We start from the raw sequence: 52,926 nt of genomic DNA on the forward strand, positions 1-52,926 counted from the left end.
AATGAACATCTCGTGCAAGCCTTCCCCGGTCTGTTCAAGGTAAGCACCCCATTCAAGTACTTCCACTTCAACATTTACCCCAATGGCACTCAGCGCATCCTGCGTAGCGACTGCGATATCCATACGCTGCGGATTATCATTCGTCCAGATTGTTGTGTCAAAACCGTCTTCATAGCCCGCTTCAGCTAATAGTTCCTGAGCTTCTTCAACGTTGTATTCAAGTCCCGGAAGGTCAGCTGCATTAGGGATGACTGGAGCAAGAGGACCTGTTGCGACTTCACCGTATCCGTCGTAAATCCCATTAATGATTTCTTCTTTATTAATCGCCATTGATACGGCCTGTCTTACTTTTGGATCGTCAAAAGGCTCTTTTTCAGTATTGAAACCGATATAGTTCAGACCCACACTATCCTGTGTTGCAAGTGAGGCGCCTTCCATCTGCTCAACGCGTGCCGCTTCGTTTGGTGCAAGTGGATCAATGATGTGGGCATAGCCTGTTTCAAGGTTGGCTACACGTGTTCCGCCTTCAGGTACGATCTGAAATACAAATGAATCATACGCAACTTCGCCGTCCCAGTAATCTTCATTTTTCACAAGCGTCATTTCCTCACCAGGTGACCAGCTTTCAAATTCAAGGAACCCTGTACCGACTGGATTTTCACTGATGTATGCTCCTGGTTCGCCGCCATTTTCAATTTCCTCGTAGTCAGCTGCGATGGCTGCAGGGCTGATAATGGATCCACCCATATTGGTCAGGTTGGCAAGGAGCGGTGCGAATGGATATTTCAGATTAAAACGCACTGTGTATTCATCTACGACTTCAACGTTATCAACCATTTCAAATTGAACGGCACGCGGTGATGCAATGTCCTCATCAAGAATGCGGTCAAAGTTTGCTTTTACAGCTTCAGCGTTAAATGGTTCCCCGTCGTGAAATGTAATGCCTTCGCGCAGCTTGAACTCCCAGGTCACGTCATCTACTGATTTCCAGTCTTCAGCGAGCTGCGGCTGTATTTCGCTGTTTTCATCAAGTGTAAACAGTTTTTCATATACCTGAACCTGCATATTCGCAGACGGAATATCATTTGTCATATGAACATCCATTGAAACAGCGTCAGACATCGTTGCAAGGATGATCTCATCAGCGCTCACTCCTTCAGATGATCCCTCTGAAGAGCTGCTCTCATCACTTCCACCCGCACAGGCACTAAGCAGTAAAAAGGTTGATAAAGCCGAAACCCCAAGTATACTTTTCTTCAAAACAATGACCCCCTATATGTAATCTTTAGATTTACGAAAATTTAGATTATTGAAATTATAGAGGGATGAATGAATAAAAATCAATAGATTCTGAATATTATTATTTCGTTTTTCGAATAAAAGTGAATAAGTTTTATGGGAATGCTAGATTTTGTATGATCCATCATACTAATTACTATTTCGGTTTAGTGTGTTAAAGAGTCCGGGTTTCACTTTTCCAAGGCTCTTCTTCTGATAAAGAATATTTTTCAACCAACAGTAGTGACATATAAATTTTCAACCAGTCTTGAAAAGGATCAGGCTCTTTTTCACATTCAAAATAAAAATGCTTCAGTGTAAGAAGGATATCTTTTGTAGCGGCTGCATCGAATTCATACATCGCAGCAGGAAGGTGAAGATGATTGGAAAAAGGGAACAGAATAGCTGAAATAACAGATCCAGTCTGTGGAAGTGAATGGTTCTTATCGGGGAGCATCATTTTAAATGTTTTTTTATTTTTGGCGTTAACGAGATAGCAGGTAGAAGGACTACTATCTTCTGCCACATAATAAAATCCGGGGACAACTTTTTGTGCTAAATGAAGCCATGAAACAAACAGAGGATGGTCTTTGAAGAAGACGGAATGCTCATATTGAAATTCTGTGAAGATATTATAAGAGGGGTTTTTACTCGCATCATTGAGTAGCCGCCACCAGTAAAATAACTGTGCTGCGTCCTTCTCTTTTTCAGGGTGGGCTTCACACGTCCTGGCAAACTTCAGAAAATCGAGGTACATGCCGGCGACTGATTTCTTCATAACATGTTCGTTCAGCTTATTAAAAACGTGGGTGAAAAATTGATTGTGCAGCTCTTTTGAAAGAGGACAGGACGTTCTGAAAAGGCTGCTGTCAGCTCTCGCCTGTTCAAACAGAATAGCGTTGTGATCGGTGGATTGTTTCATTGAATAACCTCGCTTTATCGTAATCCTTTTAAAAAAGGTCAAGTGGATGATTCTACCTGGATGTTGGATAATCCTGCTAAATCGTGAAATAATATATTTATTGATTTTAAAACAACGAAAAGGGTGATAGCGATGGGAAGACTGTTTTCGTCAATATATGATATTGCAATGACACCTTTTGAAAAAGCGGGATTTCAGAAAGTGAGAAAAAATCTGCTCGGCCATGTAAAAGGAAATGTACTCGAAATTGGGTTTGGTACAGGCGCTAACTTTCCTTTTTACCGGGATGCGAGCTACGTGGAAGCGATTGAACCTAATTCTGAGATGATTGAGCAGGCTTCAGCGAAGATCAAGAAGGCGTCTGTTCCGATCCAGACCTATCAGGCAAAAGCAGAACATCTGCCATTTCCGGATCAGTCCTTCGATGCAATCACCGGCACACTCGTCTTTTGCACAAAACCTGATCCTGTTAAGGCTTTGGAGGAAATAAAAAGAGTAAGCAAGCCTGGTGCGACCTTTCACTTTTTTGAACACGTAAAAGTCGATCATCAAACTGCAGCCAAAGCGCAGGAGCTCCTTACGCCAGCATGGAAAGCAGTGTGCGACGGCTGTCACCTGGATCGTCCGACCATTCAGCTTTTCGAAGAGGCGGGTTTTAAGGTGGAGAAGGTGAAGCGGTATGGTGGCGGGGTGTTTGTGGTTTTTGAGGGGAAGGTTTGATACAGAGGGACGGAGGTATGTGTATCGAAATGGTTTAATATTCCATGCTGATACAGCAGCCTCCGATTTTTGATAAAAAGTCACAAACACTTCCTGTACAATATCCTCTGCAGACTGCCAGCTCTTCACGTACATATAAGCGAGGCGAATTAAATACTCACCGTGTGCATTCATATAAGCCCTTAGTTCTTCCTCGCTCATCTTTTCCATTGGTCAGCCCCCTCTTCTCTACTTAATAGACATAACTTTTCAATCATCGGTTTCAATTAGTAAGAAGTTATTTGAGCAGTAAATGATTCGTGTATACTAAAAATACCAGATATTCCATTGATTCAAGGAACTTTTATGATAAATAAACGTATAAGCATGAAGTAGAAATTTTAAAGGGGGTAATCAGCATGAATCCTTCATATGGAGGCTTCTGGAGAAGATTTGTTGCGTTTATGATTGATGGGATCATCATAGTTCCGCCTTTCATGCTTCTTTCATATCTTATCTATGGAACGACAGACTTCGAGAATATAAGAGCCATTTATTTACCTTTTGGTGTGATCAGCACTGCTTATTTTGTCTTGTTTCCGATTACCCGGCTCCAGGCTACTCCAGGTAAAGCCATATTAAAAATGAAAATCACCAACCGGCAATTTGAAAAGATCACTTTCTGGCAGTCATTCGGACGTTACTTTGCAAGTGTGTTATCCCATATGATTTTGTTTATCGGATATTTTATGATCGGCTTCACGCCTAAAAAAAGGGCCCTGCATGATTTTCTGGCTAATACGTTAGTGACTAAAAAGTAGTTTCTTTCAACATTTTGAGGAGGAAAACGGATGAAAGTAATCAGGGGTTTTAGCTTTTTAGCAATTGCTATTGTGATATTCTTCGCTGGTTATTTCACACACAAACTAACAAACGAAACTGTTCAGGAAGTTTCAAGCGAAGTTCAATTCGGCTACCAGAGTCCTGAGCAGCCAGATCAAATACAAGTCAAGCGGTCCTATACAAATGTCGAAGATCAAAACATTGTTGATAATATCATGATGATTCTGATGCATAAAAAACCTTCCGGCGAAGTGATGGATGTTGATCAGCCAGATATGTATATCAATGTTCTTAGTCCCAAACAACACACAGGCCTGGTTGATTCAAGAATCTGGTTTACTGAGTCCGGTGCTGTCATTGGAGACCGTGTAGGCGAAAGCTGGGATCAGGTGGAGTATTTTGAAGTGAACGAACAGGCTGCGGATTATTTGAAGGAGCAGGGTGGATTTGAGGAGATGTGATACGTAGGGGCGGAGGTGTTTGTATCAAAATGGGTTAATATTCCAAAATGATACAACAACCTCCGTCCTTGCTGTATAACTCATATAAAAGGAGGAACTTCCATGACAAAACCACAACTATCAATCCAAACATTATCTGGCTACTCACCGGATATTGGGCGGCAGATCTGGTGCCTGGAGGATGTGCGGGAAACGCTTTTTTCTAAGATCAGCGATTTAACGCAGGAAGAACTGGATGGTGAGATTGAAGGTCTTCATTCAATTGGCACGCTTTTATATCATATTGCGGCTGTTGAAGCGGGATGGCTGTATGGAGAAGTATTGTGCAGGGACTGGGATGAGGAGATTGAAGCGTTGTTCCCAAAAGAAAGCTGGGAGGATGGCAGGCTTGTACATTTTAAGGCTGAATCAATTGAACAGCATATTCACCGTCTGCAAAAGGTTAGGGATACACTTTGCTTTCACTTTAAAAAGATGACTGAAATTGACTGGCGAACTTCCCGCGAGGTAGAGGATTACCATGTGACGCCAGAGTGGGTGATTCATCACCTAATAGAACACGAAGCGCGGCACAGTGGACAGGTTTTTCAAGTTAAGCGTTTGTTGAGAGAAAAATGAGAGTAGGGAGTAAGCGTTAACGTTTTGCAACGGAACCACTTACTCCTCAATGGAAAGCCAAATCCCCGAAATCGTGTCATCATCCTGACTCCATAAAGTAAGCGAGATATCATGTTCCCGATCTACATATAATGCTCTTGCTTTAGCAAGTTTGTCCCCGGTCTGTAAGTCGGCCAGATTAAAGAGGCTTTTCATTTGTCAAAAGAAAAAAGTAATACCCCGCATCCTGATAAGCCTGCTGGTATTCAAAAATGTTTGAAGCAGTTATGTACATTGCAATCCCAATCATGGCACCAATGACAAATGTGAGCGGACTGCTGCGTTCTTTTTTGTGTCTAGTAAAGAAAACAAGACTGACAAAAAGTGCAATCACAAAATAAGACCCGGCAATGAGTGCGGTTGAAAAAGTATCAGACATCTTATAAATCATTTCTCTATACTCAGCTAAATTTCTTTCGTTCGCCGCGTTTTCATTTACTTCTACAGGTTCTCCTGAATGCGAGATGGTCCATACAAGTGACTGTTTTTGTTCGCTATGAACGTATGAAAAGGCATAACCGCCAGCCTCTTTCTGTTCCGTGACCTGCTCTGTCTCAGCAGTATAAACAGGAACAATAAAAAGAAGTAATCCAATCATCAGGCTGATCAACCATTTCATTTCTGAACCTCCTGCTTCTCCCGTTTCTCTCTTCCTTTATAGATAAAGTACATACTGCCCATTAACAGGACTAATCCCGCTCCATGCATGATATTGTTACCTAAAGTACCGAAACTGTTTACAGTAAGATTCATCAGAAAAATCCCTATAAGGGCAATAAAAAATCCAAACGCAATTTTCATCTAATTCCTCCTGACATGTTACCTGATTCTATTGTAATGGAACGATAAAGGGAATGAAATACCAGTTATGGAAGGTGTGATAAGATGGGATAAAGGGAGTGTGAGGTAAGTGCTCAGGTTCATTGATGATCTGGCAGGTGCAATCGCTGACTTGTTTAAAATCATATTTACTGGTTTTTGCTACCTACTTGCAGGTGCACTCATTGTTGGCCTGCCATTATATGCAATCAGTTTTATCTTTCACTGGACGGCTGGTTAATTCAAAGGAGGATATTCATGCTATTCAAAAAAAGTAATAAAGAAATAGAAGTTGAACGATTTGAAGTTAAATCGGTACAAAACATTCCTTCCCTTGGAAGAGTAACTATACTTGTCGATCGTGACACAGGTGTTCATTACATGCATACATGGGTTGGAACAGGAAGTGGGATTACACCATTGCTTGATGAAAATGGAGAGGTAGTTGTAGAAAAATCATTTCGCTAAAAATTAAAAGGAGTGAGCAGATGTTAAAATTTCCTGGGTTTTTAATCACAGCTATGCTGATATTGTCAGGGTGTACAGGCGCTGAAGAATCGCAGAGTACTGATGAACTTCAGGAAGTCATCGTAAAATCAGAGAATGATGAAATTTTAGCTGAAACAACTGACTTCGAAAAAGCAGAAATTCTTTATGAAGAGGATACAGGGCTGATGCAGCTTGAAATGTATATGAAAAATCAGCAGATGATGGAAGAGATATTTGCTGAGCGGATGGGGCAGGAAATACACTTCTATTATGGTGATGAGCTGATCAGTTCGCCAAATCTACTTGTGCCAATCGAGGGTGAGAGCTTCACGCTTGCAGGAGATTTTGATGAAGAAACCGCAGAAAAGATCGTGAAAGCAATTGAACAGCAGATAGAATCGGAGGATCAGGAATGACCATCTCAGAACTTACACCAGCACAAGCAAGAGAAATGATCAGAAAAGGGGAATGGACGAAACCGACTTCAGGTATGGCGAACGGTTACATTCAGACGAACTTAGCAGTGTTGCCAAAAGAACTGGCATTTGAATTTCTGCTATTCTGTCAGCGGAACCCGAAAGCCTGTCCGATTATTGATGTGGTTGAAGAGGGCTCAGCCATTGCTGCGCTTGCCGCTCCTGACAGTAACGTAAAAACAGATATTCCGAAATACCGGATTTACCGTGACGGAAAGTTTACGGAAGAACGCAACGAAGTAACAGATATCTGGACAGATGATATGGTCGGATTTCTCATTGGGTGCAGCTTCACGTTTGAAGAAGCGTTGCTGAAAAATGGGATTCCAATCAGACATATTGAAGAAGGCTGTAATGTGCCGATGTATAAAACATCGATTGCGTGTACGAAAGCAGGGCGCTTTGAAGGGCCGACAGTTGTCAGTATGCGTCCGATGACTGAGCAGCAGGCGATCAGGGCAGTTCAGGTCACCAGCCGCTTTCCATCTGTACACGGGGCACCTGTTCACATTGGAGACCCGTCTAAAATTGGTATTCACGACCTCAGTCAGCCGGATTTTGGAGATGCCGTTACTGTAAAAGATGGAGAAGTACCTGTATTCTGGGCGTGCGGAGTGACCCCGCAGGCAGTAGCGATGCAGGTGAAGCCGAGTCTGATGATCACCCATGCACCAGGCCATATGCTGATTACCGATATGAAGAACGATGAGTTTTCCATTCTCTAGCTGCATGAACACTCTGAAAAAGCCCGGCATAAGATAGGTTATCACGTGTGAAAGGATTTGAGTGGATTGCATCATATGAATCAGCCTTATCAGATGACGGGGATGCAGGGGCATCACTGGTCATGTCCGTGTCATGACCAGCTGAGAGACCATGGACCTGAACCGTTTGTCACAAATATTCATGAAGATGCGCTTGAAAACAATGCATTTCGCAGAGCATTGTGGACAGGTGATTATCTTCAGATAACGTTAATGAGCCTGATGCCGGGTGAGTGTGTCGGACTGGAAATGCACCCAAACCTCGATCAGTTCCTAAGAATAGAGCAGGGGCAGGGGTTTGTTCAGATGGGCGCCGACAAAGATGCTTTACACTACATGAGTCACGTGTTCGATGATTGTGCAATTGTGATTCCGGCTGGCACTTGGCATAACCTGACCAACACCGGCTGCGTGCCGCTCAAGCTGTACTCGATTTATGCGCCACCGAACCACCCATACGGTACCGTGCACCAGACAATGGCGGATGCGATGGCAGCAGAGGGAGAGAATGAAATCCCCTACTAAACATCATGTTATGTAACATATTTACGATTAAGTGCCGTTCGGAACACGATCTGCAGCATGGCTGCCTGTGTTTCAAACGGTTTTTTTGTACATAATTTTATGGTCAGGCAAAAACGTTGACCCCTCAATGAATTGTATATTATACTCTCAAAGGCAGCTTATATGAAAAGCTTTAAATTATTAATTGACCCCTCAATGATTAACAGGAGGTGCATGCTTTGAGGAGAAACTGTTCTGAAAAGGGAAAGATTATTTATCAATTAAATGATATTTATAAATTTATGAGCCCTAAGTTTGAGCGCTGTACAGGCATGAGTCAGTCGAGAATGGATTTACTCCACGTATTATTTGAAGTGGATGAGATTAATCAATCGGCACTGCGTAAGGAAGTCAGCGTTGATCATGCTGCCATTACCAGACACCTGAAGCAGCTTGAAGAAAAAGGGATGGTAGCCAGAAGGAAAAATCCTGAGGATAACAGGGTTACCTTTGTCAGGTTAACGAAACAGGGTAGAGATCAGATTGACTCATTTAAAAATGAGAAGCAGCAGTTTATTGATCAGGTATTAAAAGATTTTACAGAAGAAGAAATCAGTGATTTATCAGACAAGCTGGCACGCGTTCAGCAAAATGTAACTGATATTCAACGTTAAAAGGGAGTTTTTGAAATGAATACAACGATAACAAATGATTTTAAAGAGATTATTACAGGCAGACGTTCGATTCGCGCCTACGATCCATCAGTGAAGATCAGCAAAGAAGAAATGACAGAGATTTTAACAGAGGCAACGCTTGCTCCTTCATCAGTTAATCTTCAGCCATGGCGTTTTCTGGTCATTGATAGCAACGAAGGAAAAGAAACACTGAAGCCGCTTGCGATGTTTAATCAGCAGCAGGTGGAGACGTCTTCTGCTGTTATAGCAGTATTTGTCGATATGAACAGCCTGTCTTACATTGAGGACATTTATGATACGGCTGTTGAAAAAGGGCTGATGCCTGCAGAAGTCAGAGATCGTCAGGTTCCTGGCATCAAAGGTATGCTCAGCGCTATACCAGAGCAGCAAATGAAGGAAATGAACCTGATTGATGCAGGTCTGGTGTCGATGCAGCTGATGCTTGCGGCACGCGCTCATGGATATGATACAAACCCAATTGGCGGTTATGAAAAAGATCAGATCGCTGAAGCATATGGAATGGATAAAGAACGCTACCAGCCGGTCATGCTGATTTCAATTGGGAAAGCAGCAGAAGAAGGGTATCAGTCTATCCGTCTGCCACTTGAAGAAATCACTCAGTGGAAGTAAAGAGAAAAGAGGAGATTCATATGATCATTACACTTGCACACTTACAAATACAACCTTCAAAAGAAGAGGCATTTCTCGCTGCTGCAAAGCTTTTAACAGCAGCTTCAAAACAGGAAGAAGGCAACGTTTCTTACGACCTGAAAAAAGATACCGAGCTTGAAAATACGTTCACAATGGTAGAGCTCTGGTCTGATATGGATGCTGTTCAGCGTCATAATGAGAGTGCGCACTTTAAAGCATTTGCAGAAAAGGCGCCTGCATTTCTCGCTGCGCCTCTATCTATCCAAATGTTCAAAGGTGAAGAATTAGACATATCTTAATGAAAGGATCCGGCTATGTGCCGGATCTTTTTTCGTTGTGAAAAATCCCAATCTGCTCCGGCGGCCAGACACGTACCTTCAGCTGTTTCGCGAAATGAAGCAGCGCCGGTTCAGCTGGCAGCGTAATCCCTGCACTTTCTGCCACGTCATTCACCTGGAAATCTGCCTGTGCCTGCTGCAGCGTCCATTGTTCATGAAAAATAGCACCTTTTAAAATTTTGTGGCTTTTCACTGTGAATAGCGCATACCGTTCAGTCAGCCAATAAGCAAGAGATCCTTTTTTCGTCAGAAATGGTTCTCCTGACGCCGCGTAAAGTCCGTCAAATGAACCTTCTGCAGCACGCCGGTCATTCCGTATACTTTTAAAATGGATTCGGTCTCCACTATTTGAAACCTCCATATCTGCATGCAAATATGGAAGTGCGTAGGATAGATTTGCAAGCTGTACAGCAAGCGGACTGTTGGCATCCAGGCTGAAAAAGTAAATGCCGGGTTCGCCGTTGAATGTCACATAGGTTCTGACATTCAGTTCGCTGAAGCGCTTTTTATATTTAATCGCGGATAGTCCTCTGAAATGAATGTCACTCATTTCAAAAGGAACGACGCTGACCCATGCCTGTCCATCATACGTATCAACTTGCAGACAGTCTGGGAGTAGCGCCCGGAGCTCATGAATATCAACTGGATAATGGGCAAACAGCAGGTCATTCCAGGTCTGTCCCATGATCCATTTGCGATTTCGCTGATTGACCAATTGAATCACCACCTGCCTTTATCTTAAAAAACATGTACTGTGTTTTCTAATCTGAAGGTGCAGGGAATGTACTCCTATTGTTCAGGAGACGCCGTTGATAAAAAAGTTTACTGTTTCCTCTTCATCAGCTGTTAATGCCTTACCGTAAAATGCAGTCAATCTTGCATTAATCTGATCAATGTCACGGCCAAACTCTTTCACAAGAGAGGCAGTTTTTCGTAAAAATCGGGCCTCTTTTTGAAATTCAGCCTTTGAGATTGGTTTGTAATGTGAAATCACATACGTCTCTGCATCAAATTGATCAAGACGGTCCAGCAAATTCAGAGTTTCGTCCGCTGTATAGTGCCATTTAGGCGCGTACATGAGTGGCGCTGTAACATCACCCAAAAATAATATCTTTTCTTCTTTTACATAAATGACGGTGCTGTCTTTTGCATGGTCACTGCCAACCTGCTTTAACAGACAGGTCACGCCGCCTAAGTCGATTGTCAATTCATCTTCAAACAAAACTGAAGGCATTACAACCTCAATATCACGGTGATCCTTGAATTCTTCACGAATCGCGTCTGCACAAAATTGAATCTCGACGCCGCTTGCCACCCGCTCATCAAGTGACTGGTCATCCCACTTAAAAGCAACAAGCTCTTCCATCGCCCGCTTCGTATCATAAGAAGCAATGGCTGGTATATTCAGTGCTGCAAGTCCAAAAATATGATCCCAGTGCCAGTGTGTGACAGCTGTCAGATCAGGAAGCGGTTTTCCGGCTTCCTTCAGCTTTTCTAAAAACAGTTCGGCATGTGCTTTTGAATTACCGCCATCAATCATAAGTGTATGGCGAGCACCCGTCACTGCCATCAGGATGGGTCTGTCAGTAGGTCCGACAGGTGTGAGGTAAGATACACGATTTGATAGGTTGATCAGTTGCTGAGTCATATGAAAGCTCCTTTTAGCCTGGTATGTATATTAATGATAAACGATGCGCTTCTGAAATTACACAAAACAGCCGTGAGCATCATCTGAAAAGGTGCTCACGGCTGCCAATGAACTTGGCTATTCATGATGAAGTTTAATACTCTTTCTCATTAAATTCATCCCGACTCTTGTCATTTTATATCTCGAGGGTCTTTTCATTCTGACTCTTTTTACATTAGGCTTCAATCTGGATAATGCCGACTGAATAGATCTTTCTGGGAGTTGAATATCAAATGCCTCTGTCAGAATGACTTGTAATTCACTGCTTGAGAGCTCATCTTTTCTCATCTTGATCTTTATCAAAAACATGGCAGCGGTCAACTGATCCTTTATCGTTTTTTGGGTGGACATCCATGCAAGTTCATGTTGAAGAAGCAACTGTTTGAATTCATCACAAAAGTCATATAGCCCGTTGTCAACAGCACTTTTCTCTAGCTCAGGGGTTATGCCCTCATTAATAAAGCTGTCAGCAAAATCAATTCCTTTGCGGGTGAGTGAATACTTTTTTTCTCCGTTTGGATCATAATGATGGTGCTGCATCATTTTTCTTTCACACGCATGATAGAGGCAAAAGTGAATGTTATCGGGGAGCTTTAAGTGATAGTCGATATAAAATTCACTCATTTTATTTGCTGAAAAAGATTTTCTTCTCTGAGTCAGCTGAAGAATATACAGGACAATTAAAGTTCTTTTCCACTCCGGAAGCTCCTCGAATATACGAGTGTTCAGGAAGTCATATTCAATGACAGTTGTTTGTTTTTTGTGTTTGATTAGATCATGAGCGATTTCATTAATTTGCTTTGAATGGTCACTTGAGAAACTGCTTAATGCAATAGGATCAGCATTTAAAGCGCTCCTTTGAACCGAAGTATAGGGAGCAGGCGTATCCGTGCATTCATTGTGAAAGTGTTTGTTGCTTAATGGATACATATATAAGCTTTCCTCCTTCAATTGGTGCTGGTGTTGCGTATATGAATGGTTTGCACGCAAATCAAATGATGCATGTGATCAATACGAGCCTTTACTGTATAAACGGAAAGTGTAATTTCAGATTTTTACGATCATGAGACTTTGCATCATTCCGGTATATAGAGATAACGTTGTTTTTCGACTTATGGATCACTAAATTTGAATTAATTTCAAAGCTTTTGAATTGAAGAAGCTGAAATAGTAAATAAGTTCAATGAGGTGCCATAATAGAACCTGATATTGTAAAATTGAATTTAGTATAGTGGTAGATAAAACATGTTCAGGGAAGGATCATCAATGAAAAAGAAATGGATTGTCATACCTGCAGTGTTGGTTTTGTTAGTTATAGTCATCTACGGGGCAGTTGGAAATTATTTTTACAATTATGCACTTAGTGCGAAGGATGAAAAAGAATTTTTAGAGGGAAATCCGAATCTGGCTGAGAGTGAAGCTGTGATGGCTGAAGTGGCTGAAGCACTCGATGAAGCGGATGAAGCATTTGAGGAAGAGCACCAGCCTGAGCATCTTTCCATCACGTCAGAGGACGGACTGAATCTGTCAGCTGATGTATATGAAAATGAAGAAGCCGGTGACCGCTGGGCCATCGTTGCGCACGGTTATATGATGGATGCTTCAGGTATGACCAGGTATATCAGGAATTTCTATGATGAAGGATATAATGTGCTGGCGCCTGACCTTCGCGGACATGGGGATAGTGAAGGTGATTATATCGGTATGGGATGGCATGACCGGCTTGATATGCTGCAGTGGATCGATGAGGTGCTGAAGGTTAATCCTGACGCAGAGATTGCCCTCTTTGGCATTTCGATGGGCGGTGCCACTGTGATGATGACGTCCGGTGAGGATCTGCCTGAGAATGTAAAAGTGATTGTGGAAGATTGCGGATACACGTCTGTCAGCGATGTGTTTACTTATCAATTGGATGATCTGTTCGGATTACCTGAGTTTCCGGTGTTAAACGCGGCTAACACAGTCACGAATATCCGTGCAGACTATGATTTATATGAAGCTTCTGCTGTTGATCAGGTTGCTAAGAGTGAAAAGCCAATGCTGTTTATTCATGGCGATGCGGATACCTTTGTTCCTTTTGAAATGCTGGATGAAGTATATGAAGTGGCTGATGTAGAAAAAGATCAGCTGATTATTGAAGGAGCAGGTCATGGTGAAGCTGAAAAAGTGGACCCTGAAGCATATTGGAATAAGGTTTGGGGATTTGTAGATCAGTATATTGAATAATTAATAGGAATTAGTTGTTTTCTGACTCATCACACATTAATCTTTGCAAGCGCAAGAATTAAATACTGGTTAAAACGTTAAAGAGAAGCCTGATTTTTTATCAGCTTCTCTTTACGTTTGTCTACGGCCTTTTACAATGACATAAAGTCCAAGAATAATGACTAAAAAGCCTGCAGTCTGTAACACGATATTACCGGTCTGACCAATTTCATTGAATGATAAATTTGTCAGTACAACACCGATAAAGCAAATGAAAAGTCCGATTGCGAGTTTCATAGGATACCACCCTGATCTTAAGGATGACTCTATTTTAACACGGGTAGGTCAGATTTATCTGCTAAGACTGAGGCGGCATGTCTAAAGGGATTTCATAATAAGAGCAGCCCTGCCACTCAAGCTCACGGATTAAAATATAATAAGCAGAACTGAAGAATGCCTGAATATTGGACGTATTCATCTCGTTCTCACTTTTTAAATGAAGGAAAAACTCACTGGCATCTGCCTGATAGTAAGCATCCGCGGGTTTGATATCAGCTTCGTGCTTAAGCGGATGGAATTGAAATGGATATGGAAGAATGAAAAATGACGGGTCATCTGTGTTGTCGTCCCCAAGCCAGAAGCCAAACTCGAGAAAATGTTCATCAAAGGCAGCTTTTTCAATGACTTTATCTTCAGGGAATGGCTGCATTTTTCCGTGAAGAATGAGTGTAGAAATATCAAAGGTTCCCCAGAACAATGCAGGCATCAGCTTTCTGCAGCGATACGGGCTGATGAATGTCAGTTCCTGCTGATAAGCAAACTGAAACAGCCTCAACCCTCTCAGTGCTTTTTCCTGATCGAACTCTCGTGGAGTATTGTCTTCATCAAATTTAGTCGTGTAAGGCATTTCCTGTGGGATGGTGTTAATTGTCAAAGGGATTTGGTGTTCGTGAAGAATTGAGAAAATTTCTTGGTAATATTGTTTAATTGTTTTTTGATCAGTGATGCTGATCAGATGAGCGTCTCCATCGACATTAACTTTAATCGAGGCCTCTGAAATGGAAAGATCAATTTGAAAAAAGTGGTCATTGTATGAAAGTAGTCCTGTTGAAAAGCCTTCAGCTGTAATCGGCAGCGTGACATGACCCCATTGCGGCTGCTGCGGGGCAGTTTTTAATTTGATTTTCCCGAGAATTTGAGAGATCAGGTGCAGCGTGAATTTCGTTTCTTTCCATTCACTGTGTTTAATCATCATTCATCCTCCTCTTTTACACTCTTTTATTATTTTCCCGGTCTCATCATCTGCTAACCCAGCCTGGATTGAATTATTTCTCAGAAGGGAAAGAACATTAAAAAGGAGGCGTGATCGATGAATGTCACATTTAAAGAAGAAGAGAACCGTTTCGCTGCGTACGATCAGGATCATAACGAGGCCGGAGAAGCAACCTTCAGCAGAGCGGAAGATAACATCCTGATTATTGATCACACGAGTGTACGGAATGACTACAGAGGCCAGGGTATTGCCGGGAAGCTCGTCAGACATATCGTTGAAAAAGCGAGAGAAAATAACCAGAAAATCATGCCGCTTTGCACATTTGCAAAAGGTGAGTTTGATCAGCATGAGGAGTATCAGGATGTACTTCACAGCTAAGTCAGACAGATCAGATGGCACATTCGCCTGATTGAAATAGATGAATTCGGGTAGACACGTCATATACTGACTTTTTGAGGAGTGGTTTAGTGAGTGTATTTCAACTCAACGATCAGGCCCCGGATTTCAAACTCACGGGTCTTGACCGAAAAGAATATCATTTAGCAGATATGCTTGAGCATAATGATGAAAAATGGTTTCTGCTGATTTACTTCCGCGGCTCCTGGTGCCCGGCATGTATGGAAGAGCTGGACGAGCTTGAAGACACAATCAGCTACTTCAACAAACACAATATTAGCTTAATCACAATTACACACGATGAGAAAACCAGTCTTGAGAAGATGTTGAAGGAGCACCAGTTCAGCTTCCCTGTACTGATCGATGAAGATCTCAGTTTCCAAAAGGCTTATGACGTGTATTATCACGGTGAGGATGCGCCTTATGAAGATCACGGTGCACATGCTGAGCCGGCTTATTTTCTTTTAAATGAAAATGGGAAAGTGCTTTATCAACAAAGACAGACAAACCCATTTGGGAGACCTCATGCAAAAGAATTAAGAAAAACCATTCAGTATATTAGAAAGAATTTGAAGTAATCGTACGACATGTACTTATAAATTTTTAAAAAGTATTAGGAGGATGTTAAACATGAAAGTATTAGTAGTTGGAGCAAACGGACAGGTAGGAAAGCATTTAACAAAAATGATTCAGGAAACAGAGCACTTTGAAGCACGTGCAATGATTCGTAAAGAAGAACAAAAATCATACTTTGAAGACCTAGGCGCTGAGACAGTGATTGTGGATCTTGAAGGTGAAGTAGAGGATATGGCTAAAGCTGCTGAGGGCGTTGATGCGATTGTCTTTACAGCTGGTTCCGGTCCGAATACAGGAGATGACAAAACAGCAACCATCGACCTCGATGCGGCAGTGAAAACGATTCAGGCTGCAGAAAAAGCAGGCGTGAAACGTTACGTGATGGTCAGCTCATTCGATACGACGCGTGAAGAAATTCAGAATGTGCCGGAATCATTCAAGCCTTACGTCATTGCAAAACACTATGCGGACGAATGGCTTCGTGGCACTGGACTGGACTTCACAATTGTACATCCGGGTGGACTGACAAATGATGAGGGGACAGGCAAAGTAAAAGCGGATGTCACTGTTGATCGTGGCGAAATTTCTCGTGAAGATGTTGCACGTGTGCTGTTAGCCGTTCTTGAAAATGACTCTACAATCAGAAAAGAGTTCCAGGTAATCAACGGAGATACAGAGGTATCAGGAGCAGTTAAAAGCTTATAACATATGTGTAAAAGGATGTCCGCTAAAGCGGGCATCCTTTTTTGTATGAAAAATGAATAACCAGCCTTTTCCTTAATGGATAAATTTTCACTTATACCGCCAATATCCAGTTGCTCTCGACGCTTTAGCAGAGTATAGTAAATAACAGGGAAAATTCTGAGAGTTAAAGGTAGTGAGGGTGAATGACTGGTGTGCAGATAGTAATGATCGCAGTCGGGATTGCATTATGTATAGTTGGTCTGAACTTATGGCATTATCTCAGGCTGAAGCAAAAATATGAGAAGCTGACCGATCAGCACAGACAGTTCATTCACCTTGTTGAAACACCGAATGATTTTATGTATTATGCAGATGTTTATCCGGTAGTGAAATTTAAATATCTCAGTCCCTCTGCTGAGAATTTCTTCGGTAAAGGGAGCAACGAGCAGGCCTACTTCAGCCCGGCAGTCGCTTTTCAGGACATTCATCCGGATGATGAGGCGCTTCTGCTGAAAAAGATTACGGGAGACATTGATTACAGTCAGCCGATCGTCCAGCGCTGGAAGGATCAAAACGGCAAATACAGATGGTTTGAAGAGTATGCTACTCCCATTTATGAAAATGGAAGACTCGTTTCACTGCAGGGCATGCTCAGAAATATTGATGAGCGGATTGTCATGCAGGAGAAGCTGCAATACCAGTTGTATCATGACAGTCTAACGGATCTTTATAACCGTACATATTTTAAAGAAGCTTTTACAAAGCTGGATGAGGAAGAGTCACACTCAGCGGGGATGTTGCTGTGCGATCTTGACCAGCTGAAGTTTACCAATGATACATTCGGTCATTCAGTTGGTGATGAGCTGATTAAAAGAGCAGCTCATCAGTTAAAAATTGCAGTTGGTGACGCTGCTATTGCAGCAAGAATCGGCGGAGATGAATTTGTTGTGCTGATGCAGGATATCACTGGACAGGAGCTGTGGGAACAACTGGATCAGGTGAGAAAAAGCTGCAGGGAGGCAGATGTTTGTCTGTCGATCGGAGCAGCCTTTACACCAGATTCTTTAGGGAGAATGACAATGTTGTTTTCTGAAGCGGACCGTAATATGTATAAAGATAAAGAGATGAATCGGGAGTGTATTTAAAAGATGTGAAGGGGGCTTCGCATCTTTTTTCTATTTAGCTTTTTTGTAGTTCTTCAATATGCTCTGAATGAAATGGTGAGCCTTTTACCTCTTCAATGATGCTCAGTGTATTGCCGTCCGGATCTTCACAGTCAAAATATTTCATTTCGCCAAAATGCTTGATTTCATTAACGTTCAAGCCGCTTTCAGTTAACTGTTTATGTACGCTGATGATATCATCTGCAATTAAATTAAAATAAGTATTCTGCCTGCCGTGGCGATCCGGAAATGAAGAAGGCTGAGAAGAACTAACCTCTATTAATCCGAGTTGAACAGCGCTGTCAGGAAAATAGAAACCTGCCCCGCCATCCCACTGTCCAATCGGCTTCACGTGAAAATGAGTTTCATACCACTTTGCAGAGTGTTCAAGATTTGTAACCGGTATAAAGATACTGCCAACTTTAAACATTTGATCAGCCCCTTAATTAGCATTAAATTCCATATCAGTGTAACATACGGGAAACTGTTATTGTTAAAAAAAGTAGTTAGAATAGAATGGTGATTTGAAGAGGAGTGATGATATGAAAATCGGTGTAATCGGTGGAGGAATGTCGGGCTTAATTGCTGCACGAAAGCTTCAGTCAGAAGGGCACGACGTTGACATCATTGAAAAAAGCAGAAGTGTCGGCGGACGGATGGCGACACGAAGAATCGGTGAAGGACAGGCAGATCATGGAGCGGTGTATTTCACAGTCCGTGATGAAGGGTTTAATCACGAAGTGCAGCAATGGGTTTCAGCTGGTGTTGTGAAAGAGTGGTTTGCTGATCCTCACCCGAAATATGTTGGAGTGGACGGAATGAATAAGCTTGCAAAGCATCTGGCTGATGGATTGCATGTCCGGCTGCAGGAAAAAGTAGTGAATATCTCAGCTAAAGATCAGGGGTTAGCGGTAATTGATTCCAGCGAACACGATTATGATGCAGTTATTTTGACAGCGCCGCTCCCTCAAGCAATGGAGCTGCTTGAAACTGCTGATATTCAGCTTACCAAAGAAGATCAAGAGCTGAAATCCTTCATATTTGAACCTGCATTTGTCGGTTTGATTGAATTAACCCATGATATTCAGGCAGGTGAGCACGGATTGCTGGATCATCATCTGCCGGAAGGGGTTTTAAAAATCGTAAATAATTTTGCAAAAGGTATTTCTAAAAACCCGATATTAAGCGTATATATGACTGGTGAATGGAGTGAGAAATGGTTTGATCATGATGAGGTTCAGGCGATGGCTGAAATTGAGCGTCTGCTCTCACAGGAAATAAAAGGGTTGGACATTAAGTCAAAGCAGTTAAATAGATGGCGTTATGCGCAGGCAAAAGAGGTATATCAAGCATCGTTTTATAAACTGAGTGAACAGCCGGTATGGCTTTGTGGGGACGTATTTCTGCGACCTGATGATCCATCCGGGAACACCAGGGTTGAAAGTGCGTATTTGTCAGGCAGAGATGTTGCAGAAGATATTCTGCGCGCTATTCGTTAATAACGCTATTTGCCTGGACGCTGATCGGGCTTCGTTCCGTTGTTATTTCATTGTCTGATAAAATAAATGGATGTGTCTGGAATAATATTTTCCGTAAGTCAGAAGGCATATCGACCTTTTTATAAGCGCATATTAATGGAAATTCAATTGCGTTCACTGCCTCATCTATTCTGGTTTCGAGATCATGAATCAAATGGTGGGGAACGTCTGTTGAATTCCATTCCACATGTGCCCATGTACGAAATAGCATCTGTTCATCCAAATAAGGCTCAATTTTTTTTTCGAAGTAAGCTGTAATTGCAGGCGGGTGGTAGTTACCGCTTGAGAAATAAAATTCGAAGCTGTTAATAAAGTGAATATATTTCGTTTCTTCAGGCGAAATCAGCGGTTTTAATTGAATCATAATTTTGCGGTAATTTCGCTCATTTTCAATTAAAATAATGATCTCCTTAGCTCTAATGCTATCTAAAATATAAGCAATTACTGTTTGAAGGTAAGAATTTGTTTCATTATAAGCGTACAGCACGTGAACATTTCTTTGAGTTGCAATTAAATCTGGAAGTGCAAGTTTCATTTGATCATCCTTCCTGAATAGGGTTACACCCTCCATTATACGTGAACTAAATAGGATACACAAAACAATCTTCCGTGAGACGAAATAATAATATTCTCTGTTGGATTTTTAAAATGCGTTCTCCCATTTGACTGATATTCTGTTATGATTTTGTATAAATGGAAAAGTGAGATAATTGGCTTGGAGTATCCATGTGAAGGGAGAATCGCGATGGGTTTTTTACTGATCTTTTTAGCTTGCGGGTTATTAATTGTATTGTCAGTCATGGCATTTGGACCATACGGACTTTTGATCATTGCAGCACTGTTATCAGCATTTATCGTAAAAGGGTATTTCCTTTTATCATCCATGCACGATGAAATGTCACGTAAGGAACGATCACCGGAGCAAAGGTTTAAAGAGGCGACTGAGAAATATAAAGTGAAATAATAGGCCTGACTAAGGTCTATTATTTTTGTCTTTATTGAATCATTGAGAGGAGTATACACATGAAAGTAATGGTATCTGCATATCATAATGATTGGCCAACCTTATTTGAAACAGAAGCGGAAAAAATCGCTTCTATTTTTAAAGATCAGCTGATTACAATTCATCATATCGGAAGCACTTCTGTACCAGGACTGCATGCGAAGCCGATTATCGATATGATGCCCGTGCTGAAAAATATAATTGCGGCAGATCGCTTCGCTTTTGGAATGGAAAAACTGGGTTATGAAGCGTTAGGAGAGTATGGGCTTCCGGGCAGGCGCTATTTCAGGAAAGGGAAAGACAAGCGGACGCATCATGTTCATATGTATGATCTGTCCAGTCAGGATGAAATCACCCGTCATCTGGCAGTACGTGATTACCTCAGAGCTCATCCAATAGAAGCTGCAGCATATGGGGAACTGAAGCAAAAACTTGCTGAAGTTCACCGGGGTGACGTTGAAGCTTATATAAATGGGAAAGATCAATTTGTAAAAGACCTTGAGCGAAAAGGAATGGAATGGGGAAAATCATAAAATTTGTTACGATTATTACAAATAAATTAAATTAATAGATATAGGACTAAATATACAAGGAAAGGAAAATGATATGGGAATCGATCAGAAGGTTCATCCGCAAGTTTCTGCGATGCCGCTGTCAGTACACAAGATTCTAAATGAATGCCCACCTGAGAAAGACTTTTGGTTTTACCCATCCACAGAGTTACTTGAATCGTGGACCTCAACAATGATTTCACTTCTGAACACCTCTGTCTACCGCGGTTATGGACTTAGTATTAAAGAGGAACGAAAGCTCTCAGCACTGACTTCACATATCATTGTCCAGGGATGCAAGGCCCCATATTTAATTCAACTCACTTCCCACATCAGTTTGCAATCAGAAAAATTTCTAAAAAAATATGCACGTCATATTCATCAGTCAGCTAAAGAAGTGTTAAATATGATTGAGCTGGTGCGTCAGTTCGAAGCAAGATGTAAACTGATGATTAACCGTAAAGCGAATATTATCATCATGCCTTCAGCTGCCTACAACGAATCTGCCTGTACACTTGCAGACTGAGTGCAGCCTAAAACCCTTTCAACTTTTATGAAAGGGTTTTTTCTTTTGAGCTGATTGAAGACTGGGGTCTGACCCCGGCATCCGCAATTCTGCTATACTTAATGCAACTTATTTTTTGGAAGGAAGACTCTTAATGAGAAAATTATTTTTGGGTTTGGGTGCGCTGGTGATTGTCAGTGGCTGTTCGGGTCCACAGGAGGAAAGTGAGAGCAGGGAGCTGACGGTGTCTGCTGCTGCGAGTCTTCAGGATGCGCTTGGAGAGATTGAGGCACAGTTTGAAGAGGAGACAGGGATTGAAGTGACATTTAATTATGGTGGTTCAGGCAGTCTGAAGCAGCAGATCTCGCAGGGTGCACCAGTTGACCTGTTCATTTCCGCTGCTGAGAATCATTTTGATGAACTGGTTGAGGATGGCTTGATCAGTGAAGCCGAGAGTATCAGATTAATAGGGAATGAACTTGTGCTCGTCGTACCGCGTGATGATTTTGAGATTGCGACTTTTGAAGATCTTACTGAGGTAGAAAGTTTATCGATCGGGACCCCCGAGACGGTGCCGGCTGGAGCTTACAGCCAGGAAGTTTTCGAGGAGCTCGGAATCTGGGAGGACGTGCAGGAACAAATCGTTTTTGCAAAAGACGTCCGTCAGGTTTTGACGTATGTAGAATCAGGTAATGTGGAAGCCGGAGTGGTGTATAATTCTGATGCAATCGCAGGTGAGCAGTTAAAAATCGCGGCAGTTGCTGAAGAGGATTGGCATTCACCAATTGTGTATCCTGCTGGAATCATAGAGGATACTGACTACCAGGAAGATGCCGAAGCGTTTCTTGAGTATTTACAGAGTGATGAAGCAATGGCTATTTTTGAAGAGCTCGGTTTTAAAAGGTTGAACTAGCTTATGCCAGTTGATTTTTGGTCGCCGCTCAGATTATCTATTGAAGTTGCAACGGTTGCGAGTCTGATTGTACTTATAATTGGACTGGTTGCAGGCAGAATGATGGCTGTGCGCCGCTTTAGAGGCAAAGCCATTGTGGAAACACTGTTTTTATTGCCGCTCGTATTACCACCGACTGTAGTCGGCTTTTTATTAATTGTGATATTCGGACGGAACAGTCCTGCAGGTCAGGCGATCGAATGGGTGTTTCAGCAGCCACTTATTTTTACATGGTGGGCAGCAGTCATTGCAGCAGTTGTTGTTGCATTTCCACTCATGTATCAGTCAGCAAAAACCGGCTTTGAGTCGATTGATGAAGAGATTGAGCATGCCGGACGTGTAGATGGAGCCGGGGAGTGGAAGCTTTTTACGAAAATTGCGATCCCACTCGCATGGAAAGCGATTATTGCAGGATTTATTTTAAGCTTCGCGCGAGCACTTGGAGAATTCGGGGCAACCCTTATGTTTGCCGGGAATATTCCCGGCCGTACACAGACCGCCTCAACAGCGATTTATCTGGCGATCGAATCAGGGAACATGCAGATGGCCTGGCTGTGGGTTGCGAGTATGGTTGGGATTTCATTTGTGATGCTGGTTGCGGTGCAGGGGCTGAGAAGCAGATAAAAAAGCATTCGTGCAAATGAGGCGAATGCTTTTTTATGGGAATCACTTTTGGTGAAGATATTCCTGTAAGTCTGATCGATAAGACCAAAGCTCGTTTCGCAGTTCCCTGGCGTTTTCATAGTAAGTGCGTCTCTCATCAGCTGTTTCTGCTGATTGAAATTGATTAATGATTCCAGCAAGGTTTTCCGGGAATTTCCGCAATGTGTCAATTGCTTCATCATCATAATTAAGATAAATAACCGAGCCCTCTCCGTGAAGCTTCAGCGCTTGTTTTCTTGCGTTATACTCACTCGCATCGCCCTCTGAAAATCCTTCTTCAATCAAAATTTCCTGATAAGATAAAAAACCGTCCAGGTGTTCTATGTAGTAGTCTATGGAGATAAAGGACTGTAGTTCGGCCTCATTTTTCTGTTCACGGTATTGGTTGTACAGAAAAGCGGATAAAAGAATAAATAATGTCAGGCCTGGTAAGAGTGCTTTTTTAGAAGATAAAACAGACACAGTACTTCTCCTCTCACATTTTATTTTTATCAACCTTACGATATTAATATGTATCATGGTAACATATTAATAGAAAAATATGGTTTTTTATTTTTCGGGAAGCTAATAGGTATAAAGGGTAGGGAGGAAATAAATGAGACACTCATCTAAAGCAATTATCATTCAAGGAGATTCTATATTACTAACAACAAACTCAGACGATGAAGGCACGTTCTACATTTTCCCGGGCGGCGGTCAAGAGAATGGGGAGACGATGCATGAGGCATGTATACGGGAGTGTCTTGAGGAAATGGGATTGATTGTGAAACCCGGGGAGCTTTTATACGTAAGAGAATACATAGGGAAAAACCATGAGTATGCAGCAATTGATTCGCATGTTCACCAGATCGAATCTTATTTTCGCTGTGAAATTACCGGTGAAAACGATCAGCAGATTTTCTTTGATGCGAATCAGACCGGTATAGAATGGTTACCAATCAGAGAGCTTGATCAATACAGGATTTACCCACGGACGGTCGTTTCATATATTCAGAAGTCTGGTCAGGCGGCCATTTATTTAGGTGATGTGAATTAACCCTGAGGAGGAATCATGATGGAACAAATCGGCACACTCAGTAAGATTATGCGTCACCCGGTCAAGTCACTAAGTGGTGAAATGGTAAAGTCCACAAACCTTATGGCTTACGGCGTCTATGGAGATCGCAGTCATGCACTTTTAGAGGAAGAACGCTATCATACAGCGACTCAAAATCCTAAAATGGTGGGGTACAGTGCTGCTTTTGAAGGTGAAGAATCTATGGAGCAATATCCGAGAATTTTGGTCACAGCGCCGGATGGCCGGACTTTTTACTGGGATGAAGATACTTGCCTCGATGAATTCCGAGTGCTCGCCGGCAAACCGTTGAAAAAAGAAGTGTATTCGCCGGCACTCGTGCCACTTGGTGCAATTGAGGAAGAGCATCTATTAATTGTAAATGAAGCATCGGTTAAAGCACTTGAAGCCGAAACAGGAAAGACAATCGACTGGCGCCGGTTTCGCCCTAATCTGATTGTTTCATTGAAAGATGACATTCCTTTTTCAGAAGAACATCTGGCAGGGAAAAGGCTCTCAATCGGAACTGCTGAAATTGAAATCGTCAGACCGTGTGAGCGCTGCAGCATTATTAATATTGATCCGGTATCAACAGCCATTGACCCGCTTGTTTTAAAAACGGTTTATCAAAAGCACGGAAACAATTTTGGGATGTATGCGGCGGTGAGGAAGCCGGGCGTGATTACAGTGAACGATACCATTTTAGTATTGGAGTGAACATCAATTATGAATATCGTGCTATTTTTTATTGTGCACCTGATTATTGGATTGGGGCTGGTCTATTTCAGGTCTAAACTGCCGTCTATACTTATTACGTTTGGAGTGGTTTTTCTAGTCATGAGCGCTCTATATTGGGGCAGAATCATTATTGATATTAGCTAATTGGTCAGGAGGAATTTAAATGGATGGTCTTAGTTTGGGAGATATTATTTTTATGATTGTAATGTTCGGCTTTCTTGCTTTATTTCTCGTTTCATTCAGTCTATTTATTAAAAGAATGGTCGTTACGAAATCAGTACAGAACAGGCAATCAGATGAAACAAATGAAAAACTGGATCGGATCATTGCTTTGCTTGAGGAAAAGCAGGGCCAGAAATGAGATCAGAGCAGGAAATGATGGCGCTGATTTTAGGATTTGCTAGAGCAGATGCGCGTATCAGAGCAGTCTATATGAATGGGTCGCGTACGAATCCAAATGCCCCTCGTGACATTTTTCAGGATTACGATATTGTATATGTGACTGATAGTATGTCGGCTTTTACAGAAGATCAGTCCTGGATTCAGCACTTTGGGAATTTAATGATGCAGCAGCAGCCGGATGCTTTGGATGCCGGAAAAGGACTTTCAACTGATCCCGGACGCTATGCATTTTTAATGCTGTTTGATGACGGGAATCGGATTGACCTGTCATTTCAGTCAGTTGATTTTATGCAAAAGGCCTACCGGGATGACTCACTGACGATTCCGCTTTTAGATAAAGACGGTATTTTACCTGAAATCCCTGAGTCGACTGATCGGGATTATTTTGTTAATGAGCCTTCAGAAGGTGAGTTTGACAGCGTGACGAATGATTTCTGGTGGTGCCTGCAGAACGTTGCGAAAGGACTCTGGCGGGATGAGTTGCCGTATGCACATCAGATGTATGAGCTCACGACGCGTGGTGCGCTGGATCAGATGATTGCGTGGTGGATTGGCGGACGGCATGATTATGGAGTTTCTGCGGGTAAAATGGGGAAATACTTTAAGCGGTTTTTAACGGAGGAATACTGGACGATTTATCTGCATACCTATTCCGAAAATAAATGGAATGCTATAGAGGCAGCGGCTGAACTGTTTGGAGTGCTGGGTCGTGCAGTGGCTGATGAGGCAGGGTTCCAATATCCCGATAAAGATGAACGACAGATGCTTCGTTATATTAGGCGTGTACGCGAGCTGTCGGGTGACGCGGAAGAGATTTTTTAAGTGTCTTGGGGGTGGGACTATTGGCATGAACTCATGAACCACCCCATTAATCTTCTGAACTAGGCTGATTTTCTCATGAACGAATAGGGTAATGTCATGAACATGCTCCGAAATGTCATGAACATCACAAGTTATGTCCTGAACCATCCACTCCATTGAGAAAAACCACCAAAATTCATTCGCTTTTCACCACAACCACCCTGCGCCCAGCCACTCTCATATTCATCGTATGCACCACAATCCCCACAACAATCAGTCCAATTCCAATTGAAGCAACCCCTGATGGCAGAGGACTTGATAAAAGTACAGCCTCACCTGCAATCACAAACAGCACCTGTGTTGCCTGGGTCGCTTCAACCGCCGCAAGCTTGCCCTGGTCATCCCGTACACTGTTTGTTGCAATGAAGAACAGGGCCGTTGCGATAATGCCTGAGCTTATTGCAACAATAAGCGTCTGAATGATCTGTCCTGATGAAGGCGGACCTGTCTGTAAGAGTCCGATTCCTCCTAAGATGACCCAAATAGGAAGACTGGCGAGTGTCATTCCGAGAATACGCTGAAAAGTATCAATCTGGTCCCCACACAGCTCCATCATTTTCCGATTCCCAAGTGGATAACAAAAAGCTGCAATGATAACAGGCAGTGCACCGATTAATAACTGTGAAACACTGAGCTGATCCGCCTGCTGAACCTGAATTAAAATGACACCCGCCAGAATGATACATGAAATCAGTAAAGACCTGAATTGTACAGTATGTCTGCTACCATCAGACTTTAGAAAAAGAGGTGCCAATAAAAGGCCGGCTACAATCGTAAATTGCCAGGTACCCGCAACAAGCCAGCCCGGACCGTAAGCAGCTGCATATGTAAGCGGAGCATAGAACAGGACAAATCCAACCACGCTCCATTTGATCCATTCGAGTGGACGTTTTTTCATTTCACTTAACAAACCGCGCAGATTTCCTCTCATCCACACAATCAGTACTAAAAACGGCACCATAAAGATAAACCGTAAAGAGGAACTCCAAAGCCAGCTGCCACCACTAACCTCCATGGAACGATTCAGAATAAATGTGACTGCAAAGAACATTGAAGATAAGATGCCGATCAATAGAGCTTTCATGTAAAACACCTCTTTACGTATTCTATAAATGATATAATGTATACTATAATATACTTTTTAATGGAGAGCGCAAGTGCTATTTCAAATATGGAGGAATCATCATGACACATATAAGCCCGGAAGATTTTACAAAACAGGTTGGTAAAAAACTGAGAAGACTGCGAAAGGATAGAGAGATCACACTTGAGGAAACGGCAGATCTGACCGGTGTGAGTAAATTGACACTTGGTAAAATTGAACGAGGGGAAGCGAATCCATCTCTTACGATTATCTGGAAGATTGCGAACGGTTTACGCATCCCTATTTCATCATTAATGGTAGAAAATCAGGAGATCACGCTGCTTAAAAAAAGCGGCAACAGTGTGATGAGTGAAAATCAGTCTTTAAAGCTTGAACCTGTTTTTGCAACAGAGGTGCAGGGATCGATTGAATCTCATAAAGGCTACTTACAACCTGATAGCACTTATGAAGCAGAGGCCCATCAGCCAAGTGTAAAAGAATATATTACTGTGATGGAAGGCGAAGTGATTGTCCGTGTTGGTGAAGAAGAATATAAGCTTGAGCGGTTTGATTCCATCAAGTTCAATGCAGATCAGCCCCACGCTTATATCAATCATTCCAAGGAGACTGCGGTGCTTCATTTTGTGATGATATACTCCCTTTGAAAATGTGGAAAATCAGTGAATAATCAGATTACTTATTAAGGTTGTGATATGCTAAAAAAAGGAAAACAAAGGGGTTTTTTAAATGAGCGATTTTGAGCAGCCGCCTAAAAATGATTTGATCGGTGATATTTTGAAGGACTATTCAAAAACGGGTGGCATGGACAATCTAAAAGGAACCGGTGAAAAGATCCCGAAAGAATATTTTTCGGGAGATACATTTCAGCATTTTCAGAAGATCGCAAAGGATCAGGGTACAAACCTCACTGGCTGAAGCTGCAGCATGAGATCAGTGACAGACTGAGAGAGCTGGAGACACTTGATCCTGCCGCACAGAAAAAAGAAGTAGTAAAGCTTAACAAAAAAGTAGCAGAGCACAATAGATTCTGTCCGTCGCCGCTTCAGAAAATGCCGATTTCGATTGATGCAATAGATGCAGCAAGGTGTATTTGGGGGTAAAGTGTCTGTTCGTAGAAATGAGCTTTGGGTTCTTAGAAAGGTGGGTCATGTTCCTAGAACAACCCGCGTCTTTCGTAGGAAAGTGTAATTAGACCTAGTATACCCATCCACCGGCAGGTTATTATCTAACCATAACGCATCACCTAATCCCTCATTCTTGATTGTTTTACTCGGAAATGAGATAACAGTGACAGATCTGAAATTTCTGAAAAGGGAAGAGGGATTTTGATGTCAAAAAAGCCTGCTGAGATCAGTAAGGATGGTTCATTTAAGAGACAGGTTAATCGTTTTGTTACACCGTTTGGCAGTGGAGAAGGTGAGCTGCCGGTTGAGAGTGGGCGATACAGGTTGCTATGGTCGGCTGCCTGTCCGTGGGCGCATCGCCAGGTAATTGTTCGCAGTGTGCTTGGTCTTGAGGATGCGATCAGCGTCGGAAAAGCGAGTCCGCTCCGCCCGAGGATTGGCCGTGTTGACTGGGCGTTCACACTGGATGAAAATGATCAGGATTCTGAACTTGGGATTGAATACGTAAGCGACGTTTACTTTAATGCGGAGTCGGATTATGACGGACGCCCGACAGTACCTGTCATGGTTGACCTGCAGACGAAAAAGGCCGTTAACAATGACTACTTTAAAATGACGAACTACTTTGAAACAGTGTGGCGTCCATTCCATAAAGAGAATGCGCCGAACCTGTATCCAGAACATCTCCGCACTGAGATAGATGAATTGAATGAAGTGATCTTTCATGAAGTAAACAACGGCGTATATAAATGTGGTTTTGCTCAGTCGCAGGAGGCGTATGAGGCTGCATTTGATACACTTTTCGCACGGCTTGATTCCCTTGAAGAGCGGCTGGCTGAACGCCGTTTCCTGCATGGGGATTTCATTACTGATTCTGATGTGAGGTTATATACGACGCTAGCCCGTTTTGATGCAGCCTACTACAACGGCTTTAACACGAACCGTAATCTGCTGAGAGAATTTCCGAATTTATGGGGTTATGCGCGCGATCTTTATCAGACTGATGGCTTTGGAGATACAACTGAATTTGACGCGATCAAGGAGCATTATCATGTGTCTATTACGATAAATCCTGATCAGTCTGAAACGCGTATTTTACCAAAAGGACCTGATCTGACAGTATGGAATGAGCCGCATGATAGAGAGAAGCTTGGGAAGTCAGATAAGTTTCTTCGTTTTGAGGAGGAATAACGGTTGATCATTCGTGATGCAAGAAAAGAAGAGCTTTCATTTATTCGGGAACAGCGTGTAAAAGCTTATGAGGATCATACAGAAAAAGTGCCGGCTGAGCATTGGAAAGCTTTGAAAAAGGCGATTTCATCTGATGCAGATCAGCAGGAAAACGTTGATTTAATTGTGGCAGAAGTAAATGACGTCATCCTGGGCAGTGTGGCATTATTTCCTGCCAAAACGGATGCGTATGAAGGCTTTGTGGATGAGATGGATTACCCTGAAATCAGAGTGCTCGCCGTAGATCGCAATGCCCGCGGCCAGGGTGTTGCGTCAGCGCTGATTGATGAGTGCATCAGTCGTGCAAAGGCGAAAGGGTACGATGCGATTGGTCTGCATACAGGCTCTTTCATGGACGGAGCGATTGCGCTATATCAGGGTAAGTATGGATTTGAACGGATGCCTGAGTATGATTTTGTGCCTGCGGATGATGGGATTGTGGTGAAGGCTTTTAAAAAGAAGATATGAATCAAAAAAGACAGCTTAAATGGCTGTCTTTTTTGATTATCCATTCACCTTAACTGTGCGTCTTGCAGACGTTGACTGTTTTCGTCCGCGTGCTTTTTCTTCAAGCGCAGGTCCAAGCTGGAACAGCAGTACGCCGGCTGAAATAATCAGCACACCTAAGAACGATTGAAACGTAAAAGGTACCTGCTCAAGTCCGAACCATCCGAGTGAATCCCAGACGAGTCCGAAAAAGATCTGTGAGACCATTACGAGTGAGATTGCACGGCTTGGGCCAAGCGATTGAACGCCCTGTGTAACACATGCTACAACGCCTACTCCAACTACGCCGCTGAACCAGAACCATAAGTCTGCATCAAAGCTGAATAAGGCAGCTCCTTCAAATGCGAGGCCCGCTGCAAATGAAGCAAGGAAGCCAAGTGCAAGTACAAGCATCGTTGTTGACCAGACGCTGACCTGCTTTTTCACATTTGCATTGAATGTATTCTGAAGGCAGACCAGTGTTCCGCCGAGCAGTGCAAGTAAAATTCCAATGACCATTAGAATGCCTCCTTTTCATAAATATTTTCACCAGCGAGTTCAAGCAGCGCTTGGCGATTGATAATTTCAATTGATCCCCGTTTTTTCATAATCCAGCCGTCCTGCTGAAACTGTTGAAGCACTCTGTTCAAATGCCTGTAGCTCGTGCCGATCAGATCTGCGATATCAATGAGTGATGCAGAAGTGATGACAGGCTGCACAGGTGTCATGGAAAGAAGGTAGCTGGCAAGGCGGACATCAACTGCATACAGCAAATTAAAATTCATCGTATGAGACTTCATTTCAAACTTCTTTGTTACTGTATCGAGCAGGAATTGCAGCCACGGGGCATGCTGGGCCATTTCTTTTTTGAGAATTGAATAAGGAATCTCAATTACGGTTGTTTCCATGACGCTTTCAACTGTATTGATCAGCGGACAATCCCTTACATATTCAATATCCCCAACGATATCAAGCGGTGTTTTAAAAGCGAGAATGAGCCTTTTTCCTTCAGGCGTCAGCATAGAGACCTTCAGTTTACCATCTACTAAAAGGTGCATCCTGTCTGATTTTTCACCCTGTGAAAACAAGCGCTGTCCTGCCGGGTAGGTCTGCAGCTTCATTGCTTCGCAGACTGTTTGGGTGAAAAGTTCATCAAGTTGATAGGTTTTCAGATAATCATTTAGCTTCTTATTCATCATGCCTCCTAGACCTTCAGCACAATGACTCCAAAAATCATCAGTGCTACGCCAATGATTTGTGTCCTGCTGATATTCTTTTTCATCATGTCGAACCATCCGAACTTATCAATGAAAATTGCTGCAACGAGTTGGGCAATGAGGAAGATACCGATCGTCAGCGTGACGCCCATCAGGTGTACAGCAGTAATGTTACTGAATAGAACAATCGCAGCGAGCGCACCGCCGGAAGCATATAATTTTGGTACCTGCCCGAGATCCTTATATGAGCGGTCCCTTAAAGCCACTACAATGAGGATTGCGAGTATAAATCCTGTCAGCTGCGTCATGGCAGCTGCCTGCCACGTGCCAATCTGATCACTGATTGTTGCGTTTGCTACGCTCTGAAAGGTCAGAAAGAATCCGCCTGCCAGTGCAAAAATGACACCTTTCATTTATATTCCCACCTTTCTGTCAGCCCAACTGTATAACGTTGGCAATGGTGTCAAAAGGACATATGTCCTAATCAGTGTGAGGGATTTGATACATGAAGTAAAGAGGTCAGTTTAAAAAATGGAAAAAAGTGCTGTATACTGAAAGCAATTCTTTAGTGAGGAGTGAAGACATGTCTAAGGTGTACCTGATCAGACACTGTAAAGCAGAAGGGCAGGAGCCTGAAGCTGCTTTGACAGAAGATGGTGCGAAACAGACTGAAGCAGTGGTTCAATTTTTTAACGGAATTGATGTAACGCGCATTATTTCAAGTCCTTTTAAACGAGCGGTGGATTCAATACAGCCTTTGGCTGCGGATAAAAAGTTAGATATACATATTCATCAACACCTTTCAGAAAGAGTGCTGAGCACTGAAAACCTGCCGGACTGGCTTGAAAAGCTTGAGCAATCCTTTTCGGAAACAGAGCTTGTATTTGAAGGCGGGGAGTCAGCAAAAGAAGCTGAACAGAGAATCGCTGAAGTGGTAGAGGCGGAAAGCAAAAAGGAAGGTGTTACGCTGATTGTGACGCATGGTGGCATCATGTCCCATTTCCTGAGCAAATATGACGCTGGATTTGGCTTTGGTGGATGGCAGCGGCTTAGTAATCCGGATGTGTATGTGTTTGATGGGGATAGCAGGAGAGTGAAGCGGGTGTGGGATGAATAAATCCTGGCACAAAGCATTCGGTGTATATGGACTTTATAGAAAAGATCATAAATTGCTCGTGATTAAGAAAAGTGGTGGTCCATATAAAAACAGATATGATCTGCCTGGCGGAAGCCCAGAAGAGGGTGAGAATCACTCTGAGACACTCAGCCGGGAATTTTCAGAAGAAACAGGGCTTGAAGTGTTGGGTAAATTCCGTATTGGCACCATCGACTTTCATCTTCCGTGGCTTTGGAGGAACTTCACCCATGTGCATCACAGAGCAGTATTTTTCGAAGTGAATGAAACGGGTGGTGAGCTTGATGAGCCGGATGAATTTGAAGGGCAGGACTCGCTCGGCACCTGTTGGTTAACAGAAGATGAGGCAAGTAAAGACAATGTTTCACCGTTAGTGTTAGAAGCATTCAGATGGTTTTCACTTGAGCGGATACCAACAGAACCTGTCATATACGAAAAGTGGCATGTAATTGAAACAACTAAGGAGGCACCATGGAATCAGAACGATTAAGCATATTTAATGAGAAGCATCAATACATAGGTGAAAAAACTAGATCTGAAGTTCATGAAAAAGGCTACTGGCATGAGACTTTTCATTGCTGGATTGTAGATGGAGACTCACTCTATTTCCAGCTGCGCAGTGAAGACAAAAAAGATTATCCCGGGCTTTTAGATATTACTGCTGCGGGTCATCTGCTTTCCGGTGAAACCGTTCGGGACGGCATCAGGGAAATGCAGGAGGAGATTGGCATCCATGTCCCTTTTGAACAGCTGCAGCCGCTTGGTGTCATTGAATGTGTAGCTGAGAGAACGGGTTTCATTGATAAGGAGTTTGCGCATACGTTTCTGTTGAAAGGAACTTTTAGTGAAGGTGACTTTGAACTTGAGGATGAAGAAGTGGCCGGGATGGTCAGAACTAATCTTGAATCATTTCGCAGCCTCTGCAAGGGCGGGTGTGACGAGGTTAGGGTTCAGGGGTTTAAGATAATCGAGAACGAAAAAATAAACATAGATCAATCAGTTGGGATAGATTCGTTTGTTCCTCATCAGGCGGCTTTTTACCTAACTGTTTTGGAACGGATTGATCAGTACAGATGACAGAAAATTGAAACCTTTTCACTTCAATGCACGTAACTTATGTAAGAGGTGACGAAAATGAACGGTCTTAAAATCACGATGACAGTATTGCTTGGGGTGCTTTTTCTTTTTCCCGGACAGGCTCTTGCAGTGGATTTCTCAATTGAACGATCTGAAATAAATGCAGAGATTCAGGATTCCGGCAATGTCTTTGTGACAGAAAATCATACTTATGAATTTGACGGAGAATTCAATGGCATTACACGCTCGCTGATCTCTAAAAATGACCAGCAGTCAATTACTGACGTGCAGGCTTTTGAAAATGGGGAGTCTTTAAACGTAGAAAAAGATAACAACTTTTATCGCATTTACCGAGGCGGTGAAGATGAAACCGTAACAATTACGCTGACTTATTTGATTGAAAATGGCGTAACAGTCTATGAAGATATGGGTGAATTTTTTTGGCCATTTTTCAGCGAAGAGAATGAGTCGGATTATGAAAATATGGTGATCACAATTACGCCGCCGGCACCAACAGACAATGTGCTGGCACTCGGCTACGATGAAGCTGAAGGTGCTGCTGAGACAGATGCATCAGGTGTTGTGACCTTCGATCTTGGGCATGTCTCTGAAGGTCAAAATGGTGATGTTAGAGCGGCTTGGGATACAGCTGTATTTACAGCAGAGGGTAGTGGTGAGATCCGCTCCGAGCTGATGGCTGCAATCGACACGCAGGAAGAAGAAGCGGCAGCATTTGCTGAGACGCGTGGTTGGATCATGAACATAGGAATTGTCATCCTCGTACTTGGAGCCGTTATATTAGCTGTATTTTGTATTAGTGCGTGGATCAGAGCGGCGAGAGTGAAACGTGAAGCAGATAGCAAGCTTTCGCCAAACGGACCACCGCGTGAGATCCTTTCTCTGATGGGGACCATTTCGTTCAATTCCTATCATATGATGCCCGGGCAGGCTGTGAATGCGGCCCTGTTAGAACTCGTGAGAAAAGGGCATGTCATTCAGGAAACGGAGCGTGCATTTCGTCTCGTGAACAGAAATGGACTGCTTGATCACGAGCAAATTTTAGCGGGATGGCTGTTTGATACGATTGGAAATGGAGAAAAATTCACTGTTGATCAGGTAGAAGCGTTTGCTAAAAAAGAATCCAATCAGAAGATCTATCAGGACTATGAAGCGAAGTGGCATGCAGCGATCAAAGAGGAAGTGGAAGCGGCTCAGCTCAGTAAGAATATCAGTGCTCATCGTAAAATCGTGATGGCTGCAGCTGCAGTGTTGCTGCCGTTCCTTGTATTGTTTCCAATGTTTGATCTTTTGCCATGGCTATTTTTCACAGTGCTGCTTGTTGGAGAATTTGTAACGTATATACTTGTTTATCATCCAAGGACGCTTGAAGGTGTCATGATCAATAGAGAATGGCAGCGTGTGAAAAAGAATGCGGACACCGATCATTGGACTGAGGACGATCAGATGAGGGTGTACCTGTATGGGGTCGGAACAAAGGATGAAAAAATTTCTGGACCGATTGAAAAGAAATTTGCAGGTTTTAACCCGTCTGTGGATCATGGAGACGTAGATATCTCCACTTTACTTTTATTATCAGTTGCCATCTCGCCGGGCTTTGAGTCTGCTAATGCACAGGCATCAGCTACAGCTACTTCATCAACGTCCGCTGGTTCAGGAGGCGGAGTAGGTGGAGGCGGTGGAGGTTCGGGTGCGTTTTAATCAACTGAAATGGAGCTATCAACATGAAGAATTTTTTGAAATTACTTGGAATTGTCACAGTGGCATTCATGATCATTATGATCTTGCAAATATTCTTGAATATGACACCGGAAAGCGGCCTGTCAGCGCTTATATCTTTTTTGTTCGGTTTTTACATGCTATTCCCCTATATCCTGGGTTGTACAATTATTTCTTATTTAATTTATCTCCTTTTAAAACGCATTAAACTGAGGCCTGTAGTCGCAGGAATGGTGAGCGCTCTGCTCGTGATAAGTGGATCAGTTGGGTGGTCAATCTGGCAAGAACAAAATCATGTGACCAATCAACTGTTTCTGATCCCCGAGGGGTATACGGGAAATATAATCATCGTATATAACGTAAAAGGTACGCCGGCACTGGAAGAAAGAGATGGTTATACAGTAATTCCTGTAAATGAACAAGGCTATTACGTTACTTCAACGTATGATCAAAACTATGGAACCGTAACGGATCAATATGTATATGTTGATCAGACAGGAAAGAGAAGTAAAATAGATCAAACTTGTGTTGGTCCAATTGGAGGCGGAGGATTCTCAACGAGTGAAAATGAAGAAGTTAATCTTAATTTTAGCGGCTTTGTTTTAACTCAAACAGAATGTGATGAGGTATTTCAATTCCAAAATCATCCATGGGGTCCTGAAAAAAGTGAAGTGCTTGGTAGAGTGTTAAAAAAACATTATGGATTAGATGGATTCTAATATCAAAGGAGTGATTAGATGAAAACGATCGGTATCGGCACAGGTCTTGCATTAATCGGCCTGATTCTGTCGTGGATTATTTGGGGAGCTGAAGAAATCTACACGATTCCGGCCGGGCTCGGTATTTTGTTTCTGGTTGTGATGATATTTTCCTCAGGTGCAGCTCCAAGCGGCCATGAAGCAGGCTCGAACTTTGCAAACGAGTCAAGGGAAATGCGGAAAGAACGGACTCAAATAACCCAATCTTCATTTTTGCTGGCCTTACCTAATCTGTTGATCGCAGGTCTTCTATATTTCGCAATTTAATAAGGTATACAGATATGTATTAAAGGTCATCCTATCTTCTGAGCACATTCAACAGTTTAGCCGTCTATTGAAAAAGGAATGGCATAATATTGAATTTAGTGAAGGAGTGGGAAAATGAATATTAACGGAGAAGAAATTTTAGATCGTTATAGAAAAGGGATTGAAGAGGTGCATGATGCACTTCCTGAAGCAGTAAGTGAATATAACCGCTTCACCGGAAAAGCATTTGAAGCTGGTGAAATTGACCGCGCTCATAAACATCTGACTGCACTTGCAATTGCAGTAAAGGATGGAGACGAGTCAAGTATCGCTTATCACATGGACCAGTGTGTAGGGCATGATTGCTCAGATCAGCAGATTCATGAAACGCTGATGGTCGCAGCAGCCTATGGCGGAGGTTCTGCCATGAGTCACGGTGTGACAATGGGACTTGAGATGCTGAAGCAGTTTCGAGATCGTTAAAAAGAGGCCTGACAGTTATTTGCTGTCAGGCCTCATCATCTACAAAGTATATTGTATTTCCAGTCTTTTCATGGCTTGAATTGTTTCTTCAGCAGTGATTCGGCGATTTTTCAATACATGAATTGTTTCCTTTACCGTGGTGGATTTTTCTGCGATTGCTACAATTCTATGTGCAGGGATATGAAGATCATTTAGAGATATCGGCAACCCGATTTTTTTGTAAAAAGGTAATAAATGCTCAATCTCATTATATTTTTCCTCAAGCATCAGCTGAACTAGAATACCATAAGCAACTTTATCACCGTGTAACGCTAAATGAGATTCGGGAGCGGATGTCAATCCATTATGAATTGCATGTGCACCTGCAACCCGCCCATATTGATCTCCAAAACCTCCTACCATTCCACCGAGCATAATGATGGCTTCAGTAACCCGTACAAAAGCTTCAGAGCTTTTTTTATGTTCCGCATCTAATAAAGCCTGTTCTCCGTATTCGAGCATAACATCTGCACATTTTTTAGCAGCAAAATGTGCAACCTCCAATGCAGGCATAGGCTTTTGCATTCTGCCAATTTGAACGTCTGCTTCATACCATTTAGCAAGTGTGTCTCCAATGCCTGCGCGTAGCAGTGCAGGCGGTGCTGCCAATATAATTGGATCCACTAACAGTAAATCTACTCCGGTGGGATGGATATCATAGTGAGTCATCATTCCATTACTTTGATAGATGACGCTGATGGGTGTCCATGGTGCACAATTAGATGCAAGGGTAGGAATCAAAATTGTCTTTACATGCGAATTCGCAGCTGCTGCCTTTGTAGTGTCGAGTACTTTTCCTCCGCCAAGCCCCACAATTGCCTGAACATTTAACCCGGAAGCCAGTGATGTAATGCGGCTGATTTCTTCGATTGTGCATTCTCCATTGTAGAATTCATGATGAACTTTAATGTCACTAAAAGTCGGGAAAGCTTGTTTTGCTGCTTTCCACGACTCAACACCTGATACTAAAAGAATACGATTGATACCTCGTTCGGATAATTTTACTTCAAGGTCTTCAAGTGCATTTGGTTTGATAACATATTCTGCAGGTGCACCGCGGACAATGACATCATTCACATTACTCACGTCCTATCTGTTTTCCATCCACTGAGGTTTTCCAAAACCTTCGAAATCTGAATCGATGGTTTCCTCAAATTCAGGAGATTCAACTATTTCAATCAAATCCTCTGCAAGTGTTGAATCTTCGTTTTCAGCTGTTACTGCAACCACATTTCGATACTCGTCAGGCATATCTTCAAGTGCCAATGCGTCAAGTAGGTTCATTTCAGCAGCTAAAGCAAAGTTTCCTGGTACAGCTGCCAAATCGGCGCTTTCAACAGCACGAGGTAAACCTCCCGCTTCAATTGGCTGGAATACAAGATTTTTTGGATTGTCCTGAATATCATTTTCAGATACTGTCAGTTCAGGGGCATCAGGATTCAGTGTAATCAGATTATGATCCTGAAGAACAAGGAATGTACGCGCCGCATTAACTGGATCATTTGGAATTGCAATGGTTGCTCCATCTTCAACTTCTTCAATAGAATCGTATACATTTGAGTAAATACCCATTGGAGCAGTTGGAACCATGATTAGACCGGATAGATCCATATCGTTCTCTTCTTCAAAGTTTTCCAGGTAGATAGTATGTTGAAATAAATTAGCATCAATATCTCCGTTATCCAGGGCATTATTCGGTTGAATATAATCACTGAACTCAACAATCTCTACCTCATATCCTTTTTCTTCGAGACCAGGCTTAATTGCTTCGTTTAACATATCACTGTAAGGTCCAGCGGTACCTCCCAGCTTGATGGATTTTTCATCCCCTGAAGCTTCACTGTCGCCCCCACATGCTGCCAGTGCAGTTACCGAAGTCAATAATAATACAGTTAATAAACTCTTTTTCATTATATAATCTCTCCCTTATCTTTTATCGATTGCTTTAGATGTCCAATCACCGATCTGTTGAACGAGTTGCACAAGTATAATGAGGATCACTACAGTTACGATCATGATTGTATTGTCGTATCTGTAATAACCGAATCTGATTGCGAGATCACCAATCCCGCCACCTCCTACAACGCCAGCCATTGCAGAGTAAGCAACAAGGCTAATGATCGTCAATGTAATTCCCTGAACGATACTAGTTTTGGCTTCCGGTAATAATACATCTTTGATAATCATCCATGGCGTTGCACCGACTGCTACAGCAGCTTCAATCACACCTTTATCAATTTCTCTCAGCGCTGATTCGACAATCCGGGCAAAGAATGGGATGGACGCTACTGATAACGAAACACTTGCAGCAGCAGGTCCGATCGTTGAGCCAACTATGAAGTCTGTAAGCGGGATAAGTGCAACGAGCAAAATAATAAATGGTATGGACCTGACCATATTAATGACAAAACCGAAACTGGATTGAATGATCCGGTTTTCAAGAAATAACCCCCGATCAGTGACAAACAGTAAAACGCCAAGCGGTAAACCAAGAACGATAGCCACGGCTAATGCAATGCCGATCATATATAATGTCTGACCAAACGCAGTCCAGATTTCCGGCATCAATTCAAGCATTCTGGAAAATTCAAATCCCATCTCTGATCACCTCCACCTGAGCACCGCGTTCTCTCATATATAAAAGAGCCTGGTTAATCGCCTGAGAGTCACCTTTTGCTTCCATCAAAAATATACCTAGTGGCCTCTCCTGGATATATTCAATAGAACCGTGAAGAAAGTTACCCTTCACATTGAATTGCTGAAGTGTATCAGTGATCACACCTTCACCTGCAACTGCCCCTCTGAATATGATTTTCAGGATACGTCCTGTACACTGTTGTAAAATCGTTGCAGGAACATCAAATGAGACGACGCTTTTAATAAATTCTTCTGCCAGAGGGGTCTGGGGATTCGAGAAGATATCGTAGACGCTTCCTTCTTCAATCACCTGTCCATCTTGCATGATCGCCATTCGATCACAGATTTCTTTTACCACATTCATCTCGTGGGTAATTAAGACGATTGTAATATTCAGCTCCCGATTAATCTTTTTTAACAGCTTAAGTATTGCCAGCGTTGTGTTAGGGTCCAGTGCGGAAGTGGCTTCATCACACAATAAAACAGAAGGGTTATTTGCAAGAGCCCTGGCGATCCCCACGCGTTGCTTCTGTCCACCGCTTAATTGAGCTGGAAAGACATCTTTTTTGTCTGTAAGAGAAACCATATCAAGCAGATTAATGACGCGTTCATTAATTTTATTTCGCGGAGTTCCGGCTGCTCTTAAGGCAAATGCTATATTTTCAGAAACAGTTTTCTGACTGATTAAATGAAAATGCTGAAATATCATTCCGATCTTTAGCCGCGCTCTTCTGAGTTGAGGACCTTTTAGCTTAGTCAAGTCTACTCCGTTTACCTCGATTTGACCGCTTGTCGGCTGTTCGAGTAGATTCAGACAACGGATGAGAGAACTTTTACCGGCACCCGAATACCCGACAATTCCAAAAATTTCACCCTTTGGAATGGTTAGTGTTACACGATCTACACCGGATACACTGCCTTTTTTTGTCTGATATACTTTGGATAAATTTTTAATTTTAATCATGGCAGTCTCCTTTAATCAATTTAAATACAAAAAAGGTGTCTCTTTCATTCGGAAAGAGACACCTGAAAATGGAATCGGGTTATCTTTCAGAATGAAATCATTCTGTAGGAATTGGCACCTTCCCAGCACTGGCTGGGGGTTGCCGGACGTCATCGGGCCTATCCCTCGGTCGCTCTTGATAAGTTCCATATAAAGTTGTTTTTAAGATGGGTTCAATGTTATAGAGTATCTACAGTGTTGTAAAGGGGTTTTTAAAAACTTTTGTAATAAAGAGAAAAATCTAAAATATTGAAAGGGTTTTCATTACCACTATGTAAGAATTTGAGTTAAAAAGATTTTTTGAAATAATATTTAACGGGTGTTTAACAATTTTAAGAATTTATTTATAAAAGCGAAAAATACATAACTCAGATATGATTCGGGTAAACCCAAAACAAAAGCACCTTTGGAGGAATGACAAATGGACAGTATTATTTTTGATCTTGACGGCACATTGTGGGACCCGCGGGAAACCGTATTAACTTCATGGAATAGAGCTATTGAAGAGCATCCGAAAGCAGATAAGCAACTGACGCTTGAGGATCTGAAGCAGACAATGGGAAAGCAGATGCACGAGATTTCACAGATTTTTTTCCCGGAGCTAAGCGAGGAAGATCAAAAGGAAGTTATGGATTATTTGACAGAAATCGAAATTCCCTATGTAGCGGAAAATGGGGGAGAGTTGTATCCGGCACTTGAAGAAACCCTTGTTACACTTTCAAAGAAGTACCGTCTCTTTATCGTGAGTAACTGTCAGGAAGGCTATATTGAAGCCTTTTATCAGTACCATAAACTTGATCGCTTTTTTGATGACTTTGAGAATCCGGGCAGAACAGGTCTTTCAAAAGGAGAAAATATTAAGCTGGTCATTGAGCGGAATGAATTGAAGGATCCCGTTTATGTAGGAGATACGCAGGGTGACCGTGATGCGGCACGTAAAGCAGGTGTGCCGTTTGTATATGCGAAATATGGTTTTGGGAACGTGGATGATTTTGAATATGAGATTGAGCGGTTGACTGACTTAACCCGGTTATTTTAAGTGTGTTCAGTAAGCACTCTAAACCGAAAACAATCCCCGGCATGTTACACTGAAATCAGGAGATAATAGCCAAAGGAGGGATGCACGATGACACAGCGCACAAAAGCAGGATGGAAGCTTGAGCAGACTTATACAAAGCTTCCAGACATCTTTTATTCAAAAATGGAGCCGAATCCGGTAGCAAGCCCTGAGTTGTTTATGCTGAATGAGCCGCTCGCAAAAGAACTGGGACTTGATCCGGAAGTATTGTCAGACGAAGAGGACATCCTTGCAGGTAATGAAGTCCCTGAAGGATCTGAACCGCTCGCACAGGCCTATGCAGGACACCAGTTTGGACAGTTCACGATGCTTGGAGATGGACGTGCATTATTGTTTGGAGAACAGATCACCCCGGATGGAGAGCGGAAAGATATTCAGCTGAAAGGATCAGGACGTACTAACTTTTCACGCGGCGGTGACGGGCGTGCTGCGCTTGGACCAATGCTTCGGGAATATATCATTAGTGAAGCGATGCATGGACTCGGGATTCCAACAAGCCGCAGCCTGGCAGTGACGCTGACCGGTGAAACAGTCAGACGGGAGAGATTGCTGACAGGTGCTGTCATGACGCGTGTAGCTTCAAGTCATTTGCGTGTCGGTACATTTGAATACGCAGTCAGACTGACCGAATCTGAAAATGTCAAAGCACTCGCAGATTATGCGATTGAACGTCATTTTCCCCACGTATTGGATACTGGAAATCCATACCTCGGACTGCTGCAGGAAGTTATGAAAAAGCAGGCTGAGCTGATTGCTAAATGGCAGCTCGTCGGATTTATTCATGGCGTCATGAACACGGATAACATGACAATCAGCGGTGAATCGATTGACTACGGACCATGTGCATTTATGAATGACTATGATCCGTCAACGGTATTCAGCTCAATTGACGCACAGGGGCGCTACGCTTATGGGAACCAGCCGCATATCGGTGGATGGAACCTGGCGCGTTTTGCGGAAAGCCTTGTGCCAGTGCTGCATGATGATCAGGAAAAAGCGATTGAACTTGCTCAGAATCAGATGAATCAGTATAAGGATCTTTATTTCAATGCTTGGCATAGCGGCATGCGTAAAAAGCTTGGACTGTTGAGCGAAGAAGCTGATGATGAGAAGCTGATTGAGCAGCTGCTGAATCTGATGCATCAAAACAAAGCTGATTTTACAAACACATTCAGAAAATTGACGCTCGGTGAAGTGCCCATTGCCGGTGAAGCATTTGCTGACTGGCTGGAGCGCTGGAATGAACGCCTTGCGCGTCAGGAGGTCTCGCCTGAAGAAGTACTTAATGTGATGAAGCAGCACAATCCTAATGTCATCCCGCGGAATCATCGCGTGGAAGAAGCGATTGCGGCGGCAGTTGAGCGCGAGGATCTAAGCGTGATGAACCGTCTGCTTGATGTGTTGCGTGATCCTTACGCGTACAGTGATGATCAGACTCCTTATTGTTCAGGACCGGAGCCGGATGCCGGGCCATACCGGACATTTTGTGGAACGTAATAGTTAAAGATGAAAAAAGCTGCCTTTAGCGAGGCAGTTTTTTTGTGGGGCGGGGATAGGTCTTTTGATACTTTTCTAAGAACCTATTATGTTTTTTTAAGAACAACTAATGCATTTCTAAGAAACAGTCATGTTTTTCTACGAACATTAGGCTATTTTCGTAAGCGTCAAACGAACCACACCTTCTGTTGTGTAACCTTCCGTGACAAAATGAAGGAAATCAAATATGTAACGAACGTGTTCAATCAAGCTACGATTTTTTCTACTTTCTCTTCACATAGACATTTCAAACGGATCTTAAGCCAGATGAAATGCTCCTTTCTTCGAAAGGTACACCGACTGCCTCTTATCCTATGAACACATTGGTTATATGGAAGGTGTGGTTATTGAATGGATGTAAAAGAAAGCTCAAATCACGTGCCAAGTGGATACGTAGAAAAGATGTCGCGTATCTATGAAGAGTGGCGTGAAAGTGACTTATCATTAAAAGCATTTTGCGAGACTCGGGATGAAGTCACGTACAGTCAGCTTCATTATTTTAGAATGACTTACCGGCCAGAGGATATCCAACAGGAACGTCCAACTGGATGGGCAAAAATCAATATGCAATCCCCTACTACGAAGCTCGACCTGCACGTAGGGCCATATAAAGTTGTGATCCCTCCGGGATTTGATAAAGAATTATTAACTGAACTGCTGGAGGTGATCACGCCATGATTCTTCAACCGGAATCTATACGCAATATATACCTCGCTCAAGGCGTGACAGATATGCGATTATCCATTGATGGTCTTGCGGCCATCGTACAGGAAACGTTTGAATTAGATCCGTGTTCTTCAGATATCTTTTGTTTTGTAACCGTGAACGGGATAAAGTGAAGATTCTACACTGGGAGCACAATGGTTTTTGGCTGTATTATCGCAGACTTGAAAATGGCCGATTCCGTTGGCCCGAAGGGCGTGAAGATGAAACCACTTCTCTGAACCCTAAACAGTTAAAGTGGTTGTTAGAAGGACTGACGATTGAAGATGGAAAAGTTCATCCGAAACTTTCCGGCATGAAAGTTATATAAGGGGTAGACCTCAGACAGAAGGTGTCGTACCCTAGGGGTATGAAAAAACAAACGACACCTTCTCATCCTAAAACTTCAAATAAAGACCGCATTCATGAACTGGAAAAGCGTAACGAAGAGCTCGAAGCTCTTGTCTCTTGGTATGAAGGCCAATTCAAACAGCTTCAAACCGAGAAATTCGGCCGTTCCAGTGAAAAGACGAATACCTCCGATGGTCAGATTGAACTTCCACTTTTTAATGAAGTAGAGATCACTCAAGATTCAGCACATGAAGAACCACAGTTAAACGAAAGCGATCTCGTTTCAAGCACTCAAAAAAACAAGCGAAAGCGTTCATCACATGAACTGAACCTTCCGGTTGAAAAAGTCACTTATCATTTACCTGAAGCTGAACGAAATTGCGAAAGCTGCGGGCATGACCTACACGTTATGACGACAGAAACAAACCGCACACTTGAAATTATTCCGGCCAGTGTCAAAGTCACTGAACACGCGCAAGAAGTATATGCTTGCCGTCAGTGTCAGGAATCTGGGATTGAAACACCTATTATCAAAGCGCCAAAACCGGCATCAGTCTACCCTAAAAGCATGGCATCTGCCTCATCGATGGCTTACGTGCTGACCCAAAAATATCAATCTGGTCTCCCTCTGTACCGTCAGGAACAGCTCTTTAAACAACAGGGGATTCCTCTTTCGAGACAGACAATGGCGAACTGGGCAGTTTATGGGGCTGATCAATGGTTATCACCATTAGTGACACAGATGAAGGCTAAAATGATGAAGGAAGCTGTCTTACATGCAGATGAAACGTCTGTTCAAGTGCTGAACGAAGAAGGTCGTGCAGCTTCATCAACTTCTTATATGTGGCTCTATCGGACTGGTCAGACTTCTTTTCCGTGCGTGGTTTACGATTATAAAACCACTCGTGCCGGAAAAAATCCGAAGGAGTTTCTTAAAGACTTCAAAGGATTTCTTCATGTGGATGGCTATGCAGGCTATCACAAAGTTGCGAACGTGAAACTGTCAGGTTGTTGGGCGCATGCGCGAAGATACTTTGTTAAAGCTGCCAAGAGTGCCCCGAAGAAAAAAGGGGAACTGTTAAACCTCCCTGAACAGGCAGTTCAAAAAATTGGGCAGCTGTATAAGATTGAAAAAGAAATACGAGAGCTGAACTTAAATAGCGATAAACGTCACCAGCTTCGAAAAGAAAAAAGCCTGCCAATTGCGGAGGCTTACTTCGAGTGGCTGAAAAAAATTCGTCCAACTGTGTTGCCGAAAAGCCCTTTGGGCGAAGCCATTGTATACTCACTCAATCAAAAAGATGCTTTGCTTACCCCCTTTTCAGATGGTCGACTTGAAATTGATAATAATTTAGCTGAACGTAGTATCAAACCTTTTGTGATCGGCCGAAAAAACTGGTTGTTTTCGAATTCGATGAAAGGCGCAGATACCAGCGCACTTATTTACAGTGTGATCGAATCAGCTAAAGAAAATGATCTAAAACCGTTTGAATATCTCACTTATTTATTTGAAAAAATGCCAAACACAAATCTGTCTGATCAGCAGAATCTGGATCAGTTTCTGCCGTGGTCTAAACAAATACCTGATCACTGTCGAATTGAAAAAGTAAACAAGCATTAAGTAAAAGCCGTCCCGAAGGGTACGGCTTTTCTGTTGCCTCAAATATCATCATCAAAATAATCAATGTGTGTTTGCTTTGACGCTTACCTATTTTCTAAGAACAACTATGACTTTTCTAAGAACCGAACCCCACCTCACCCCATCAACCGTTCAAAATAACCATCCATCTCCTCAGCCGTATAAGCTTTATCCTGTCTGAGCCACCACATATGCAGCATCGCAATTGTCCCTGCATGGAATTCAGCATACATATCAAGCGGCACATCCAGCTTATCGGCTTCAACGCGCAACAAAATCAGATCACGCTCAATATTTTTCTTGAAAGACTGCTGCAGCCGGTTAGCCAGATACGTATCATTCTGATTCGCTAAAAAAACATGTTCAAGCTCCTCTAGATAGTCCAGTTTCTGCATCATTGTAAACGGCTTTGTCAGTCTGAGCATCCTCTCTGAATCTTCAAGCCTGTCATCCAGTCTTCCCAGCTCAACAATGAACAAGTCATATTTATCTGTGTAATGAGAGTAAAACGTTGATCGGTGGACCATTGCATCCTCACAAATCTGCTGAACTGTGACACCTTCAAAGGTCATGCCGGGTTTATTCAGCAAACGGATCAAGGAATCAAACAGCAGCTTCCTCGTTCTCTTTACACGCAAATCTTCTTTTTTCATAGACATTTCTCCTACACTGTAGTTTATCTATACATTATAGGAAAATTGATCATTCAAAACCAGTAGAGAATCCTTTAAGATAAAGTTTGTGATTTTTTTATAGAAAGGATGATTCGAATGACAGAATCTTTTCAGCATATAAGAAAAGGTCCTATGGTAGCGGTCATGCTGATGGGTGCCTTTTTTGCTTTATTAAATGAGACGCTGCTTGCAACGGCGCTGCCTGAGATTATGGTGCATTTTGATATAGGTGCACACCAGGTCCAGTGGCTGACGACTGCGTTTTTGCTGACTAACGGAATTATGATTCCAATTTCAGCATTTTTCATCGGTAAGTTTACAACGAGACAGATCTTTATCACGGCCATTACAGTGTTTACATTCGGAACGGCAGTCGCTGCTTTTTCTGATTCATTTGCACTGTTGCTTGTAGCAAGAATTGTGCAGGCGATGGGATCCGGTGTTATGATGCCGCTCATGATGACAGTGCTGCTGAATATCTTCCCGGTTGAAAAGCGGGGAACAGCGATGGGGCTGATGGGACTTGTCATCTCATTTGCACCAGCGATTGGCCCGACATTGTCAGGTTTACTGATCGAATATTATAACTGGCGCATGTTGTTTTACGCAGTGCTTCCAATTGCGGCACTCACATGGATTTTGGCGTTTATCTTTATTAAAAACGTGACAGAGCAGACGAACCCGCGTGTGGATGTGATCTCTATTGTGATGTCTTCACTCGGTTTTGGCGGATTATTGTATGGTTTCAGTACAGGATCTGAGCGTGGATGGGATGATGCACTTGTCATTTCGTGTGTTGCAGGCGGATTTCTGATTATCGGCCTATTCGTGTGGCGCCAGCTCAGACTTCAGACACCTCTGCTTGAGTTCCGGGTATTTAAAAACAGGGATTTCTCGATTGGTTTAACGGTTTCTGTATTTGTCATCATTGCGATGATCAGTGCTGAGACGATTCTTCCGATGTATATGCAGACAGCAAGAGGATTGAGTGCGCTTGATTCGGGGCTCATGCTCCTGCCGGGTGCAATTGTAATCGGGATTATGTCGCCGATCACAGGGATTCTGTTTGATAAGTTCGGAGTGAAAAAGCTTGCGATTCCAGGGATGTTGATTGTCGTTGTGACAACGTTCTTCTTCACAACGCTCGATGCGACGACTTCAGTTACAACCATCACGATTGTGTATGCGATCCGCATGTTCGGATTATCGTTTGGTATGATGCCTGTCATGACGCACGCATTGAACCAGATTCCTGCAAAGCTGAATGCGCATGGTTCAGCAATGGCAAACACGATGCAGCAGGTAGGGGCTGCGATCGGTACGGCGATTCTGATTACGATTATGACCCAGGTTTCACTGAACTTTGAGCCTGATATGTCCAACTATGCTGGGCTTGGCGCAGAGCAGCTTGAAGCTGCAGTGTCAGCTGATGCACTGTATGCCGGATATGGGCTGACATTTACAGTCGCAACCGGTATGGCGGTTATCGGTGCAATTCTCGTGCTATTTTTGAAAGAGAGAAGAAAAGAAGCTGCAAAAGCGGAGTCGATTGAAGAAGAGAGAATGACTTCGTAATAGGAAAAAATGAACCTCCCGCTGGTTGCGGGAGGTTTTGTAGTTTTATGGGGTGAAGGAAAAAGTGAGGAGTTGATGGAATTCCGTTAAAGATTGAAGGGAATCTCAGCGTGATTGATGGAAATAGGGAATTTTAAAAGCAAATGAAGGAATCATTTCCATAATTTAAGTAATCATTCTCAATATTGAAGGAATGATTTTCAGAATGAGGGGATTTCCAGCCGAATTGAAGGAATCCCCCACATTTTATAAAACACTATGCGCTCATGATTTTCTGAACCACTTTTAACGTCTCATCAATATCTTCCTCTGACACACCATTATTCGTAACAAATCTCACAATGCCGGGGCCAAAGCCGCCTGCAATAATGCCATTTTCTTTTAACTGTTCAAGAAATACTGCCGTTTCGATCCCTGAATCTGTAAGGTCCATCAGAATGATATTTGTTTGCACTTCATTTTCAATCACAACACCCTCAATATTCAAAAGGCCGTCCGCCAGTTTCTTTGCATTGGCATTATCCTCTTTCAGGCGTTCTGCATTCTCAAGTGCAATAATCCCTGGTGCTGCGATCACACCGACTTGTCTGAGACCGCCGCCAAGGCGCTTACGCCATTTGCGGGCCTGTTTGATAAAATCGTTTGGCCCGGCAATGATGGAGCCGACCGGTGCGCCGAGTCCTTTTGATAAACAGAATTGAACAGTGTCCGTATACTGCGCGTATTCTTTCACAGAAATTCCGGTTGCTGCCTGAGCGTTAAAGAGTCTGGCACCATCTAAGTGAACAGGAATCTGATGCTTTCGTGCAATTTCGTAAATGTCCTGCATATTTTCAAGCGGCAGTACTGCACCGCCTGCTTTATTATGGGTATTTTCAAGTGTGATCAGCCCTGTTTCAGGCTCATGGATATCTGCACCGCGAATCGCTGCTTCAACTTCAGCCGGATTCATCGCACCGCGCTCACCTTTGAGTGTTTTAATCTGTACACCGGCAAGCGCGGACATCGCAGCCGCTTCATACAAAAACAGGTGTGCCTGGGATTCCATAATCACTTCCTGACCCTGCCTGCAGTGAACGAGCCCTGCAATCTGATTGCCCTGTGTACCGCTTGTCACAAACAGCGCACTTTCCTTTCCGAGTACTTCAGCTGCAAGCTCTTCTAAACGGTTAACGGTCGGGTCTTCACCGTATACATCATCACCCACCTCAGCTTCATACATCGCTTTTCGCATTCTTTCATCCGGTTTTGTCACTGTATCGCTGCGTAAATCAATCAACTGTATCCCTCCTGAAACGTTATCTCTGTTTTTTAGCATACGCTGTTGCTTCAGCACGGGCAAGCGATCAAAATGTAATTTCCTTATGCAGGATTCCAAGTGTGCCGTATAGAAGGAAATACGTTAATAGGGAGAAATGGGAGGACATTTATGAATCGTCAGTTAACACAGTCATTTCAGCAGTTTGCAATGGAACAATGTGAGGGATCAAGTCCTTTTTATAAAACGTTATCGTTAAATATCGCTGAAGACCCAGAGCTTCTTGACGTTTGCCAGAGCGCTAGAGAAGATCAGCCTGTACCAAACCTTCTTTTTGGTGCGGTTCATTATCTGCTCATGAAGGAACCGCATCATGTACTGAGAGCCTTCTATCCGAGTCTGACTGACAAGCCGGAAACCGGTCAGTCACCTTTTCCGGCTTTTAAGGAATTCGTGCTGACCCATCATGAACAGATCCGTGATTTATTAAAAACACGCCGTGTTCAGACAAATGAAGTGAGGCGGTGCGCTTATTTGTATCCGGTATTTGTCTCTTTGTATCAGGAAGTGAACAAACCGCTCTCACTCATTGAAATCGGAACGAGTGCAGGTCTTCAGTTGTTATGGGATCACTATGCTTATTCTTATGGTGATACGGTATACGGAAACCAGGCGTCAATACTGACTTTATCTTCTGAAGTCAAAAATGGACGGCTCCCTGATTTATCAGTGGGCGTCCCACCGGTGCAAAGCCGTGTCGGCGTTGACCTGAACATCAGTGATCTCACGATTGAGGATGATCGCCTCTGGTTAAAAGCGCTGATCTGGCCTGAGCATCATGACAGAAGGAAAAACTTTGATCAGGCATCTATCATGCTAAGAGAAAATCCGCCACAGCTGGTACAGGGGAACGGAGTCAACTTACTTCCTGAACTGGCTGAACAAATGAGTGAAGACAGTCTGCTTTGCATTTTTCATACGCATGTAGCGAATCAAATGCCTGCACATGTAAGAGAAGACCTGATGGAGAAGGTTGAATCCCTTGGTGAAAGAAGAGATACTGCACATATTTTTAATAACATCACAGACGGGAAGCTGCGCGTGGATCTGTATGTCGATGGACGCTGCACCAGACATGTAATCGGTCATACAGATGGACATGGCAGATGGTTTGAGTGGAGCGCCGGTAAATGGCAGGGGAAGTGAATCTTTTTTGATAGGCATTCCGTATAGAAGCAAAGGAGTGATAGCCGATGCGTGCCTGGTTTCTGATTGCTGGGGGCATTTTACTAACCGGACTTGCAGTACAGCTCGTTTACTTCACTTATTTCCATGAACGGATTGGTCCGGTTGGGGATGGTTCTGTTCCGTTGTTTTTGCATATCGTGACGATTGTAGCGGCAGTCAATGGAGTAATTGCATTATATAGAGGCGGTTATTTATTGATGCAAAAGAGAAAAGCGAAATAGTCAGGGGTGTGCTTTTGAAATGAAAAAATTTGAGTACCGGATTGAGTACATTGAAGTAAGGTCGAATGACCGGGAAGAAATAGAACAGTATATCCTTAATATGCTCAATGGAATCGGCAGTGAAGGCTGGGAGCTTGCAGGCGTAAATGGCACCATGCTCTACTTTAAGCGGGAGGTGCAGGATAATGGCTTATGAACAAAAAACAAAAGAGCATGATGGCAGTGTGATTGAATTCATTGAAGCAGTGGACTCTCCTAAAAAACGGGAGGATGCATACAGGCTGCTTGAGATCTTTGAAGAAACGTCAGGTTATAAAGCGAAAATGTGGGGGCCAAGCATCATTGGTTTTGGTTCTTATCATTATAAGTATCCAACCGGTCACGAAGGTGATGCACCGCTTGTAGGGTTTTCACCGAGAAAGGCAAAGATCAGTTTATATTTTGCCACAGGTGACCCTGATCGTGAAGAACTGCTGAAGGATTTCGGCAAGCATACTTCGGGTAAAGCATGTGTGTATATCAATAAGCTTGATGATATACATACGGATGTGCTGAAAGAGCTGATCAGACAGTCAATTGAATTTTTACAGAAAACGTATCCGGGGGAAGGAGCAGAACAATCATGAAAGATGTAACGAAAAGAAGGCTGAAAGCCATTTTAATCGACTTAGCCGTATCAAGTGCTGTTACAGCAGGGGTTGAATACGCACTCAGAAAGAAAGTCAAAAATGAGGCATTTCATTCTTTAGTCACACCAACTGCAGTGATGTGGGGACTTGAGCTTGCCCAGCTGAAGAGCTGCGGACAGACAGTCGGCTACCGTGCAATGGGGCTGAAGCTTGAAAGTGAGGATGGATTCCCAGTGACAACTGAACAGCTGTTTAAGCGGATGGTTTACCGTGATACTGTGGGCGGATTCAAATATTTTAAAGATAAAGAAGCGTATGAAGGCATTAATGGCAGAAACATGGCGCATGACCGCTATGCGGCTGTAGTGGTCAATGAGAAATAGAGCAATCAGACCCGCTTAATATAACGTTTTAATGACAAAACAAGCAAATGCGTTTGATCAGAACCTCCCGGGGAATCCATATTCCTTAGGAGGTTTTTTAAATGAATAAAGTAAAAATAACAATTCTGGCACTGATTGTTCTTGCAGCAGGTGTCAGCGGATTATGGATATATGATCAGAATACACCGGAACGCGGGAAGGAGCTCGTGGCCCTCGGAGATTCATTAACCTATGGCGTTGGTGATCAGTCAGGTGAAGGGTATGCAGAAAACCTGGAAGAAGTCATAAATGAAAAACGCGATGAACCACTGACCGTCTATAATTATGGGATTCCGGGACAGCAGACAGATGGTTTGCTTGCCCAGCTTAAAGATGATGAAGTGAAAACGGCATTAAAAAACGCAGAGTATTTTACTGTTTTTATTGGGACAAATGATTTGATCAAAACAAACGGTGGAGACCTGAACCCGCTGTATGATGATCGTATTCAGGCAGGACAGGAAGACTATAAAAAGAATCTCCAGGACATCTTATCGATCATCCGTGAAGAAAATCCGGAAGCACCGATTCTGTTTTTAGGACTCTTTAACCCTTATCCTGAAAATGAGGAGATCCAGCAGGTGATTGATGATTGGAATAACTTAAGTAAAAGCATGGTGGAAGAATATCCGCGCGTGAAATTTATCGCAACGGATGGCATTTTGAAGGAAAAAAGTTCGGAGTATTTCAGTGATGCTCTGCATCCGAATGAAAAGGGTTATGAGCTGATTACGAAAAGAATGATTGAAGAATCCGGCTTTTAAAAAGCAGAGTGCGCGATCACTCTGCTTTTTTACGTCCTAAAACCGGCTCATAGGCGGTCAGCAACCCTTCGTAAATCAATACCGTCTTCTCAGATTTTCTGAAATCATCCGGCTCCACAAGGGCTGGCAGCTTATCCCACAGTCTCACGCCAGCCCGGTGAAGAATCTCTGCAACAAATTGAGAGCAGAAGTAAGAGCCATGCGGTTCAAAAGGCTCTTTAAAAGCCACGCCAAAAACCCCCAGTAAATTATAAATCGTTTTACGGTCTTTTTTCTGAAATAAACGAATCATTCTGGTGATTTTTTCGTATTGACGGTTAGTGATGGTCATTTCATATACGGCACAAGTGGTATTAGGAAACTTCTTATAGGTGCCCTTCAGCACATCTTCCTGGACGAAACCGCCATTTAAGGGGTTATTAGGATTTTTACGCCCGAAGCTATATAATTGAATCAGCTCCCGGTCCAGGGAAAGGGAGGAATGATTGTAAGGTGCTTTTGTATAGCGCTTAATCGTTTTGGTAAAAGCGGTACCGGTGTCTGTTAACAGAATATAAATCTTTTGATCATCCAAAGAAGTTGTCACTCCTTTCAGGAAAGTTGAGGTGAAGCGGTTGAATGATGTGTTGCAATACATATATTTTATTTTCTTAATACTGATCTCGGTCAGTCTCGTTGTTTCAGTTATAACATATTTTCATAAAA

73 protein-coding genes, 2 pseudogenes and 1 riboswitch (2 of these 76 cut by a window edge) are annotated in these 52,926 nt (G+C 42.8%); of the genes and pseudogenes, 51 read left to right on the top strand and 24 right to left on the bottom strand.

From position 1 onward, the window contains the following. Together DH10bf12_RS06050 and DH10bf12_RS06055 are read right to left on the bottom strand one after the other, a co-directional pair. A protein-coding gene (locus DH10bf12_RS06050; RefSeq protein ID WP_471737622.1) for a glutathione ABC transporter substrate-binding protein crosses the window boundary here: on the bottom strand, nt 1-1,260 show its 5' portion. It extends 321 nt beyond the left edge of the window; only the first 1,260 of its 1,581 coding nucleotides appear in the window; the start codon lies at nt 1,258-1,260; its stop codon lies beyond the left edge, outside the window. Nucleotides 1,261-1,453: 193 nt separating this feature from the next. Next, nucleotides 1,454-2,200 carry a hypothetical protein gene (locus tag DH10bf12_RS06055; protein ID WP_471737623.1) on the bottom strand — a complete coding sequence of 249 codons (747 nt, stop codon included), beginning with the start codon at nt 2,198-2,200 and terminating at the stop codon, nt 1,454-1,456. A 132-nt stretch (nt 2,201-2,332) separates the two neighbouring features. On the opposite strand from DH10bf12_RS06055, the gene DH10bf12_RS06060 reads away from it, so the two are divergent. Next, nucleotides 2,333-2,920 (top strand): class I SAM-dependent methyltransferase, encoded by a 588-nt coding sequence (locus tag DH10bf12_RS06060; protein ID WP_471737624.1) that lies wholly within the window; start codon nt 2,333-2,335, stop codon nt 2,918-2,920. Between the two features lie 72 nt (nt 2,921-2,992). Here the strand turns inward: DH10bf12_RS06060 and DH10bf12_RS06065 are convergent. Further along, a pseudogene (locus DH10bf12_RS06065) lies at nt 2,993-3,130 on the bottom strand (RNA polymerase sigma factor); the annotation flags it as partial. A gap of 188 nt (nt 3,131-3,318) precedes the next feature. Here DH10bf12_RS06065 and DH10bf12_RS06070 point away from each other — a divergent pair. From DH10bf12_RS06070 to DH10bf12_RS06080, 3 genes are all read left to right on the top strand, one after another. Then, nucleotides 3,319-3,720 (top strand): RDD family protein, encoded by a 402-nt coding sequence (locus tag DH10bf12_RS06070; protein WP_471737625.1) that lies wholly within the window; start codon nt 3,319-3,321, stop codon nt 3,718-3,720. 30 nt (nt 3,721-3,750) lie between these two features. Continuing rightward, complete coding sequence (locus tag DH10bf12_RS06075; protein ID WP_471737626.1) at nt 3,751-4,203, top strand: hypothetical protein; 453 nt, start codon at nt 3,751-3,753, stop codon at nt 4,201-4,203. A 102-nt stretch (nt 4,204-4,305) separates the two neighbouring features. Next, nucleotides 4,306-4,821: a DinB family protein gene (locus tag DH10bf12_RS06080; RefSeq protein WP_471737627.1), complete on the top strand. Its 516-nt coding sequence runs from the start codon at nt 4,306-4,308 to the stop codon at nt 4,819-4,821. 178 nt (nt 4,822-4,999) lie between these two features. Here the strand turns inward: DH10bf12_RS06080 and DH10bf12_RS06085 are convergent, their stop codons facing one another. Both DH10bf12_RS06085 and DH10bf12_RS06090 read right to left on the bottom strand, forming a co-directional pair. Next, nucleotides 5,000-5,479 carry a hypothetical protein gene (locus tag DH10bf12_RS06085; protein ID WP_471737628.1) on the bottom strand — a complete coding sequence of 160 codons (480 nt, stop codon included), beginning with the start codon at nt 5,477-5,479 and terminating at the stop codon, nt 5,000-5,002. Next, the gene (locus DH10bf12_RS06090) at nt 5,476-5,661 is read right to left on the bottom strand and encodes a hypothetical protein (RefSeq protein ID WP_471737629.1); all 186 of its coding nucleotides are present in this window, start codon (nt 5,659-5,661) and stop codon (nt 5,476-5,478) included. Before DH10bf12_RS06090 ends, DH10bf12_RS06085 begins: the two co-directional genes overlap by 4 nt. 109 nt (nt 5,662-5,770) lie before the next feature. On the opposite strand from DH10bf12_RS06090, the gene DH10bf12_RS06095 reads away from it, so the two are divergent. The 8 genes from DH10bf12_RS06095 to DH10bf12_RS06130 all read left to right on the top strand — a co-directional run bounded on the left by DH10bf12_RS06095 (nt 5,771) and on the right by DH10bf12_RS06130 (nt 9,557). Then, nucleotides 5,771-5,920 (top strand): hypothetical protein, encoded by a 150-nt coding sequence (locus tag DH10bf12_RS06095; protein WP_471737630.1) that lies wholly within the window; start codon nt 5,771-5,773, stop codon nt 5,918-5,920. Nucleotides 5,921-5,937: 17 nt separating this feature from the next. Next, nucleotides 5,938-6,147 carry a DUF6440 family protein gene (locus DH10bf12_RS06100; RefSeq protein WP_471737631.1) on the top strand — a complete coding sequence of 70 codons (210 nt, stop codon included), beginning with the start codon at nt 5,938-5,940 and terminating at the stop codon, nt 6,145-6,147. Nucleotides 6,148-6,167: 20 nt separating this feature from the next. After that, nucleotides 6,168-6,584: a hypothetical protein gene (locus tag DH10bf12_RS06105; RefSeq protein WP_471737632.1), complete on the top strand. Its 417-nt coding sequence runs from the start codon at nt 6,168-6,170 to the stop codon at nt 6,582-6,584. Continuing rightward, on the top strand, nt 6,581-7,369 hold the full coding sequence (locus DH10bf12_RS06110) for a putative hydro-lyase (protein ID WP_471737633.1): 789 nt from the start codon (nt 6,581-6,583) through the stop codon (nt 7,367-7,369). The genes DH10bf12_RS06105 and DH10bf12_RS06110 overlap by 4 nt, the downstream gene beginning before the upstream one ends. A gap of 93 nt (nt 7,370-7,462) precedes the next feature. Continuing rightward, nucleotides 7,463-7,933: a cupin domain-containing protein gene (locus DH10bf12_RS06115; protein WP_471738199.1), complete on the top strand. Its 471-nt coding sequence runs from the start codon at nt 7,463-7,465 to the stop codon at nt 7,931-7,933. Nucleotides 7,934-8,151: 218 nt separating this feature from the next. Next, nucleotides 8,152-8,586, top strand: a complete 435-nt coding sequence (locus tag DH10bf12_RS06120; protein ID WP_471737634.1) for a MarR family winged helix-turn-helix transcriptional regulator — start codon at nt 8,152-8,154, stop codon at nt 8,584-8,586. 15 nt (nt 8,587-8,601) lie between these two features. Beyond that, a complete protein-coding gene (locus DH10bf12_RS06125; protein WP_471737635.1) occupies nt 8,602-9,237 on the top strand; it encodes a nitroreductase family protein in 636 nt (211 codons plus the stop codon). A gap of 20 nt (nt 9,238-9,257) precedes the next feature. Then, nucleotides 9,258-9,557: a putative quinol monooxygenase gene (locus DH10bf12_RS06130; protein WP_471737636.1), complete on the top strand. Its 300-nt coding sequence runs from the start codon at nt 9,258-9,260 to the stop codon at nt 9,555-9,557. A gap of 13 nt (nt 9,558-9,570) precedes the next feature. Here DH10bf12_RS06130 and DH10bf12_RS06135 read toward each other — a convergent pair whose 3' ends face one another. The 3 genes from DH10bf12_RS06135 to DH10bf12_RS06145 form a co-directional block, all read right to left on the bottom strand. Continuing rightward, complete coding sequence (locus tag DH10bf12_RS06135) at nt 9,571-10,311, bottom strand: YqjF family protein (RefSeq protein WP_471737637.1); 741 nt, start codon at nt 10,309-10,311, stop codon at nt 9,571-9,573. 81 nt (nt 10,312-10,392) lie between these two features. Then, nucleotides 10,393-11,244, bottom strand: a complete 852-nt coding sequence (locus DH10bf12_RS06140; RefSeq protein ID WP_471737638.1) for an MBL fold metallo-hydrolase — start codon at nt 11,242-11,244, stop codon at nt 10,393-10,395. A 117-nt stretch (nt 11,245-11,361) separates the two neighbouring features. Further along, on the bottom strand, nt 11,362-12,213 hold the full coding sequence (locus DH10bf12_RS06145) for a hypothetical protein (protein ID WP_471737639.1): 852 nt from the start codon (nt 12,211-12,213) through the stop codon (nt 11,362-11,364). 336 nt (nt 12,214-12,549) lie between these two features. Between DH10bf12_RS06145 and DH10bf12_RS06150 the strand changes: the two genes are divergently transcribed. Beyond that, entirely contained in the window at nt 12,550-13,509 is a 960-nt protein-coding gene (locus DH10bf12_RS06150) for an alpha/beta hydrolase (protein WP_471737640.1), read from the top strand. Between the two features lie 111 nt (nt 13,510-13,620). Here the strand turns inward: DH10bf12_RS06150 and DH10bf12_RS06155 are convergent, their stop codons facing one another. Then, the gene (locus tag DH10bf12_RS06155; RefSeq protein ID WP_471737641.1) at nt 13,621-13,785 is read right to left on the bottom strand and encodes a hypothetical protein; all 165 of its coding nucleotides are present in this window, start codon (nt 13,783-13,785) and stop codon (nt 13,621-13,623) included. A gap of 61 nt (nt 13,786-13,846) precedes the next feature. Next, nucleotides 13,847-14,740, bottom strand: coding sequence for a DUF5996 family protein (locus tag DH10bf12_RS06160; protein ID WP_471737642.1), 894 nt, complete (start codon nt 14,738-14,740; stop codon nt 13,847-13,849). A gap of 117 nt (nt 14,741-14,857) precedes the next feature. Here DH10bf12_RS06160 and DH10bf12_RS06165 point away from each other — a divergent pair, with 117 nt between their 5' ends. The 4 genes from DH10bf12_RS06165 to DH10bf12_RS06180 all read left to right on the top strand — a co-directional run bounded on the left by DH10bf12_RS06165 (nt 14,858) and on the right by DH10bf12_RS06180 (nt 17,562). Then, nucleotides 14,858-15,139, top strand: a complete 282-nt coding sequence (locus DH10bf12_RS06165; protein ID WP_471737643.1) for a GNAT family N-acetyltransferase — start codon at nt 14,858-14,860, stop codon at nt 15,137-15,139. Between the two features lie 89 nt (nt 15,140-15,228). Further along, nucleotides 15,229-15,735, top strand: a complete 507-nt coding sequence (locus DH10bf12_RS06170) for a peroxiredoxin family protein (RefSeq protein WP_471737644.1) — start codon at nt 15,229-15,231, stop codon at nt 15,733-15,735. 52 nt (nt 15,736-15,787) lie between these two features. Then, on the top strand, nt 15,788-16,438 hold the full coding sequence (locus DH10bf12_RS06175; protein ID WP_471737645.1) for an SDR family oxidoreductase: 651 nt from the start codon (nt 15,788-15,790) through the stop codon (nt 16,436-16,438). 191 nt (nt 16,439-16,629) lie between these two features. Next, nucleotides 16,630-17,562 (top strand): sensor domain-containing diguanylate cyclase, encoded by a 933-nt coding sequence (locus DH10bf12_RS06180; protein WP_471737646.1) that lies wholly within the window; start codon nt 16,630-16,632, stop codon nt 17,560-17,562. Nucleotides 17,563-17,596: 34 nt separating this feature from the next. Here the strand turns inward: DH10bf12_RS06180 and DH10bf12_RS06185 are convergent, their stop codons facing one another. Next, nucleotides 17,597-18,010 carry a VOC family protein gene (locus DH10bf12_RS06185; protein ID WP_471737647.1) on the bottom strand — a complete coding sequence of 138 codons (414 nt, stop codon included), beginning with the start codon at nt 18,008-18,010 and terminating at the stop codon, nt 17,597-17,599. A gap of 112 nt (nt 18,011-18,122) precedes the next feature. On the opposite strand from DH10bf12_RS06185, the gene DH10bf12_RS06190 reads away from it, so the two are divergent. Continuing rightward, nucleotides 18,123-19,079, top strand: a complete 957-nt coding sequence (locus DH10bf12_RS06190; protein ID WP_471737648.1) for an NAD(P)/FAD-dependent oxidoreductase — start codon at nt 18,123-18,125, stop codon at nt 19,077-19,079. Here DH10bf12_RS06190 and DH10bf12_RS06195 read toward each other — a convergent pair. Beyond that, entirely contained in the window at nt 19,069-19,653 is a 585-nt protein-coding gene (locus DH10bf12_RS06195; protein ID WP_471737649.1) for an MEDS domain-containing protein, read from the bottom strand. The genes DH10bf12_RS06190 and DH10bf12_RS06195 overlap by 11 nt on opposite strands. Nucleotides 19,654-19,863: 210 nt before the next feature. Here DH10bf12_RS06195 and DH10bf12_RS06200 point away from each other — a divergent pair, with 210 nt between their 5' ends. From DH10bf12_RS06200 to modB, 5 genes are all read left to right on the top strand, one after another. After that, nucleotides 19,864-20,082 carry a hypothetical protein gene (locus tag DH10bf12_RS06200; RefSeq protein WP_471737650.1) on the top strand — a complete coding sequence of 73 codons (219 nt, stop codon included), beginning with the start codon at nt 19,864-19,866 and terminating at the stop codon, nt 20,080-20,082. 59 nt (nt 20,083-20,141) lie between these two features. Continuing rightward, nucleotides 20,142-20,654, top strand: a complete 513-nt coding sequence (locus DH10bf12_RS06205; protein WP_471737651.1) for a GrpB family protein — start codon at nt 20,142-20,144, stop codon at nt 20,652-20,654. 73 nt (nt 20,655-20,727) lie between these two features. Then, nucleotides 20,728-21,198, top strand: coding sequence for a hypothetical protein (locus tag DH10bf12_RS06210; RefSeq protein WP_471737652.1), 471 nt, complete (start codon nt 20,728-20,730; stop codon nt 21,196-21,198). 133 nt (nt 21,199-21,331) lie between these two features. After that, nucleotides 21,332-22,090 carry a molybdate ABC transporter substrate-binding protein gene (gene modA, locus DH10bf12_RS06215; protein ID WP_471737653.1) on the top strand — a complete coding sequence of 253 codons (759 nt, stop codon included), beginning with the start codon at nt 21,332-21,334 and terminating at the stop codon, nt 22,088-22,090. Between the two features lie 3 nt (nt 22,091-22,093). Then, a complete protein-coding gene (gene modB, locus DH10bf12_RS06220) occupies nt 22,094-22,753 on the top strand; it encodes a molybdate ABC transporter permease subunit (protein ID WP_471737654.1) in 660 nt (219 codons plus the stop codon). 42 nt (nt 22,754-22,795) lie between these two features. Here the strand turns inward: modB and DH10bf12_RS06225 are convergent, their stop codons facing one another. Then, the gene (locus tag DH10bf12_RS06225) at nt 22,796-23,254 is read right to left on the bottom strand and encodes a hypothetical protein (protein WP_471737655.1); all 459 of its coding nucleotides are present in this window, start codon (nt 23,252-23,254) and stop codon (nt 22,796-22,798) included. Between the two features lie 133 nt (nt 23,255-23,387). Here DH10bf12_RS06225 and DH10bf12_RS06230 point away from each other — a divergent pair, with 133 nt between their 5' ends. From DH10bf12_RS06230 to DH10bf12_RS06245, 4 genes are all read left to right on the top strand, one after another. Continuing rightward, complete coding sequence (locus tag DH10bf12_RS06230; protein WP_471737656.1) at nt 23,388-23,828, top strand: NUDIX domain-containing protein; 441 nt, start codon at nt 23,388-23,390, stop codon at nt 23,826-23,828. A gap of 18 nt (nt 23,829-23,846) precedes the next feature. Beyond that, nucleotides 23,847-24,563, top strand: a complete 717-nt coding sequence (locus tag DH10bf12_RS06235; protein WP_471737657.1) for an MOSC domain-containing protein — start codon at nt 23,847-23,849, stop codon at nt 24,561-24,563. Nucleotides 24,564-24,747: 184 nt separating this feature from the next. Beyond that, the gene (locus DH10bf12_RS06240) at nt 24,748-24,945 is read left to right on the top strand and encodes a DUF4083 domain-containing protein (protein ID WP_471737658.1); all 198 of its coding nucleotides are present in this window, start codon (nt 24,748-24,750) and stop codon (nt 24,943-24,945) included. Next, nucleotides 24,942-25,808, top strand: a complete 867-nt coding sequence (locus DH10bf12_RS06245; RefSeq protein WP_471737659.1) for an aminoglycoside 6-adenylyltransferase — start codon at nt 24,942-24,944, stop codon at nt 25,806-25,808. Before DH10bf12_RS06240 ends, DH10bf12_RS06245 begins: the two co-directional genes overlap by 4 nt. A gap of 175 nt (nt 25,809-25,983) precedes the next feature. Here DH10bf12_RS06245 and DH10bf12_RS06250 read toward each other — a convergent pair whose 3' ends face one another. Continuing rightward, nucleotides 25,984-26,931 (bottom strand): DMT family transporter, encoded by a 948-nt coding sequence (locus DH10bf12_RS06250; protein ID WP_471737660.1) that lies wholly within the window; start codon nt 26,929-26,931, stop codon nt 25,984-25,986. 101 nt (nt 26,932-27,032) lie between these two features. On the opposite strand from DH10bf12_RS06250, the gene DH10bf12_RS06255 reads away from it, so the two are divergent. From DH10bf12_RS06255 to DH10bf12_RS06270, 4 genes are all read left to right on the top strand, one after another. After that, entirely contained in the window at nt 27,033-27,596 is a 564-nt protein-coding gene (locus DH10bf12_RS06255; RefSeq protein WP_471737661.1) for a helix-turn-helix domain-containing protein, read from the top strand. A gap of 82 nt (nt 27,597-27,678) precedes the next feature. Beyond that, nucleotides 27,679-27,867, top strand: a complete 189-nt coding sequence (locus DH10bf12_RS06260) for a hypothetical protein (protein WP_471737662.1) — start codon at nt 27,679-27,681, stop codon at nt 27,865-27,867. A gap of 413 nt (nt 27,868-28,280) precedes the next feature. Further along, complete coding sequence (locus DH10bf12_RS06265) at nt 28,281-29,267, top strand: glutathione S-transferase family protein (protein WP_471737663.1); 987 nt, start codon at nt 28,281-28,283, stop codon at nt 29,265-29,267. 3 nt (nt 29,268-29,270) lie between these two features. Then, the gene (locus DH10bf12_RS06270; RefSeq protein WP_471737664.1) at nt 29,271-29,774 is read left to right on the top strand and encodes a GNAT family N-acetyltransferase; all 504 of its coding nucleotides are present in this window, start codon (nt 29,271-29,273) and stop codon (nt 29,772-29,774) included. A gap of 36 nt (nt 29,775-29,810) precedes the next feature. On the opposite strand, the gene DH10bf12_RS06275 is transcribed toward DH10bf12_RS06270, so the two are convergent. Genes DH10bf12_RS06275 through DH10bf12_RS06285 form a run of 3 tightly spaced genes read right to left on the bottom strand, consistent with a single transcriptional unit; the run spans nt 29,811 to nt 31,422 of the window. Beyond that, complete coding sequence (locus tag DH10bf12_RS06275; RefSeq protein WP_471737665.1) at nt 29,811-30,311, bottom strand: DMT family transporter; 501 nt, start codon at nt 30,309-30,311, stop codon at nt 29,811-29,813. Then, complete coding sequence (locus tag DH10bf12_RS06280) at nt 30,311-30,988, bottom strand: Crp/Fnr family transcriptional regulator (protein ID WP_471737666.1); 678 nt, start codon at nt 30,986-30,988, stop codon at nt 30,311-30,313. Before DH10bf12_RS06280 ends, DH10bf12_RS06275 begins: the two co-directional genes overlap by 1 nt. A gap of 8 nt (nt 30,989-30,996) precedes the next feature. Continuing rightward, nucleotides 30,997-31,422: a DMT family transporter gene (locus DH10bf12_RS06285; RefSeq protein ID WP_471737667.1), complete on the bottom strand. Its 426-nt coding sequence runs from the start codon at nt 31,420-31,422 to the stop codon at nt 30,997-30,999. A 170-nt stretch (nt 31,423-31,592) separates the two neighbouring features. Here DH10bf12_RS06285 and DH10bf12_RS06290 point away from each other — a divergent pair, with 170 nt between their 5' ends. From DH10bf12_RS06290 to DH10bf12_RS06320, 7 genes are all read left to right on the top strand, one after another. Further along, complete coding sequence (locus DH10bf12_RS06290; RefSeq protein ID WP_471737668.1) at nt 31,593-32,126, top strand: histidine phosphatase family protein; 534 nt, start codon at nt 31,593-31,595, stop codon at nt 32,124-32,126. Then, nucleotides 32,119-32,634 carry an NUDIX hydrolase gene (locus DH10bf12_RS06295; protein ID WP_471737669.1) on the top strand — a complete coding sequence of 172 codons (516 nt, stop codon included), beginning with the start codon at nt 32,119-32,121 and terminating at the stop codon, nt 32,632-32,634. The genes DH10bf12_RS06290 and DH10bf12_RS06295 overlap by 8 nt, the downstream gene beginning before the upstream one ends. Beyond that, nucleotides 32,616-33,221, top strand: a complete 606-nt coding sequence (locus tag DH10bf12_RS06300; protein WP_471737670.1) for an NUDIX hydrolase — start codon at nt 32,616-32,618, stop codon at nt 33,219-33,221. The genes DH10bf12_RS06295 and DH10bf12_RS06300 overlap by 19 nt, the downstream gene beginning before the upstream one ends. 57 nt (nt 33,222-33,278) lie before the next feature. Beyond that, nucleotides 33,279-34,940: a DUF2207 domain-containing protein gene (locus tag DH10bf12_RS06305; RefSeq protein WP_471737671.1), complete on the top strand. Its 1,662-nt coding sequence runs from the start codon at nt 33,279-33,281 to the stop codon at nt 34,938-34,940. A 23-nt stretch (nt 34,941-34,963) separates the two neighbouring features. Further along, nucleotides 34,964-35,677: a DUF6843 domain-containing protein gene (locus DH10bf12_RS06310; protein WP_471737672.1), complete on the top strand. Its 714-nt coding sequence runs from the start codon at nt 34,964-34,966 to the stop codon at nt 35,675-35,677. A gap of 18 nt (nt 35,678-35,695) precedes the next feature. Then, nucleotides 35,696-35,983, top strand: a complete 288-nt coding sequence (locus DH10bf12_RS06315; protein WP_471737673.1) for a DUF5316 family protein — start codon at nt 35,696-35,698, stop codon at nt 35,981-35,983. Nucleotides 35,984-36,097: 114 nt separating this feature from the next. Further along, a complete protein-coding gene (locus DH10bf12_RS06320) occupies nt 36,098-36,445 on the top strand; it encodes a carboxymuconolactone decarboxylase family protein (RefSeq protein WP_471737674.1) in 348 nt (115 codons plus the stop codon). 39 nt (nt 36,446-36,484) lie between these two features. On the opposite strand, the gene DH10bf12_RS06325 is transcribed toward DH10bf12_RS06320, so the two are convergent. The 4 genes from DH10bf12_RS06325 to DH10bf12_RS06340 are packed head-to-tail and all read right to left on the bottom strand — an operon-like array spanning nt 36,485 to nt 40,085. After that, the gene (locus tag DH10bf12_RS06325; RefSeq protein ID WP_471737675.1) at nt 36,485-37,561 is read right to left on the bottom strand and encodes an iron-containing alcohol dehydrogenase family protein; all 1,077 of its coding nucleotides are present in this window, start codon (nt 37,559-37,561) and stop codon (nt 36,485-36,487) included. A 12-nt stretch (nt 37,562-37,573) separates the two neighbouring features. Then, nucleotides 37,574-38,395: a MetQ/NlpA family ABC transporter substrate-binding protein gene (locus DH10bf12_RS06330; RefSeq protein ID WP_471737676.1), complete on the bottom strand. Its 822-nt coding sequence runs from the start codon at nt 38,393-38,395 to the stop codon at nt 37,574-37,576. A gap of 15 nt (nt 38,396-38,410) precedes the next feature. Then, on the bottom strand, nt 38,411-39,082 hold the full coding sequence (locus DH10bf12_RS06335) for a methionine ABC transporter permease (RefSeq protein WP_471737677.1): 672 nt from the start codon (nt 39,080-39,082) through the stop codon (nt 38,411-38,413). Further along, nucleotides 39,072-40,085 carry a methionine ABC transporter ATP-binding protein gene (locus DH10bf12_RS06340; protein WP_471737678.1) on the bottom strand — a complete coding sequence of 338 codons (1,014 nt, stop codon included), beginning with the start codon at nt 40,083-40,085 and terminating at the stop codon, nt 39,072-39,074. The genes DH10bf12_RS06335 and DH10bf12_RS06340 overlap by 11 nt, the downstream gene beginning before the upstream one ends. 76 nt (nt 40,086-40,161) lie before the next feature. Further along, a riboswitch (SAM riboswitch) is annotated at nt 40,162-40,270 on the bottom strand. 275 nt (nt 40,271-40,545) lie between these two features. Here DH10bf12_RS06340 and DH10bf12_RS06345 point away from each other — a divergent pair. From DH10bf12_RS06345 to tnpC, 5 genes and pseudogenes are all read left to right on the top strand, one after another. Then, nucleotides 40,546-41,163 (top strand): HAD family hydrolase, encoded by a 618-nt coding sequence (locus DH10bf12_RS06345; RefSeq protein WP_471737679.1) that lies wholly within the window; start codon nt 40,546-40,548, stop codon nt 41,161-41,163. 87 nt (nt 41,164-41,250) lie between these two features. Then, nucleotides 41,251-42,699, top strand: coding sequence for a protein adenylyltransferase SelO (locus DH10bf12_RS06350; RefSeq protein ID WP_471737680.1), 1,449 nt, complete (start codon nt 41,251-41,253; stop codon nt 42,697-42,699). 390 nt (nt 42,700-43,089) lie between these two features. Then, nucleotides 43,090-43,416: an IS66 family insertion sequence element accessory protein TnpA gene (gene tnpA / locus DH10bf12_RS06355; RefSeq protein ID WP_471736260.1), complete on the top strand. Its 327-nt coding sequence runs from the start codon at nt 43,090-43,092 to the stop codon at nt 43,414-43,416. 53 nt (nt 43,417-43,469) lie between these two features. Further along, nucleotides 43,470-43,771: pseudogene (gene tnpB / locus DH10bf12_RS06360) on the top strand (IS66 family insertion sequence element accessory protein TnpB). Nucleotides 43,772-43,810: 39 nt separating this feature from the next. Continuing rightward, the gene (gene tnpC / locus DH10bf12_RS06365) at nt 43,811-45,412 is read left to right on the top strand and encodes an IS66 family transposase (protein WP_471737681.1); all 1,602 of its coding nucleotides are present in this window, start codon (nt 43,811-43,813) and stop codon (nt 45,410-45,412) included. A gap of 134 nt (nt 45,413-45,546) precedes the next feature. Here tnpC and DH10bf12_RS06370 read toward each other — a convergent pair whose 3' ends face one another. Next, nucleotides 45,547-46,083, bottom strand: a complete 537-nt coding sequence (locus DH10bf12_RS06370) for a TetR/AcrR family transcriptional regulator (RefSeq protein WP_471737682.1) — start codon at nt 46,081-46,083, stop codon at nt 45,547-45,549. Nucleotides 46,084-46,200: 117 nt separating this feature from the next. On the opposite strand from DH10bf12_RS06370, the gene DH10bf12_RS06375 reads away from it, so the two are divergent. Next, nucleotides 46,201-47,679, top strand: a complete 1,479-nt coding sequence (locus DH10bf12_RS06375) for an MDR family MFS transporter (protein WP_471737683.1) — start codon at nt 46,201-46,203, stop codon at nt 47,677-47,679. Nucleotides 47,680-47,935: 256 nt separating this feature from the next. On the opposite strand, the gene ltaE is transcribed toward DH10bf12_RS06375, so the two are convergent. Then, nucleotides 47,936-48,958, bottom strand: coding sequence for a low-specificity L-threonine aldolase (gene ltaE, locus DH10bf12_RS06380; protein WP_471737684.1), 1,023 nt, complete (start codon nt 48,956-48,958; stop codon nt 47,936-47,938). Between the two features lie 150 nt (nt 48,959-49,108). Between ltaE and DH10bf12_RS06385 the strand changes: the two genes are divergently transcribed. From DH10bf12_RS06385 to DH10bf12_RS06410, 6 genes are all read left to right on the top strand, one after another. Then, entirely contained in the window at nt 49,109-50,143 is a 1,035-nt protein-coding gene (locus DH10bf12_RS06385) for a DUF2332 domain-containing protein (RefSeq protein ID WP_471737685.1), read from the top strand. A 47-nt stretch (nt 50,144-50,190) separates the two neighbouring features. Beyond that, nucleotides 50,191-50,406 carry a hypothetical protein gene (locus DH10bf12_RS06390; RefSeq protein WP_471737686.1) on the top strand — a complete coding sequence of 72 codons (216 nt, stop codon included), beginning with the start codon at nt 50,191-50,193 and terminating at the stop codon, nt 50,404-50,406. Between the two features lie 19 nt (nt 50,407-50,425). Next, on the top strand, nt 50,426-50,602 hold the full coding sequence (locus tag DH10bf12_RS06395; RefSeq protein ID WP_471737687.1) for a hypothetical protein: 177 nt from the start codon (nt 50,426-50,428) through the stop codon (nt 50,600-50,602). Beyond that, entirely contained in the window at nt 50,592-51,032 is a 441-nt protein-coding gene (locus DH10bf12_RS06400; protein ID WP_471737688.1) for a DUF1801 domain-containing protein, read from the top strand. The genes DH10bf12_RS06395 and DH10bf12_RS06400 overlap by 11 nt, the downstream gene beginning before the upstream one ends. Then, complete coding sequence (locus DH10bf12_RS06405) at nt 51,029-51,418, top strand: RDD family protein (RefSeq protein ID WP_471737689.1); 390 nt, start codon at nt 51,029-51,031, stop codon at nt 51,416-51,418. The genes DH10bf12_RS06400 and DH10bf12_RS06405 overlap by 4 nt, the downstream gene beginning before the upstream one ends. A 101-nt stretch (nt 51,419-51,519) precedes the next feature. Continuing rightward, nucleotides 51,520-52,221 carry a DUF459 domain-containing protein gene (locus DH10bf12_RS06410; RefSeq protein ID WP_471737690.1) on the top strand — a complete coding sequence of 234 codons (702 nt, stop codon included), beginning with the start codon at nt 51,520-51,522 and terminating at the stop codon, nt 52,219-52,221. A 16-nt stretch (nt 52,222-52,237) separates the two neighbouring features. Here DH10bf12_RS06410 and DH10bf12_RS06415 read toward each other — a convergent pair whose 3' ends face one another. Next, nucleotides 52,238-52,795: a hypothetical protein gene (locus DH10bf12_RS06415; protein WP_471737691.1), complete on the bottom strand. Its 558-nt coding sequence runs from the start codon at nt 52,793-52,795 to the stop codon at nt 52,238-52,240. 40 nt (nt 52,796-52,835) lie between these two features. Between DH10bf12_RS06415 and DH10bf12_RS06420 the strand changes: the two genes are divergently transcribed. Further along, nucleotides 52,836-52,926 carry the 5' end (the start) of a phosphatidate cytidylyltransferase gene (locus DH10bf12_RS06420; RefSeq protein ID WP_471737692.1) on the top strand. 863 nt of this gene lie beyond the right edge of the window, so the window shows 91 of its 954 coding nt (coding positions 1-91); the start codon lies at nt 52,836-52,838; its stop codon lies beyond the right edge, outside the window.

This window comes from Jeotgalibacillus sp. 10bf12, assembly GCF_055597105.1.

Coding starts and splice junctions, on each gene's coding strand:
- DH10bf12_RS06055 (WP_471737623.1), bottom strand. CDS start 2,200: ATGAAACAATCCACCGATCACAACGCTATTCTGTTTGAACAGGCGAGA.
- DH10bf12_RS06060 (WP_471737624.1), top strand. CDS start 2,333: ATGGGAAGACTGTTTTCGTCAATATATGATATTGCAATGACACCTTTT.
- DH10bf12_RS06070 (WP_471737625.1), top strand. CDS start 3,319: ATGAATCCTTCATATGGAGGCTTCTGGAGAAGATTTGTTGCGTTTATG.
- DH10bf12_RS06075 (WP_471737626.1), top strand. CDS start 3,751: ATGAAAGTAATCAGGGGTTTTAGCTTTTTAGCAATTGCTATTGTGATA.
- DH10bf12_RS06080 (WP_471737627.1), top strand. CDS start 4,306: ATGACAAAACCACAACTATCAATCCAAACATTATCTGGCTACTCACCG.
- DH10bf12_RS06085 (WP_471737628.1), bottom strand. CDS start 5,479: ATGAAATGGTTGATCAGCCTGATGATTGGATTACTTCTTTTTATTGTT.
- DH10bf12_RS06090 (WP_471737629.1), bottom strand. CDS start 5,661: ATGAAAATTGCGTTTGGATTTTTTATTGCCCTTATAGGGATTTTTCTG.
- DH10bf12_RS06100 (WP_471737631.1), top strand. CDS start 5,938: ATGCTATTCAAAAAAAGTAATAAAGAAATAGAAGTTGAACGATTTGAA.
- DH10bf12_RS06105 (WP_471737632.1), top strand. CDS start 6,168: ATGTTAAAATTTCCTGGGTTTTTAATCACAGCTATGCTGATATTGTCA.
- DH10bf12_RS06110 (WP_471737633.1), top strand. CDS start 6,581: ATGACCATCTCAGAACTTACACCAGCACAAGCAAGAGAAATGATCAGA.
- DH10bf12_RS06115 (WP_471738199.1), top strand. CDS start 7,463: ATGACGGGGATGCAGGGGCATCACTGGTCATGTCCGTGTCATGACCAG.
- DH10bf12_RS06125 (WP_471737635.1), top strand. CDS start 8,602: ATGAATACAACGATAACAAATGATTTTAAAGAGATTATTACAGGCAGA.
- DH10bf12_RS06130 (WP_471737636.1), top strand. CDS start 9,258: ATGATCATTACACTTGCACACTTACAAATACAACCTTCAAAAGAAGAG.
- DH10bf12_RS06140 (WP_471737638.1), bottom strand. CDS start 11,244: ATGACTCAGCAACTGATCAACCTATCAAATCGTGTATCTTACCTCACA.
- DH10bf12_RS06145 (WP_471737639.1), bottom strand. CDS start 12,213: ATGTATCCATTAAGCAACAAACACTTTCACAATGAATGCACGGATACG.
- DH10bf12_RS06150 (WP_471737640.1), top strand. CDS start 12,550: ATGAAAAAGAAATGGATTGTCATACCTGCAGTGTTGGTTTTGTTAGTT.
- DH10bf12_RS06155 (WP_471737641.1), bottom strand. CDS start 13,785: ATGAAACTCGCAATCGGACTTTTCATTTGCTTTATCGGTGTTGTACTG.
- DH10bf12_RS06160 (WP_471737642.1), bottom strand. CDS start 14,740: ATGATTAAACACAGTGAATGGAAAGAAACGAAATTCACGCTGCACCTG.
- DH10bf12_RS06165 (WP_471737643.1), top strand. CDS start 14,858: ATGAATGTCACATTTAAAGAAGAAGAGAACCGTTTCGCTGCGTACGAT.
- DH10bf12_RS06175 (WP_471737645.1), top strand. CDS start 15,788: ATGAAAGTATTAGTAGTTGGAGCAAACGGACAGGTAGGAAAGCATTTA.
- DH10bf12_RS06185 (WP_471737647.1), bottom strand. CDS start 18,010: ATGTTTAAAGTTGGCAGTATCTTTATACCGGTTACAAATCTTGAACAC.
- DH10bf12_RS06190 (WP_471737648.1), top strand. CDS start 18,123: ATGAAAATCGGTGTAATCGGTGGAGGAATGTCGGGCTTAATTGCTGCA.
- DH10bf12_RS06195 (WP_471737649.1), bottom strand. CDS start 19,653: ATGAAACTTGCACTTCCAGATTTAATTGCAACTCAAAGAAATGTTCAC.
- DH10bf12_RS06200 (WP_471737650.1), top strand. CDS start 19,864: ATGGGTTTTTTACTGATCTTTTTAGCTTGCGGGTTATTAATTGTATTG.
- DH10bf12_RS06205 (WP_471737651.1), top strand. CDS start 20,142: ATGAAAGTAATGGTATCTGCATATCATAATGATTGGCCAACCTTATTT.
- DH10bf12_RS06210 (WP_471737652.1), top strand. CDS start 20,728: ATGGGAATCGATCAGAAGGTTCATCCGCAAGTTTCTGCGATGCCGCTG.
- modA (WP_471737653.1), top strand. CDS start 21,332: ATGAGAAAATTATTTTTGGGTTTGGGTGCGCTGGTGATTGTCAGTGGC.
- modB (WP_471737654.1), top strand. CDS start 22,094: ATGCCAGTTGATTTTTGGTCGCCGCTCAGATTATCTATTGAAGTTGCA.
- DH10bf12_RS06230 (WP_471737656.1), top strand. CDS start 23,388: ATGAGACACTCATCTAAAGCAATTATCATTCAAGGAGATTCTATATTA.
- DH10bf12_RS06235 (WP_471737657.1), top strand. CDS start 23,847: ATGGAACAAATCGGCACACTCAGTAAGATTATGCGTCACCCGGTCAAG.
- DH10bf12_RS06240 (WP_471737658.1), top strand. CDS start 24,748: ATGGATGGTCTTAGTTTGGGAGATATTATTTTTATGATTGTAATGTTC.
- DH10bf12_RS06245 (WP_471737659.1), top strand. CDS start 24,942: ATGAGATCAGAGCAGGAAATGATGGCGCTGATTTTAGGATTTGCTAGA.
- DH10bf12_RS06250 (WP_471737660.1), bottom strand. CDS start 26,931: ATGAAAGCTCTATTGATCGGCATCTTATCTTCAATGTTCTTTGCAGTC.
- DH10bf12_RS06255 (WP_471737661.1), top strand. CDS start 27,033: ATGACACATATAAGCCCGGAAGATTTTACAAAACAGGTTGGTAAAAAA.
- DH10bf12_RS06260 (WP_471737662.1), top strand. CDS start 27,679: ATGAGCGATTTTGAGCAGCCGCCTAAAAATGATTTGATCGGTGATATT.
- DH10bf12_RS06265 (WP_471737663.1), top strand. CDS start 28,281: ATGTCAAAAAAGCCTGCTGAGATCAGTAAGGATGGTTCATTTAAGAGA.
- DH10bf12_RS06275 (WP_471737665.1), bottom strand. CDS start 30,311: ATGGTCATTGGAATTTTACTTGCACTGCTCGGCGGAACACTGGTCTGC.
- DH10bf12_RS06280 (WP_471737666.1), bottom strand. CDS start 30,988: ATGAATAAGAAGCTAAATGATTATCTGAAAACCTATCAACTTGATGAA.
- DH10bf12_RS06285 (WP_471737667.1), bottom strand. CDS start 31,422: ATGAAAGGTGTCATTTTTGCACTGGCAGGCGGATTCTTTCTGACCTTT.
- DH10bf12_RS06290 (WP_471737668.1), top strand. CDS start 31,593: ATGTCTAAGGTGTACCTGATCAGACACTGTAAAGCAGAAGGGCAGGAG.
- DH10bf12_RS06295 (WP_471737669.1), top strand. CDS start 32,119: ATGAATAAATCCTGGCACAAAGCATTCGGTGTATATGGACTTTATAGA.
- DH10bf12_RS06300 (WP_471737670.1), top strand. CDS start 32,616: ATGGAATCAGAACGATTAAGCATATTTAATGAGAAGCATCAATACATA.
- DH10bf12_RS06305 (WP_471737671.1), top strand. CDS start 33,279: ATGAACGGTCTTAAAATCACGATGACAGTATTGCTTGGGGTGCTTTTT.
- DH10bf12_RS06310 (WP_471737672.1), top strand. CDS start 34,964: ATGAAGAATTTTTTGAAATTACTTGGAATTGTCACAGTGGCATTCATG.
- DH10bf12_RS06315 (WP_471737673.1), top strand. CDS start 35,696: ATGAAAACGATCGGTATCGGCACAGGTCTTGCATTAATCGGCCTGATT.
- DH10bf12_RS06320 (WP_471737674.1), top strand. CDS start 36,098: ATGAATATTAACGGAGAAGAAATTTTAGATCGTTATAGAAAAGGGATT.
- DH10bf12_RS06330 (WP_471737676.1), bottom strand. CDS start 38,395: ATGAAAAAGAGTTTATTAACTGTATTATTATTGACTTCGGTAACTGCA.
- DH10bf12_RS06335 (WP_471737677.1), bottom strand. CDS start 39,082: ATGGGATTTGAATTTTCCAGAATGCTTGAATTGATGCCGGAAATCTGG.
- DH10bf12_RS06340 (WP_471737678.1), bottom strand. CDS start 40,085: ATGATTAAAATTAAAAATTTATCCAAAGTATATCAGACAAAAAAAGGC.
- DH10bf12_RS06345 (WP_471737679.1), top strand. CDS start 40,546: ATGGACAGTATTATTTTTGATCTTGACGGCACATTGTGGGACCCGCGG.
- DH10bf12_RS06350 (WP_471737680.1), top strand. CDS start 41,251: ATGACACAGCGCACAAAAGCAGGATGGAAGCTTGAGCAGACTTATACA.
- tnpA (WP_471736260.1), top strand. CDS start 43,090: ATGGATGTAAAAGAAAGCTCAAATCACGTGCCAAGTGGATACGTAGAA.
- tnpC (WP_471737681.1), top strand. CDS start 43,811: ATGAAAAAACAAACGACACCTTCTCATCCTAAAACTTCAAATAAAGAC.
- DH10bf12_RS06370 (WP_471737682.1), bottom strand. CDS start 46,083: ATGAAAAAAGAAGATTTGCGTGTAAAGAGAACGAGGAAGCTGCTGTTT.
- DH10bf12_RS06375 (WP_471737683.1), top strand. CDS start 46,201: ATGACAGAATCTTTTCAGCATATAAGAAAAGGTCCTATGGTAGCGGTC.
- DH10bf12_RS06385 (WP_471737685.1), top strand. CDS start 49,109: ATGAATCGTCAGTTAACACAGTCATTTCAGCAGTTTGCAATGGAACAA.
- DH10bf12_RS06390 (WP_471737686.1), top strand. CDS start 50,191: ATGCGTGCCTGGTTTCTGATTGCTGGGGGCATTTTACTAACCGGACTT.
- DH10bf12_RS06395 (WP_471737687.1), top strand. CDS start 50,426: ATGAAAAAATTTGAGTACCGGATTGAGTACATTGAAGTAAGGTCGAAT.
- DH10bf12_RS06400 (WP_471737688.1), top strand. CDS start 50,592: ATGGCTTATGAACAAAAAACAAAAGAGCATGATGGCAGTGTGATTGAA.
- DH10bf12_RS06405 (WP_471737689.1), top strand. CDS start 51,029: ATGAAAGATGTAACGAAAAGAAGGCTGAAAGCCATTTTAATCGACTTA.
- DH10bf12_RS06410 (WP_471737690.1), top strand. CDS start 51,520: ATGAATAAAGTAAAAATAACAATTCTGGCACTGATTGTTCTTGCAGCA.